This is a genomic window from Candidatus Nanopelagicales bacterium, from assembly GCA_028687755.1.
Classification (GTDB): Bacteria; Actinomycetota; Actinomycetes; order S36-B12; family S36-B12; genus UBA11398.
In genome coordinates this window covers 57,672-114,282 of the sequence record JAQTZL010000005.1, presented here as the reverse complement: position 1 = coordinate 114,282, position 56,611 = coordinate 57,672, and the positions used below count along the sequence as shown (strand labels likewise).

61 protein-coding genes and 5 tRNA genes (2 of these 66 only partly in view) are annotated in these 56,611 nt (G+C 54.8%); 23 read left to right on the top strand and 43 right to left on the bottom strand.

Annotation, left to right across the window (positions count from 1 at the left end):
* A protein-coding gene (locus PHN51_08305; GenBank protein MDD2818778.1) for an Asd/ArgC dimerization domain-containing protein crosses the window boundary here: on the top strand, positions 1–55 show its 3' end. It extends 182 nt beyond the left edge of the window; 55 of the gene's 237 nt are visible here — the last part of the coding sequence; the start codon falls outside the window, past its left edge; the stop codon is at positions 53–55.
* Between the two features lie 95 nt (positions 56–150).
* Here PHN51_08305 and PHN51_08300 read toward each other — a convergent pair whose 3' ends face one another.
* The 14 genes from PHN51_08300 to PHN51_08235 all read right to left on the bottom strand — a co-directional run bounded on the left by PHN51_08300 (position 151) and on the right by PHN51_08235 (position 14,273).
* Positions 151–1,167, bottom strand: a complete 1,017-nt coding sequence (locus PHN51_08300; GenBank protein ID MDD2818777.1) for an ABC transporter ATP-binding protein — start codon at positions 1,165–1,167, stop codon at positions 151–153.
* A 1-nt stretch (position 1,168) separates the two neighbouring features.
* Positions 1,169–2,185: an ABC transporter ATP-binding protein gene (locus PHN51_08295; protein MDD2818776.1), complete on the bottom strand. Its 1,017-nt coding sequence runs from the start codon at positions 2,183–2,185 to the stop codon at positions 1,169–1,171.
* A 51-nt stretch (positions 2,186–2,236) separates the two neighbouring features.
* On the bottom strand, positions 2,237–3,811 hold the full coding sequence (locus tag PHN51_08290; protein MDD2818775.1) for an ABC transporter substrate-binding protein: 1,575 nt from the start codon (positions 3,809–3,811) through the stop codon (positions 2,237–2,239).
* A 63-nt stretch (positions 3,812–3,874) separates the two neighbouring features.
* The gene (locus PHN51_08285; protein MDD2818774.1) at positions 3,875–4,786 is read right to left on the bottom strand and encodes an ABC transporter permease; all 912 of its coding nucleotides are present in this window, start codon (positions 4,784–4,786) and stop codon (positions 3,875–3,877) included.
* Positions 4,783–5,739, bottom strand: coding sequence for an ABC transporter permease (locus PHN51_08280; protein ID MDD2818773.1), 957 nt, complete (start codon positions 5,737–5,739; stop codon positions 4,783–4,785). Before PHN51_08280 ends, PHN51_08285 begins: the two co-directional genes overlap by 4 nt.
* A 579-nt stretch (positions 5,740–6,318) precedes the next feature.
* Positions 6,319–6,468, bottom strand: coding sequence for a YdeI/OmpD-associated family protein (locus PHN51_08275; GenBank protein MDD2818772.1), 150 nt, complete (start codon positions 6,466–6,468; stop codon positions 6,319–6,321).
* Positions 6,465–6,743, bottom strand: a complete 279-nt coding sequence (locus tag PHN51_08270) for a DUF1905 domain-containing protein (protein MDD2818771.1) — start codon at positions 6,741–6,743, stop codon at positions 6,465–6,467. The genes PHN51_08275 and PHN51_08270 overlap by 4 nt, the downstream gene beginning before the upstream one ends.
* 89 nt (positions 6,744–6,832) lie before the next feature.
* On the bottom strand, positions 6,833–7,207 hold the full coding sequence (locus PHN51_08265; protein MDD2818770.1) for a hypothetical protein: 375 nt from the start codon (positions 7,205–7,207) through the stop codon (positions 6,833–6,835).
* Between the two features lie 66 nt (positions 7,208–7,273).
* Positions 7,274–8,908 (bottom strand): chaperonin GroEL, encoded by a 1,635-nt coding sequence (gene groL, locus PHN51_08260; protein ID MDD2818769.1) that lies wholly within the window; start codon positions 8,906–8,908, stop codon positions 7,274–7,276.
* Positions 8,909–9,046: 138 nt separating this feature from the next.
* A complete protein-coding gene (locus PHN51_08255; protein ID MDD2818768.1) occupies positions 9,047–10,294 on the bottom strand; it encodes an extracellular solute-binding protein in 1,248 nt (415 codons plus the stop codon).
* Between the two features lie 5 nt (positions 10,295–10,299).
* Positions 10,300–10,596 carry a DUF3263 domain-containing protein gene (locus PHN51_08250; protein ID MDD2818767.1) on the bottom strand — a complete coding sequence of 99 codons (297 nt, stop codon included), beginning with the start codon at positions 10,594–10,596 and terminating at the stop codon, positions 10,300–10,302.
* A gap of 60 nt (positions 10,597–10,656) precedes the next feature.
* On the bottom strand, positions 10,657–11,418 hold the full coding sequence (locus PHN51_08245; protein ID MDD2818766.1) for a CPBP family glutamic-type intramembrane protease: 762 nt from the start codon (positions 11,416–11,418) through the stop codon (positions 10,657–10,659).
* A gap of 49 nt (positions 11,419–11,467) precedes the next feature.
* Positions 11,468–13,603 carry a DEAD/DEAH box helicase gene (locus PHN51_08240; GenBank protein MDD2818765.1) on the bottom strand — a complete coding sequence of 712 codons (2,136 nt, stop codon included), beginning with the start codon at positions 13,601–13,603 and terminating at the stop codon, positions 11,468–11,470.
* A gap of 217 nt (positions 13,604–13,820) precedes the next feature.
* Positions 13,821–14,273, bottom strand: coding sequence for a hypothetical protein (locus PHN51_08235; protein MDD2818764.1), 453 nt, complete (start codon positions 14,271–14,273; stop codon positions 13,821–13,823).
* Positions 14,274–14,514: 241 nt separating this feature from the next.
* Here PHN51_08235 and PHN51_08230 point away from each other — a divergent pair.
* Positions 14,515–14,587: transfer RNA gene (locus tag PHN51_08230), tRNA-Thr, on the top strand.
* 58 nt (positions 14,588–14,645) lie between these two features.
* Here PHN51_08230 and PHN51_08225 read toward each other — a convergent pair.
* Positions 14,646–15,083 carry a hypothetical protein gene (locus tag PHN51_08225; GenBank protein MDD2818763.1) on the bottom strand — a complete coding sequence of 146 codons (438 nt, stop codon included), beginning with the start codon at positions 15,081–15,083 and terminating at the stop codon, positions 14,646–14,648.
* 90 nt (positions 15,084–15,173) lie between these two features.
* On the opposite strand from PHN51_08225, the gene PHN51_08220 reads away from it, so the two are divergent.
* Entirely contained in the window at positions 15,174–16,442 is a 1,269-nt protein-coding gene (locus PHN51_08220; protein ID MDD2818762.1) for a DUF4032 domain-containing protein, read from the top strand.
* Here PHN51_08220 and rlmB read toward each other — a convergent pair.
* From rlmB to PHN51_08195, 5 genes are read right to left on the bottom strand one after another with little or no spacing between them, the layout of a single operon-like run.
* Positions 16,439–17,389, bottom strand: coding sequence for a 23S rRNA (guanosine(2251)-2'-O)-methyltransferase RlmB (gene rlmB, locus PHN51_08215; protein MDD2818761.1), 951 nt, complete (start codon positions 17,387–17,389; stop codon positions 16,439–16,441). The two genes, PHN51_08220 and rlmB, sit on opposite strands and share 4 nt — an antisense overlap.
* A 38-nt stretch (positions 17,390–17,427) precedes the next feature.
* Positions 17,428–18,822: a cysteine--tRNA ligase gene (gene cysS / locus PHN51_08210; protein ID MDD2818760.1), complete on the bottom strand. Its 1,395-nt coding sequence runs from the start codon at positions 18,820–18,822 to the stop codon at positions 17,428–17,430.
* A gap of 9 nt (positions 18,823–18,831) precedes the next feature.
* The gene (ispF, locus tag PHN51_08205; GenBank protein MDD2818759.1) at positions 18,832–19,338 is read right to left on the bottom strand and encodes a 2-C-methyl-D-erythritol 2,4-cyclodiphosphate synthase; all 507 of its coding nucleotides are present in this window, start codon (positions 19,336–19,338) and stop codon (positions 18,832–18,834) included.
* Positions 19,331–20,041, bottom strand: coding sequence for a 2-C-methyl-D-erythritol 4-phosphate cytidylyltransferase (gene ispD, locus PHN51_08200; GenBank protein ID MDD2818758.1), 711 nt, complete (start codon positions 20,039–20,041; stop codon positions 19,331–19,333). The genes ispF and ispD overlap by 8 nt, the downstream gene beginning before the upstream one ends.
* Positions 20,042–20,043: 2 nt before the next feature.
* Positions 20,044–20,526: a CarD family transcriptional regulator gene (locus PHN51_08195; protein ID MDD2818757.1), complete on the bottom strand. Its 483-nt coding sequence runs from the start codon at positions 20,524–20,526 to the stop codon at positions 20,044–20,046.
* Between the two features lie 74 nt (positions 20,527–20,600).
* On the opposite strand from PHN51_08195, the gene PHN51_08190 reads away from it, so the two are divergent.
* On the top strand, positions 20,601–21,179 hold the full coding sequence (locus PHN51_08190; protein MDD2818756.1) for a hypothetical protein: 579 nt from the start codon (positions 20,601–20,603) through the stop codon (positions 21,177–21,179).
* A gap of 3 nt (positions 21,180–21,182) precedes the next feature.
* Here PHN51_08190 and PHN51_08185 read toward each other — a convergent pair whose 3' ends face one another.
* Together PHN51_08185 and PHN51_08180 are read right to left on the bottom strand one after the other, a co-directional pair.
* The gene (locus tag PHN51_08185) at positions 21,183–21,863 is read right to left on the bottom strand and encodes a response regulator transcription factor (protein MDD2818755.1); all 681 of its coding nucleotides are present in this window, start codon (positions 21,861–21,863) and stop codon (positions 21,183–21,185) included.
* A complete protein-coding gene (locus PHN51_08180; GenBank protein MDD2818754.1) occupies positions 21,860–22,990 on the bottom strand; it encodes an ATP-binding protein in 1,131 nt (376 codons plus the stop codon). The genes PHN51_08185 and PHN51_08180 overlap by 4 nt, the downstream gene beginning before the upstream one ends.
* A gap of 152 nt (positions 22,991–23,142) precedes the next feature.
* Between PHN51_08180 and phoU the strand changes: the two genes are divergently transcribed.
* Genes phoU through PHN51_08160 form a run of 4 tightly spaced genes read left to right on the top strand, consistent with a single transcriptional unit; the run spans position 23,143 to position 26,517 of the window.
* Positions 23,143–23,841, top strand: coding sequence for a phosphate signaling complex protein PhoU (phoU, locus tag PHN51_08175; GenBank protein ID MDD2818753.1), 699 nt, complete (start codon positions 23,143–23,145; stop codon positions 23,839–23,841).
* 60 nt (positions 23,842–23,901) lie between these two features.
* Positions 23,902–25,203, top strand: coding sequence for a D-inositol-3-phosphate glycosyltransferase (gene mshA / locus PHN51_08170; GenBank protein ID MDD2818752.1), 1,302 nt, complete (start codon positions 23,902–23,904; stop codon positions 25,201–25,203).
* A gap of 12 nt (positions 25,204–25,215) precedes the next feature.
* Positions 25,216–25,719: a YbjN domain-containing protein gene (locus tag PHN51_08165; protein MDD2818751.1), complete on the top strand. Its 504-nt coding sequence runs from the start codon at positions 25,216–25,218 to the stop codon at positions 25,717–25,719.
* 27 nt (positions 25,720–25,746) lie between these two features.
* Positions 25,747–26,517 carry a phosphoglyceromutase gene (locus PHN51_08160; protein MDD2818750.1) on the top strand — a complete coding sequence of 257 codons (771 nt, stop codon included), beginning with the start codon at positions 25,747–25,749 and terminating at the stop codon, positions 26,515–26,517.
* Here the strand turns inward: PHN51_08160 and PHN51_08155 are convergent, their stop codons facing one another.
* Positions 26,518–26,805 carry a DUF2516 family protein gene (locus PHN51_08155; GenBank protein MDD2818749.1) on the bottom strand — a complete coding sequence of 96 codons (288 nt, stop codon included), beginning with the start codon at positions 26,803–26,805 and terminating at the stop codon, positions 26,518–26,520.
* Between the two features lie 48 nt (positions 26,806–26,853).
* Between PHN51_08155 and dtd the strand changes: the two genes are divergently transcribed.
* A complete protein-coding gene (gene dtd, locus PHN51_08150) occupies positions 26,854–27,303 on the top strand; it encodes a D-aminoacyl-tRNA deacylase (GenBank protein MDD2818748.1) in 450 nt (149 codons plus the stop codon).
* On the opposite strand, the gene PHN51_08145 is transcribed toward dtd, so the two are convergent.
* The 3 genes from PHN51_08145 to PHN51_08135 are packed head-to-tail and all read right to left on the bottom strand — an operon-like array spanning position 27,266 to position 29,203.
* Positions 27,266–28,222, bottom strand: a complete 957-nt coding sequence (locus PHN51_08145; protein MDD2818747.1) for a hypothetical protein — start codon at positions 28,220–28,222, stop codon at positions 27,266–27,268. The two genes, dtd and PHN51_08145, sit on opposite strands and share 38 nt — an antisense overlap.
* A complete protein-coding gene (locus PHN51_08140; protein ID MDD2818746.1) occupies positions 28,219–28,683 on the bottom strand; it encodes a Fur family transcriptional regulator in 465 nt (154 codons plus the stop codon). Before PHN51_08140 ends, PHN51_08145 begins: the two co-directional genes overlap by 4 nt.
* The gene (locus tag PHN51_08135; GenBank protein ID MDD2818745.1) at positions 28,658–29,203 is read right to left on the bottom strand and encodes an FABP family protein; all 546 of its coding nucleotides are present in this window, start codon (positions 29,201–29,203) and stop codon (positions 28,658–28,660) included. The genes PHN51_08140 and PHN51_08135 overlap by 26 nt, the downstream gene beginning before the upstream one ends.
* A gap of 141 nt (positions 29,204–29,344) precedes the next feature.
* Between PHN51_08135 and PHN51_08130 the strand changes: the two genes are divergently transcribed.
* Complete coding sequence (locus PHN51_08130) at positions 29,345–29,704, top strand: DsrE family protein (GenBank protein ID MDD2818744.1); 360 nt, start codon at positions 29,345–29,347, stop codon at positions 29,702–29,704.
* A 3-nt stretch (positions 29,705–29,707) separates the two neighbouring features.
* Here PHN51_08130 and PHN51_08125 read toward each other — a convergent pair whose 3' ends face one another.
* The 3 genes from PHN51_08125 to PHN51_08115 form a co-directional block, all read right to left on the bottom strand.
* Positions 29,708–30,172: a DUF4395 domain-containing protein gene (locus tag PHN51_08125; GenBank protein ID MDD2818743.1), complete on the bottom strand. Its 465-nt coding sequence runs from the start codon at positions 30,170–30,172 to the stop codon at positions 29,708–29,710.
* A 75-nt stretch (positions 30,173–30,247) separates the two neighbouring features.
* On the bottom strand, positions 30,248–30,721 hold the full coding sequence (locus PHN51_08120; GenBank protein MDD2818742.1) for a thioredoxin family protein: 474 nt from the start codon (positions 30,719–30,721) through the stop codon (positions 30,248–30,250).
* A complete protein-coding gene (locus PHN51_08115; protein ID MDD2818741.1) occupies positions 30,709–31,569 on the bottom strand; it encodes an alpha/beta fold hydrolase in 861 nt (286 codons plus the stop codon). The genes PHN51_08120 and PHN51_08115 overlap by 13 nt, the downstream gene beginning before the upstream one ends.
* Here PHN51_08115 and PHN51_08110 point away from each other — a divergent pair.
* From PHN51_08110 to PHN51_08090, 5 genes are read left to right on the top strand one after another with little or no spacing between them, the layout of a single operon-like run.
* Positions 31,550–32,284 carry a response regulator transcription factor gene (locus PHN51_08110; GenBank protein ID MDD2818740.1) on the top strand — a complete coding sequence of 245 codons (735 nt, stop codon included), beginning with the start codon at positions 31,550–31,552 and terminating at the stop codon, positions 32,282–32,284. The genes PHN51_08115 and PHN51_08110 overlap by 20 nt on opposite strands.
* Positions 32,285–32,295: 11 nt before the next feature.
* The gene (gene mshD, locus PHN51_08105) at positions 32,296–33,225 is read left to right on the top strand and encodes a mycothiol synthase (GenBank protein ID MDD2818739.1); all 930 of its coding nucleotides are present in this window, start codon (positions 32,296–32,298) and stop codon (positions 33,223–33,225) included.
* 40 nt (positions 33,226–33,265) lie between these two features.
* Positions 33,266–35,347, top strand: a complete 2,082-nt coding sequence (locus PHN51_08100) for an RNA degradosome polyphosphate kinase (GenBank protein MDD2818738.1) — start codon at positions 33,266–33,268, stop codon at positions 35,345–35,347.
* The gene (locus tag PHN51_08095) at positions 35,344–36,876 is read left to right on the top strand and encodes a CYTH and CHAD domain-containing protein (GenBank protein MDD2818737.1); all 1,533 of its coding nucleotides are present in this window, start codon (positions 35,344–35,346) and stop codon (positions 36,874–36,876) included. The genes PHN51_08100 and PHN51_08095 overlap by 4 nt, the downstream gene beginning before the upstream one ends.
* Positions 36,877–36,878: 2 nt before the next feature.
* Entirely contained in the window at positions 36,879–37,802 is a 924-nt protein-coding gene (locus tag PHN51_08090; protein ID MDD2818736.1) for an NUDIX hydrolase, read from the top strand.
* A gap of 9 nt (positions 37,803–37,811) precedes the next feature.
* On the opposite strand, the gene PHN51_08085 is transcribed toward PHN51_08090, so the two are convergent.
* On the bottom strand, positions 37,812–39,095 hold the full coding sequence (locus tag PHN51_08085; protein ID MDD2818735.1) for a serine protease: 1,284 nt from the start codon (positions 39,093–39,095) through the stop codon (positions 37,812–37,814).
* Positions 39,092–40,315, bottom strand: a complete 1,224-nt coding sequence (glgC, locus tag PHN51_08080) for a glucose-1-phosphate adenylyltransferase (protein MDD2818734.1) — start codon at positions 40,313–40,315, stop codon at positions 39,092–39,094. Before glgC ends, PHN51_08085 begins: the two co-directional genes overlap by 4 nt.
* Before the next feature lie 53 nt (positions 40,316–40,368).
* Here glgC and glgA point away from each other — a divergent pair, with 53 nt between their 5' ends.
* On the top strand, positions 40,369–41,547 hold the full coding sequence (glgA, locus tag PHN51_08075; protein ID MDD2818733.1) for a glycogen synthase: 1,179 nt from the start codon (positions 40,369–40,371) through the stop codon (positions 41,545–41,547).
* Between the two features lie 12 nt (positions 41,548–41,559).
* Here the strand turns inward: glgA and purU are convergent, their stop codons facing one another.
* Positions 41,560–42,411: a formyltetrahydrofolate deformylase gene (gene purU, locus PHN51_08070; protein MDD2818732.1), complete on the bottom strand. Its 852-nt coding sequence runs from the start codon at positions 42,409–42,411 to the stop codon at positions 41,560–41,562.
* Positions 42,412–42,458: 47 nt separating this feature from the next.
* On the opposite strand from purU, the gene PHN51_08065 reads away from it, so the two are divergent.
* Both PHN51_08065 and PHN51_08060 read left to right on the top strand, forming a co-directional pair.
* Complete coding sequence (locus PHN51_08065; protein MDD2818731.1) at positions 42,459–43,640, top strand: FAD-dependent oxidoreductase; 1,182 nt, start codon at positions 42,459–42,461, stop codon at positions 43,638–43,640.
* A gap of 113 nt (positions 43,641–43,753) precedes the next feature.
* Positions 43,754–44,887: a hypothetical protein gene (locus PHN51_08060; protein ID MDD2818730.1), complete on the top strand. Its 1,134-nt coding sequence runs from the start codon at positions 43,754–43,756 to the stop codon at positions 44,885–44,887.
* Positions 44,888–44,900: 13 nt separating this feature from the next.
* On the opposite strand, the gene PHN51_08055 is transcribed toward PHN51_08060, so the two are convergent.
* The 5 genes from PHN51_08055 to PHN51_08035 all read right to left on the bottom strand — a co-directional run bounded on the left by PHN51_08055 (position 44,901) and on the right by PHN51_08035 (position 48,751).
* Positions 44,901–44,975: transfer RNA gene (locus tag PHN51_08055), tRNA-Lys, on the bottom strand.
* A gap of 69 nt (positions 44,976–45,044) precedes the next feature.
* Complete coding sequence (locus PHN51_08050) at positions 45,045–45,944, bottom strand: M48 family metalloprotease (protein MDD2818729.1); 900 nt, start codon at positions 45,942–45,944, stop codon at positions 45,045–45,047.
* A gap of 2 nt (positions 45,945–45,946) precedes the next feature.
* On the bottom strand, positions 45,947–46,501 hold the full coding sequence (locus tag PHN51_08045; GenBank protein ID MDD2818728.1) for a LemA family protein: 555 nt from the start codon (positions 46,499–46,501) through the stop codon (positions 45,947–45,949).
* Positions 46,502–46,560: 59 nt separating this feature from the next.
* Positions 46,561–47,010: a ribose 5-phosphate isomerase B gene (gene rpiB, locus PHN51_08040; protein ID MDD2818727.1), complete on the bottom strand. Its 450-nt coding sequence runs from the start codon at positions 47,008–47,010 to the stop codon at positions 46,561–46,563.
* 4 nt (positions 47,011–47,014) lie between these two features.
* Positions 47,015–48,751, bottom strand: a complete 1,737-nt coding sequence (locus PHN51_08035) for a heparinase II/III family protein (protein MDD2818726.1) — start codon at positions 48,749–48,751, stop codon at positions 47,015–47,017.
* On the opposite strand from PHN51_08035, the gene PHN51_08030 reads away from it, so the two are divergent.
* On the top strand, positions 48,720–49,088 hold the full coding sequence (locus PHN51_08030) for a hypothetical protein (protein ID MDD2818725.1): 369 nt from the start codon (positions 48,720–48,722) through the stop codon (positions 49,086–49,088). The genes PHN51_08035 and PHN51_08030 overlap by 32 nt on opposite strands.
* Positions 49,089–49,096: 8 nt before the next feature.
* Here the strand turns inward: PHN51_08030 and PHN51_08025 are convergent, their stop codons facing one another.
* Positions 49,097–49,999, bottom strand: coding sequence for an oxygenase MpaB family protein (locus PHN51_08025; protein ID MDD2818724.1), 903 nt, complete (start codon positions 49,997–49,999; stop codon positions 49,097–49,099).
* A gap of 29 nt (positions 50,000–50,028) precedes the next feature.
* A complete protein-coding gene (locus PHN51_08020) occupies positions 50,029–51,165 on the bottom strand; it encodes a trypsin-like peptidase domain-containing protein (GenBank protein MDD2818723.1) in 1,137 nt (378 codons plus the stop codon).
* A gap of 126 nt (positions 51,166–51,291) precedes the next feature.
* On the opposite strand from PHN51_08020, the gene PHN51_08015 reads away from it, so the two are divergent.
* The 4 genes from PHN51_08015 (at position 51,292) to PHN51_08000 (ending at position 52,630) form a co-directional block, all read left to right on the top strand.
* Complete coding sequence (locus PHN51_08015; GenBank protein ID MDD2818722.1) at positions 51,292–52,263, top strand: L-threonylcarbamoyladenylate synthase; 972 nt, start codon at positions 51,292–51,294, stop codon at positions 52,261–52,263.
* An 80-nt stretch (positions 52,264–52,343) separates the two neighbouring features.
* Positions 52,344–52,416 (top strand) — tRNA-Glu (locus tag PHN51_08010).
* Between the two features lie 13 nt (positions 52,417–52,429).
* Positions 52,430–52,506: transfer RNA gene (locus PHN51_08005), tRNA-Asp, on the top strand.
* Positions 52,507–52,553: 47 nt separating this feature from the next.
* Positions 52,554–52,630 (top strand) — tRNA-Phe (locus PHN51_08000).
* Positions 52,631–52,870: 240 nt separating this feature from the next.
* Here PHN51_08000 and PHN51_07995 read toward each other — a convergent pair.
* The 4 genes from PHN51_07995 to PHN51_07980 all read right to left on the bottom strand — a co-directional run.
* Entirely contained in the window at positions 52,871–53,356 is a 486-nt protein-coding gene (locus PHN51_07995) for a hypothetical protein (protein ID MDD2818721.1), read from the bottom strand.
* Between the two features lie 419 nt (positions 53,357–53,775).
* Positions 53,776–55,200 (bottom strand): hypothetical protein, encoded by a 1,425-nt coding sequence (locus PHN51_07990; protein MDD2818720.1) that lies wholly within the window; start codon positions 55,198–55,200, stop codon positions 53,776–53,778.
* Positions 55,201–55,490: 290 nt separating this feature from the next.
* The gene (locus PHN51_07985; protein ID MDD2818719.1) at positions 55,491–55,808 is read right to left on the bottom strand and encodes a helix-turn-helix domain containing protein; all 318 of its coding nucleotides are present in this window, start codon (positions 55,806–55,808) and stop codon (positions 55,491–55,493) included.
* A 595-nt stretch (positions 55,809–56,403) separates the two neighbouring features.
* Positions 56,404–56,611, bottom strand: the 3' end of a protein-coding gene (locus tag PHN51_07980; protein MDD2818718.1) for a hypothetical protein. It continues 2,534 nt past the right edge of the window; the window shows 208 of its 2,742 coding nt (coding positions 2,535–2,742); the start codon falls outside the window, past its right edge; its stop codon occupies positions 56,404–56,406.

Below are 56,611 nucleotides of genomic sequence, written 5' to 3'. Positions count from 1 at the left end.
GGGGGCGGCGTTGAACGCTGTTCAGATTGCTGAACTGGTTGCCGCAGGTCTCTAGCAGTAGCGCCTCTCATCGGTGAAAGTGGTCCGAGATGTCATCGGTGACACATGTGACGTAAGGCACGAAAGCCAGTCTGTGAGTCATGTGTCACCTCAGGGTGCCGCGATCTCGACCGACGAGTTGGGGATAGGCGGAAGCGGGAAGTGGCATGCAACAAATTGTCCGGGCGATACCTCTTGCATGAGCGGTTCCTCTGCGGCGCACTTGTCCTGCACCTTGGGGCAGCGCGTGCGGAACCTACAACCACTGGGGGGCGAAAGAGGAGAAGGAACGTCGCCTTCGAGGGCAGGCCCTCCGAATGCGACGTCAGGATCTGCCTGAGGCACGGAGTCCAGGAGCGCGCGAGTATATGGGTGAGCTGGGTGGTTGTAGACAGCCTCCGGCTCACCGAACTCGCAGACCTTACCCAGGTACATCACCATCACTCGATCACTCACTGTGCGTACTACGCCCAAGTCGTGCGAGATGAAGATGATGGTGAGGTTGTGTTCGGCTTTGAGGTCTTCAAGGAGATTCAGAACCTGTGCTTGAACGGATACATCAAGTGCCGAAACCGGCTCATCGCAAATGAGGAGGTCAGGGCGCAGGGCCAACGCACGTGCGATCGCGACTCTTTGCGCCTGGCCTCCTGAGAGAGCCCGCGGTAAGGCCTTGGCAAACCGTTCACCCGACAGTCCGACCTGGCTCAGCACATCTTTCGATGTCTGCTTCCGCTCCTCCTCCGGCCGCTTGGCTACTGCAAGGCCCTCGACGACTATGTCTTCCACCCTTCTCCGCGGATTCAACGAGGCGATCGGATCTTGGAAGATCATCTGCATCTCGCGTCGAAGCTTGCGCATCTCGCGTTCGCTTGCACGCTCGATTGACTCGCCTTTGAAGGAGATCTGTCCCGATGTCAACCGGTCGAGTCGAAGCACTGATCGGCCTGTTGTGGACTTTCCGCAACCAGACTCGCCAACGATGCCCAAGGTCTCGCCGCGTACCACGTCGAAGCTCACTTTCGATACTGCTTGGACCAAGCCGCCTGAAGTCGGATACTCGACCACCAGATCCTTGACCGAAAGCAGTGCTTGTTCGTCACGCAGGTGTGCTGTACCGCTACCAGCCATGTCAGCGTCCCCCTTGTCCAACGTTCACGGTGTCCCGCGCTGCATGCTCGACAGGGTGCAGGCAGGCGAACTGGTGTTCTGTACTCGCTGTGGTCAACGCTGGTCCTGGATCGATGCACGCAGGTGTGCTGAATTCGCATCGCGGAGCAAAGCGGCATCCCTCCGGGGGGCTCACGGGATCAGGCAGGGAGCCATCGATGACGCGGAGCCTCTGATGCCGTCCCGTGGCAATCGATGGTGTAGCGCCAAGAAGGGCTTCGGTGTACCGGTGTCGGGGGGACTCGAAGACTTCGCGAGTGGGGCCAGTCTCGGACAGCCTCCCTGCATACATCACCGATACACGATCCGTTCTGCCGGCCACGACTGAAAGATCGTGGCTGATGAGCATCATGGCCATGCCGCGTTCGCGCTGCACAGATCTCAGAAGATCAAGGATCTGCCGCTGAATCGTCACGTCCAGTGCGGTGGTGGGCTCGTCGGCAATCAGCAGCACTGGCTCACACGCCAACGCGATGGCAAGCATGACGCGTTGGCGCATGCCTCCAGACATCTCATGGGGGTAGTTGCGAAGACGAGGTTCAGGATCCGGGACCCCCACTTCAACGAGAAGCTGCAGGGCGCGGGTGTGAGCCTCGCTTTTGCTGACGCCGAGATGCTTTCGCATGCCCTCTGAGATCTGGCGCTCCACCCTCACTACTGGGTTCAGCGATCGCCCCGGGTCCTGGAACACCATGGCGATCTGATTGCCCAGCAGTTCCTGCTTCTCCTTCTTGGAAAGCGAGAAGAGGTCTCTTCCCTGAAGGCGAACCTCGCCTGTGCAGGCTGAGCGTGGGGGCATCAGGCCCATGATCGCCCGGGCCATGATGGACTTCCCAGAGCCCGACTCACCAACGACTCCCAACGCCTGCCCTGCCTCAAGGTTCAATGAGACATCATCGACAGCGCGCACGGACCCTCGTGGGGTTCCGATATGCGCTCGTAGATGCTGCACCTCGAGCAAGGGGGTGGTGTTCGTCATGATGAGTCGGGCCTCCTGGGAATCAAATGGAGCTGTCAGCAATCCGCACTTCTATGGCTGCATCCACAGTCCTTCAGTGACAAGTGAGCCACTGCCGTAGTACTCGATGCCGCCTCCGAACTTCTTTCCTGTCCAGAAGAAGCCCTGAGGTGAGACGTACCAGAGGTAAGGATTCAGCGACGTAATCCGATCCTGAGCGATCGCGTAGGCATCCTTGCGCTCACCGATGTCAGTGGCCTGGCGTCCGGTGTCGAGCGCATCATTGAGCACTGGATCATTGATGCCGCTGGTGTTCCCCTTCGAATCCCCGTGGAACCAGGTGTACATCTGGGTCTCCGGATCCAGGAAGTTCGTTCCGGAACTCATCGCCTGGAAGTCACCACTGAGCGACTTGCCCTGTGCAGTGGGGAAGTCGAACTCCTCCACCTTGACGGTGACGTTCTTGTAGGTCGACATCTGTGCCTGGATCGCCTGAGCGACGGTATTGCTCGGTGGCAGCGAGTACGCGGTCAGCGTGATCGCCACGGGCTTTCCCTGCTTTGCTGCAATCTCATCGAAGAGCGCCTGCGCTTCGGTGGCATTGAACTGCGTGATCTGCGTTCCGGTGTAGAACGGGGCATCAGCATTGAACAGCGATGTTGGCAGTTCTGCCCCGCCTTCGTAGACAACCTCGTTGATGAGGCTGATATCGATCGCCTTCACGAAGGCTTCTCGTACCTTGGGATCATCGAATGGCGCCTTGCGGAAGTTCAAGGCGAAGCCATTGCCGCCATTGAGCATCACCTGGTAGGTGCCGTAACCGGCAGCCTCGGCCTTCTGAGTGTTGTCGGCCTTGTTATCCACAACAATATCCACGCCATCTGCCTGGAGGGTGTTCAGGCGTTGTGCGGAATCCAGCACCGTGCGGATCGTGAGGGAGTCGAGGTACGGCTTTGGCGCATTCCAGTACGAGGGGTTCTTGGACAGTTCCATCTTGTCCTGGCGAATCCAGCTCTTCAATGTGAAGGGACCGGCACCAATGGGATTTGCATCGAACGCCTCTGAGCCCTTCTCCAGCGCGGCAGGGGAAGCGATCCAGTTCAGCGACGAGACTGTGATGCCCTGCCCGAAGTTCGGATTGGGCACTCCCATTGTGAATTGCATGGTCAGGTCATCGACAACTTTGGTAGAGGTCACCTGCGCAGCTGTGCCCAACGAAGCGGATCCCAACTCGGGATTCTTCATGCGATCCCAATTGAACTTCACGGCCTCAGCATTGAGTGCGGAGCCGTCGCTGAAGGTGACGCCAGGCCGGAGCTTGAGGTCGAAGGTCTTGCCAGCGTCACTCGACGTCAGGCTCTCTCCGATTGAGGGTATCAATTCGTACGTGGTGAGGTCCTGCGTGAAGAGCGTTCCGTAGAGCGAGGTTCCCACGGGAGCGCTTCCCGAGTAACCCACCGTGATCTTCGCCGGATCCAGACTGGTTGGCTCCGTCATCATCAGGAGTGATGCACTACCGCCCGCTACAGGCTCGCCTGAGGTGGTTCCACCTGTGCTGGATACGTCTGCCTCTCCACCTCCACCGCATGCCGCAAGCACGAGTGCTGCGACACTCACCATGGTGGTGGTGAGGATCGATTTTCTCATTCGTTTCATCGAGTTCCCTTCGGTTGTGTTGTGAATGATGAATGCATTCCCCACTCGTTGGTACTAGTCCTGCATCGTGCGATCAAGGCGAACCCGGAGAAAGTCTCCAGCCTGATTGAGTGAGAACACAGCCAGGAAGATGACTCCTGCTGGAATGAATACCAAGGCTGGATAGTTGGCGATCACGTCTTTGCCGGATGCGATCATCCCGCCCCAGCTTGGAGTTGGCGGAGGGATGCCGAGTCCAAGGAAGCTCAAAGAACCTTCCGCGACGATGAGAGCTGCGATGACAATCGGCAGGTAGGTGGCGATTGGCGGCAGTACATTCGGCAGCAGTTCCCTAGCGATGATCCGGGTGTTTCCAGCTCCCATATTGCGCGCTGCTCGGATGAACTCACGAGCATTCCATGCAATCGTGGTCGCCCGCGACAATCGCACGAACGTGGGCACCACAATGAGGGTCAATCCGATCATCATCGTCTGCAAACTCGGGGTCAAGATGGAAGAGAGCGCAAGCAGGAGGATCAGCGCGGGGAAGGCCAAGAGGGCATCAGTGACAATAGTGATGACCGCATCAATCTTTCGTCCGAAGTACCCGCCGATCATCCCCAGCGTCGTACCGATGGTGAAGCCGGCTATCCCTGAAACGGTTCCGACCAATAGTGAGACTCTTGCTCCATAGACGAGCCTGGCCAGAACGGATCTACCAAGTTGATCAGTGCCCAGCAGCATCTCAATTGAGCCGAACTGTGGGGGCTGGCGTGGCCTTCCTATAGGAACCTCGTAGGAGCCAATCGGCAGCAGGCTGGCAAACAGCGCCGAGAAGACAACCAACGCCAGCCACGCGAACGATAGATACACCATGACGGAGCGCGTCTTCTGCGTCGCCGGAACCAGCGGATCATTTGCGGGGGCGAGGCCTGTTCCGCCGGATAGCGGCTCCGCCATATCGCTTGTATGCACGGTTGTCGTCATGAGGTTGATCCTTTGCGCACTCTTGGATCCAAGAATCCGTAACTGAAATCAATGAACGTATTGATTACGACATAGACGACAGCGGTGAATACGACCACACCCGTTGCCATCGTGATGTCGCGCGCAGATATGGAAGTGACCACCAACTGTCCCAAGCCAGGCAGCGAGAACAGGCTCTCCACGATGACCGCGCCACCAATTGCTCGACCGAGGTTGATGCCGAAGAGGGTGACAAGGGAGAACGATGACGGACGAAGTGCGTGCCGCACCAGCACAAATGATCCAGTCATGCCTTTTGCCCGTGCTGCTGCGATGTAGTCCTCGCGCAATGTGGTGATGAGATCGGTGCGTAAGAGCCGGTGGAAGGAAGCAATCTCGGGAAGGGCAATTGCAAGAGCCGGGAGAAATGCAGAACGCAAGTTCAGCAGGAGTCCGTCTTCCTCGATGCGACTCCACCCGTTGACCGGGAAGAGATTGAATTGCACTGCGAGCAGGTAGATGAGCACGGGCCCAGCAACGAACGCGGGGATCGACAGGAACATCGACGAGAATGCATTGATCACTCGATCCGTGCGAGAACCCGGGCGCGTGGCGGAGATGATCGCTAGGGGCACTGCAATGACGAGTGCCATCGAAACCGCAAGAATTGCCAACTCAAGTGTGACGGGAATTCGCTCGATGATGGCAGACGTTACCGACTGACCTGTGATTGCTGAGTTGCCTAGATCTCCTTGCAGCGCATTGATCATCCAATTCCAGTACTGCACCAGAATTGGCTGGTTCAATCCCAGCTTCTCATTTAGTGCTGCCACCTGCTCAGCCGTGGCATTCTCGCCCAGGATCACGCCGGCAACGGAACCAGGAGCCAGACTCAGCATCGCAGTGACGGCAAATGTCACAATCAATATCACGAGCAAGCTCCGTGCAATTCGGCTTGAAGATGATCGCAACATCTCGCCACCTCTCAGTCGGAAAGCACTGGGCACCTCTCTGGGTAGCGCAGAACTGATAGTATGAGTGCACTGAGAGTGAGCGTCAACCGCTTTTCGCCAATTGAATGTCGGATTTACATTTCATTTTGCGCGGGACTGCCCCGAGTGTGATTGCCTCCTGACCAGTGAGGATTCGCTAGCGTTGTGGGAGCGAAATGCCAAGCGACAGACCGCAAGAGATCTCAGCAGATATGAAGATCCGGATCAGGATGTCTAAGCCCGTGAATGAAGTTGTTTCAGTGAGATGGAATGTGGCACGTGGAACTGGAGCCCTTATGTAGAGGAATGAATTCTCGTGGGATCTTCGTGAAGGTGTGGTGCTGTTTGCACGAGCTATTTGTCGGCGTGAAGCTAGCAGTTCACACACAATCTACGCGTATCGCTCAATCTACGCGTACCGCCGCCCATCCACGCATTCCATCGGCTCATCTGCTTCTCGTCCAGAAGACAACGCGATCGCATTCCCCCATTTGTGGCTGCAAAGCAATGCAGATCGCTGAACTGGTTGCCGCAGATCTCTCACATCATCGTGTGCTCGCCTCAGTGCGTCTTCTTTCCTGCTTCAAGGGACTCGATGCTCTTCAGCACTCGCGCTGATCGGGTCTCGTCCTTCTTGGCATCTTCAATCCACAGCACGTAGCCGCGATGATTGCTGAAGGACAGGCTTGCGAAGGAGTCTCTCGCCGTCATATTCTCCGCAGCTCGGAGGCGAGGTCGGCCGGGACGCTGACTTCACGAGGGGCCGGTTCGACTGCCAATCCATCCGTGATGCTCTCGCCGGCTTTGATGCCTGCAGCTTCACGATTCTCAGTGCTCACAGGAATCAGGTAGCGACCGTTGTACGGCGCACTCGTAGTCCAGTATGAGTGCTTCTTGATCGTCACGACGACCGGAACCCGCTTGCCGGCTGAAGTGGCTGCAGCGTTGCTCGACGAAGGCATCGTGCTCGGTGAAGGCGCGCTCATGTCGCTCGTGGCAGAACTGCGACGGGAGTACTTGGGTCTTGGTCCCCTCGATGCCCTTGTTCGTCAGCCCGGAGTGACTGATGTGTTGGTCAACAGTGCGCACGACGTCTGGATTGACCGGCACTGAGGTGTAGTTCAAGCTCCAGATCCACCGCAACACGCCCTGAGGTGGCCACACCCCCCACGAGCAGTGGATCCACTCCAGCAGGCCCTGAACCCACGTACATCAGTTCCTTGGCACCGTAACTGGAGAGGAATGCACTCAGGCCTAGATCCAAGAGGAAGTTGCCGGTCTTGGTTCTGTCTATCCCCAGACTCATCGTGAGTACACAGCCGGCAGCATCGATAGTGAGATCGGCGGAGTCAACGGGCGCGGTCAGGGTGAGGTTCTTGCCGTTGACCTGTGAGGTGAGCGTCAAGGCAACTGCTGCAGGAGTTTTACTCCAGGCTCCGGCAATGATCATTTGCTGACCCTATGCAACGAGCGGCACCCCAAAGGGATGCCGCTCGTTGAAATGCTGTGCGTTGAACTAGAAGTCCATGCCGCCCATGTCGCCACCAGGCATTGCTGGAGCAGCCTTCTCAGGCTTGTCAGCAACAACAACTTCAGTGGTGAGGAACAGTGCCGCAATTGAGGCTGCGTTTTGGAGTGCTGAACGGGTGACCTTTGCAGGGTCGATGATGCCAGCGGCAATCATGTCGACGTATTCACCAGTTGCAGCGTTGAGGCCCCAACCTGCCTGAAGTTCGCGAACCTTTTCAGCGACGACGCCACCTTCAAGTCCTGCGTTTTCAGCGATCTGCTTCAACGGTGCACTCACCGCAACGCGAACGATGTTTGAACCAGTGAGCTGTTCGCCCGTAAGTCCAAGTGCATCGATCTTTGCTGAGGCTGAAGCCATAGCCTGAATCAAAGCGACGCCGCCACCAGGGACGATGCCTTCTTCGACTGCAGCCTTTGCGTTACGCACTGCGTCTTCGATGCGGTGCTTGCGCTCCTTGAGCTCAACTTCAGTTGCAGCGCCAACCTTGATGACTGCAACGCCGCCGGCCAACTTCGCCAAACGCTCTTGCAACTTCTCACGGTCGTAATCTGAATCTGAGTTTTCGATTTCTGCGCGGATCTGATTCACACGGCCGTTGATCTGATCAACATTGCCTGAACCTTCAACGATCGTGGTTTCGTCCTTGCTGACCTGCACCTTGCGAGCGCGGCCAAGAAGTTCGAGCCCTGCAGTTTCAAGCTTGAGACCAACTTCTTCGCTGATGACCTGGCCACCAGTAAGGATTGCAATGTCTTGCAGCATTGCCTTGCGGCGATCGCCAAAGCCTGGAGCCTTGATAGCAACTGACTTGAAGGTGCCACGGATCTTGTTCACGACGAGAGTTGAAAGCGCTTCGCCATCAACGTCTTCAGCGATGATCACCAATGGCTTACCTGACTGCATGACCTTCTCAAGCAGTGGAAGGAGATCCTTCACTGATGAGATCTTCTGGTTAGTCAGCAGGATGTATGGATCTTCGAGTTCTGCTTCCATGCGCTCTGGATCAGTCATGAAGTACGCAGAGATGTAGCCCTTGTCGAAGCGCATACCCTCGGTGAGCTCAAGCTCAAGACCGAAGGTGTTGCTTTCTTCAACAGTGATGACGCCTTCTTTGCCAACCTTGTCCATGGCTTCAGAGATGAGGCCACCAACTTCTGCGTCGCCACCGGCTGAAATTGCAGCGGTTGATGCGATCTGCTCTTTGGTTTCAACATCCTTTGCCATGGCTAGGAGCTCTGCACAGATAACGTCAACGGTCTTCTCGATGCCGCGCTTCAAGCCCATTGGGTTTGAGCCAGCGGCAACGTTGCGAAGACCTTCGCGCACGAGTGCCTGTGCAAGCACTGTTGCGGTGGTGGTGCCGTCGCCAGCTACGTCGTCAGTCTTCTTGGCGACTTCCTTGACGAGCTCTGCGCCGATTTTTTCGTATGGATCTTCGAGATCGATTTCCTTAGCAATGGAAACACCGTCGTTGGTGATGGTGGGAGCGCCCCACTTTTTCTCCAACACAACGTTGCGACCTTTAGGTCCAAGGGTGACCTTGACTGCGTCTGCGAGCACGTTCATGCCGCGCTCAAGCGAGCGACGAGCCTCTTCATCAAATGCGATGATCTTTGACATTGATCTGTTCCTCCAGGAACGCCGAGCGGAAAATGGCACTCTCAGGTGTCGAGTGCTAACCCATTTTTAGCACTCGGACCCTGAGAGTGCAAATAAGATTTCCCGGTTTCGCCAGGGGCGAAGTGGCCCAGATTGGGCTTAACCCCGGGCAGCGATGGCCTGAACCACGCTGTTTTGAGCGTCGGTGAAGGCAGGTACTGGCCCTTTTGCCCCTGAGCCCTTTGTCGTGACCGCCCAGGCCTTGCCTAGAGGAGCCCAGACCTCACCCATGGCAGGCACGTTTGGAATCGCAATACCGGCAGCGCCGGCAGCGCCAAAGGCCTTGAGGCGGGCATCGGTAACTCCCGAGACCGCTTTACTGCTGGCTGGCATCCGACGGGCAGCGTTGGCAAAGGCCGCCTGGATCCCAGCCTTCGATAATCCTTCAACGACGAAATCCGAAGCGGCCTTTCGAACCTGGTGAGCTTGGGCGTAAATCGTGACCATAAAGCCCTTCATCCCTAGCAATGGTGCTGGGGACTTTCCGCTCACCATGCCCGGCACTGAAGTGATCCGGTAACCGAAAGGTAAAGCGATGATCGCGTTGAGGTCCCACGGCCCGGTAATCCAAAACGGTGCTTTGCCTGCGGCGAAAGCGTCTTTGGCTTCCTGGGTATTCAGCGATGAGTCAATGACTCGTGCCGAGTTCCAGTCTTTAATCAGAGTCGAATATGCAAGAAAGGCCGGGTTTGCGATTCCAACATCACTGGTGCTGGCATTGCCTTTGTCGTCTTTGCCAAAGACATAGCCGCCAAGCCCGCTAAAGAAGGGATACATGTTGTAGGCGTTGCCATTTGCTCCCTGGCCCACGGCAACACCTGCGGTTGCTTTCTTGTTTTTCATCAAGCGGGTTGCAATCGCAACAACTTTTTTGAAGTCTTGTGGTTGCTTTGGCACCAGACTCACGTTGGTCACCATTGCAAGGTTTTCAAATTGCACTGGTACGCCAAAGATCTTGCCGTTATAACGGAAACCCGATAACACATTGGGTGGAAACACAGAGATGCGATCGCTACCAAGTACAAGGCTTCGCACTAACTTGGCGTCAACGAGCTCGCCTGTTGATTCATGCTCTGCTGCAATCACATCCGGTGCATCCGCAGACTTCACTGTTGTGAGTTCATCTTTGATCGCAGCCAAACTGTCTTTGACTACGACTTTGATTTTGGTGCCGCGGAAACCTTGCGGGAACTGCGCATTCAATACATCTGCGCGAATTTGGTCAGCCCACACCACGATTGGTGGATTTGCTGCTTGTGCGGTTGGAGCCAGAACCACAACGCCCGCAACCATGCCGAGCCCGACACAACTGACGAGCGCTTTACGCATTGCCCCCACAGCAGTCATGGGATTTAGCGTGACTCGAGCTCAACGCCCAAACGACGAGCTGAGCGTGCCTTTTGACGTGATGAACGCATGCGACGAAGACGCTTGACCAACATTGGGTCCAACTCCATTGCGGCTGGCTGATCGATCAAGCCATTGAGAATTTGGTAGTAGCGAGTAGCGCTCATATCGAAGAGGTCACGAATGGCCTGCTCTTTGGCGCCTGCGTACTTCCACCACTGACGCTCGAACTCCAGGATTTCCCGGTCGCGATCAGACAGTGCGGTGGCCTGATGACCAAAGCTCTGACGGGCAGCGTCCATGCCGAAATCCTTCCATGCGAACAACAGTGTGCCTATCGTAGATGGCAAACAACACCGTTGTCATTTAGGTCCGGATTTTGCCCCTCTGTCTCGAATTCTGATCAGGACCCAGCTAAAGGCATAACCAAGCCCGTTGGTTCCCCAGTGGAAGCCCATCGGGGCCAAAACGCTGCCAGAGACCAATCTCAGACCAATGAAGAGCACGCCCGAAACCCCTGTCGTGATCACGCTGATCAGCACGGCCAGGATGTTTGCGCGCCGTCCCTCCCCGACCATTGACCCCAAAGCAGGGTTCTGCTCATGGGTGCCAATCGAAGGCAAGATGTGCCAAAGGCCAAAGGCCAGGCAGGAAATCACGATGGCCCAGGTCAATCCAAAGCGCCGGGCCAACATGGCAAACAACACTGATCGAAAAGCGATCTCTTCGAGCAGCACTGTGCCAAGGGGAACTTCAATCAATGACTGAAACAGCACTCCTCGAGCACTGAGATCGGCCATCCGCTCATCATGAAAGGCGGTACGTGTGTGCTTGATCAGTGAACCGACGAAATAGACCAACGCAATTGCGCCGATGCATATCGCGGCCCATACGAGCCCTGGGATGAAGTAGCCCTTCCCAAGACCCATATCGGTCCAGGAACAACCATCGAGCAAACCAATCGCAAGAAAGACGACGGCAAACGCAAAGGCCCACAACAAGTAATGGGTTTGCGGCGCTACCCGATGATTGATGATGTTGAGTGCAATCAGCACGACAACAACAACCGCAAGCGGCCACAGCGCCAAACCTGAAACTTGCTCAGGTACGACCCAGTTAATCATCAAGGCTCCCGCCGTATTGCGAGCTCATCACTCGCGCAAGCGAGCCTAGTTAGCGACCCTTGCGAGCACTTGCTGGCGCGCCCTTGCGCTTTGCTGGGCCACTCTTTGCTGGACGCCCACCGGCTGCTGCTTTACGCGCAACTGACCCATGACGAGGCTTGTCGGCACGCTTTGGTGCGCCTGCACCTGAACGAGCTGGGCGATCGTCATATGAACGCGCAGGGCGATCACTGCTCGAGCGAGCAGGACGATCATCGAACTTGCGCGGAGCACGATCATCGAATGAACGTGGTGCACGGTCATCACGACGCGGAGCACGATCATCGTATGAACGTGCTGGACGATCGTTATATGTACGAGCTGGGCGATCACTGCTCGAGCGAGCCGGGCGATCATCAAATTTACGTGGAGCGCGATCATCGAACTTACGAGGTCCGCGATCATCGAAATTGCGTGGTGCGCGATCGTCACGACGCGGAGCACGATCATCGTAAGAACGCGCCGGACGATCGTTGCTCGAGCGAGCTGGGCGATCATCGAACTTGCGCGGAGCACGATCATCAAAAGAACGTGGTGCGCGGTCATCACGACGCGGAGCACGATCATCAAAAGAACGTGGTGCGCGGTCATCACGACGCGGAGCACGATCATCAAAAGAACGTGGTGCGCGGTCATCACGACGCGGAGCACGATCATCAAAAGAACGTGGTGCACGGTCATCACGACGCGGAGCACGATCATCAAAAGAACGTGGTGCACGGTCATCACGACGCGGAGCACGATCATCAAAAGAACGTGGTGGGCGATCGTTGTACGTGCGCGCTGGGCGATCTTCGTATGAACGTGCAGGGCGGTCATCAAAAGAACGTGGTGCGCGATCATCACGACGTGGTCCGCGATCTGAGCGCCCACCTGATGAGCGGCCACGATCGCCGCCACCACTGCCATAACGTGAACCACCGCGACCACCGCGAGCAGGCTCGCGTGGTGGGAACCAAGGCTCACCTGAAGGTTCGCGCGCACCTGTTACTTCAACCAAGTGCTGATCCATTGGGCGAACGCGCTTTACATCTGGGTCAACGCCCGCGCGTGAAGTAAGTGCCGAAACTGTGCGCTGTTGCTTTGGAGCGGCGAGGATGACAACGGTGCCGGACTCACCTGCGCGAGCCGTGCGACCGGCACGGTGCAAGTAATCCTTTGGATCACTTGGAGCGTCAACGTGTAGAACCAAAGAAATTCCATCGACGTGAATACCGCGAGCTGCAACGTCCGTTGCAACAAGCACTGGAGTCACGCCATTCTTAAATGCATCCAAGGTGCGAGTACGCACTGCTTGAGTCTTGCCACCATGAAGTGCGCCAGCGGCAACACCTTGTGACTGCAAGTGATCAGCGATGCGATCTACACCAGCTTGGGTGCGTGCGAACAAAATCGTGCGACCTTCGCGTGCAGCAATCTGCGTGGTGATGAGTTCTTTGTCCATCGGGTGCACGAGAAGAACGTGATGCTCCATCGTGTCAACGGATGCAGACGATGGTGCGAGGGAATGGGTAACAGGATTGTTCATGTATGCCTTGCGCAAAGCATCAACGTCGCCATCAAGCGTCGCACTGAACAACAAGCGCTGACTTCCTGGCTTGGTGAGGTCCAAGATTTCACGGACGATTGGCATGAAGCCCATGTCTGCCATCTGGTCAGCTTCATCAAGCACCGTGATTTCAACACTGCTTAAGTCAACGGATCCACGGTCCGCAAGGTCCATCAAACGACCTGGCGTTGCAACGAGCATGTGCACACCACGATCAAGTGCATCGATCTGCTTTGCGTATGGCATACCGCCGGCGATGAGACGCAAGCGAAGTTCAGCAGCATCTGCAATTGGGCGAAGTGTGTCATTGACCTGCATTGCCAACTCGCGGGTAGGCACCAAAATCAAGCTGAGTGGCTGACGGCGATGCGCGGTCTTACCAAGCAAGTTGGTCAGCGCCGCGAGGCCGAAGGCAAGGGTCTTTCCTGATCCTGTTTGGGCACGGGCCAGGACATCACGACCAGCAATTGCGTCAGGCAATGTTGCTACCTGAATTGCGAACGGTTCCATGATTCCTTGGCGGGCCAGAGCCGACGCGAAGGCTGGGTCAACACCAAGATCGGTGAACGAAGGATTTGAGGCAGGGGAAGTAGGCATAACAAACACAACTCTCATTCGAGACGAATTTGCGTGTCTCGAATGGCGACAGTTGGCCGCGAAAGATCAAGACTCGCTCGTGAGCTCTAAAGCTCCCAGTCATCGGTTGATGACCCTTTTAAGGTACGCGAAGATCCGCTGAAAGCGAAATCCCCTCACGAAAACGACAATCCCCCTGCCAACCCTAAGGTCGACAGGGGGATTTCAGCGTCGAGAATTACTCAGCTGCTGAGAGTTCGATCTTCACGAAGTTCTTGTCCTTCGTGATGCCAGCTGCGGTGACCTTGACTGGAGCGGTCTTGCCCACAGTCACGGTTGCTGCCTTTGCAGTGTCAACCCTGACAACGCCTGACACGGTGCAGGTAAAGAAGCCTGCGAAGTCGCCACCTGCGTAAGTAAGGCTGACCTTAGTTACCTTGCCGGTGCCAACAACCTTGCCTGACTTGTCCTTGAACACGATTGGGGTCTTCAAAGTTGCGCCTGCTGCTGGGCCATCTTCGGTCACGCAAGCAGTCTTCGCTGCTGGCACACCGTCTGATGCCAAGATTGATGAGTCGACGAGCTTGACCTGAACGTTGACGTTCGAGGTAGCTGCCTGTGCTGGTGCTGCAACGAGAGCTGCTGCTGCAACCATGCCAAGAGCTGCTGCGCCGATAAGAGTCTTCTTCATTATTCCTCCGGTTGTTAGCAACGACGGGGGTCGCTGCCTTGGGTCTTTCGCCTGTGGCGTGAATATATACATCAAGTTGCCGCAATGGGAAGAGTTGAAGAATCTTTTTCCGAAACCAGCCAAATCGTTACTTTCGCGCCTGATCCCATGTAAACGTTGTGATCGCGACAACTCCCCCTATAAACCCCGATTCTGAGGGCGAATCACGTCCCTGCGAGCACTCTTCTAGACTTATCAGCCTGCCCCTATAGCTCAGTTGGTAGAGCACCTCACTTGTAATGAGGATGTCGTTGGTTCGATTCCGACTGGGGGCTCTGCAATGAATGAGGGGCACCGCAAATCCGGTGCCCCTCTTTCATGTAACCGTGCTCCTTAGCCAGCGAGACATCCGCCTTCGAAAAGTGCCTCGGGAATTGTTGCGTCCGCTGGATACGCCGTTGGGGTCTTGCTGTAGTCAACGGTGCCACACACGTCTGCCTGCTCCTTTGGAATCCAGAACTGACCTTCTTGTTCAAAGATGAACGATGTTGGCGCACCATGTTCACCGTCACCGATTGTTGCGCCGACAACTGCCCAACCGTCAGCACACGACAAGGCATCCCATGACATCAATGTCACGTCTTTTGCTAGGCCTTGTTCCAAGGTTGGCTTGATGGCAGCTTCGGTGCACTCAGTCATGCCACCCACCATTGAAGCTGATGCGCTTGGTGTTGCATCACCTGAAGTGCTGTCACTACTTGAACATCCTGCAAGTGCTGCGCCTGCAACGAGTGCGGTTGCGAGCAGCATTGCTCCACGAGTACGAATCACAATTCCTCCAGTATTAAATGCAACGTTTGTGCAATTGACTGTAACCAAGAGTCTTCGCGATATCCCGGACTGACATGTCAGACTTTCGACGTGCTCCTCACCGGTAACTCGACGGAACCTGAACTGGCGTTCTTGCCATGGGAAATTCCCTTGGAGCAATGGTCTGACGAACTTGTCGTGGCACTGCCGCGCGGAATTAGCCGACACATCGTGCGTTTTGTTCGCATCAACAATCGTGTCTATGCGGTGAAGGAAATTGAGCAGTACTACGCATCGCGCGAATACGCACTACTTCATGAATTACTTGATCGCGATGTTCCTACCGTTTCACCCGTCGCAGTGATTTCCGAACGCTTCGACCATCTAGGCGAACCACTACCCTCTGCTTTGATCACCGAGCACCTGAAGTTCTCATTGCCTTATCGAGCACTCTTTTCTTCAAGCCTTCGCCTTGATACTGCTTCTCGCCTGCTCGATGCGCTGGCAGTGTTACTCGTTCAACTGCATCTTGCGGGTTTCTCCTGGAACGACTGCTCCCTTTCCAACACCTTGTTTCGACGCGACGCTGGCGCATTCGCCGCCTATCTCGTTGATGCAGAAACCGGTGAATTACACGAGAAGCTCAGCGATGGTCAGCGCGCCTACGATCTCGAAACAGCAGCAACGAACGTTGCTGGCGAACTCCTTGATCTACAAGCAGGCGGTCGCCTCCATGAAGGCATCGACCCAATTGAGGTAGGCATCAGCCTGCACCAGCGTTACGAAAAACTCTGGAATGAACTCAAGCGCACGCTTGTGATTTCTCGAGCCGATCGTTTTGAACTAGAAGCGCAGATTCGCCGACTGAACGATCTTGGGTTTGACGTCGCCGAACTTCAAGTCACCACTGGTCAAGATAAGGACCAGGTCGTGGTGACTCCAAAGGTGGTGGATCCTGGTCATCACATGCATCGTCTCTTGCGTTTGACCGGTATCGATGCGGAAGAGCAACAAGCCCGTCGCCTACTCAACGACCTTGATTCATATCGCTACAAAATTGAATCAGGCCCAGACGATGAGGAATTTGCGGCACACCGCTGGGTCAATGATCGTTTCGAGAAGGTCATGGAAAAAGTTCCATACGACATGCGTCGAAAACTTGAGCCCGCCCAAATCTTTCACGAAGTCTTAGAGCATCGCTGGTTTATGTCAGAGCGTGCAGGAAGCAGTGTGAAGTTTGAAGATTCAGTCAATGACTACATTGAAAATGTGTTGTCAAAGAAGCCAGACGAGCAATCAGTTCTCGGCGCACGCATCGGCAATGCCAATGACACCACCCAAGAACTATTGCTTCATCTTCCGCACGAGGATGAGTACTAGCGAGCGATACTCACTGCATGTAAAGCGATACCCGCGGCAACGGAAGCATTGAGCGATTCATTGCCGTCAAACATCTCGATACGCACTTGCCAGTCACAGGTTTCGGCGACCAACCGCGAAAGGCCCTTGCCTTCCGAGCCGATCACAATCACGACTGGTTCAGAAAGAACACGCTTTGGTAAATCAGCAAATGTGTGTTCAGCTTCAGCAGCCAGGCCAACAACTGCATAGCCGGAGGTTTGCAGGGACTTCAATGCACGCGTGAGGTTAGTGACCTGAGCTACTGGAACGCGGGCGAGAGCACCTGCAGATGTTTTCCAAGCGCCAGCGTTCACGCCAGCGGAGCGGCGCGCAGGAACCACGATGCCACCGGCACCAAAAGCGGCAGCAGATCTTGCAATCGCACCTAGGTTGCGTGCATCAGTCACGCCATCAAGCGCAACGATCAAGTTGCTGTCACTGATGTCACTGAGCTCTGAGTATTCATATGCGGGAACGGTAAGCACCATGCCTTGATGCACGGAGCCATCGGTCATGCGATCGAGTTCAATTTTCGTTACTTCAAGCACAGGGATATTTGACGCGATCGCGCGGCGCAGTGACTCGCGCCAACGATCATCGGCTTCTACGCGCGTTTGCATGTAGAGGGTCTTTCCTGGAACACCTGCACGCAAGCCTTCAACCACCGCATTACGCCCCATGAGCATGCTTGAGTCTTCGCGGCGAGCTGGACGACGGCCACCAGTTGAGGTCGAACGAGGACTATCCGCAGCGCGCTCTGAAGCCTTCTTTCGCTTGGCCGCTTGGTGATACGGGCGCTCAACAGCCTTTGGTGTTGGTCCCTTGCCCTTGAGCTGCTTGCGGCGCTGGCCTCCAGAGCCAACAGTTGCGCCCTTCTTTGTGCCAGGGTTGCGCATCGCGCCTCGACGCTGTGAATTGCCTGCCATGTGTTGTTACCCCTTGCTAGAAGATCGTGCGCGATGAGTTATTGCTCGAGAGTCCAACGTGCCCCTTGCGGAGTGTCCTCAATGCGAATTCCCATGGAGTCCAATCCATTGCGAATCGCATCAGCTGCTTCAAAGTCTTTACGTGCGCGTGCTTCTTGCCTCTGAACAAGCAGTGCCTGCACCAAACCGTCAATCACTTCAGTGGTCTGGTCACTTCCACCAGCACTTTTTGGCCAATCGCGGGGATGTAAGCCCAACACATCCAACATTCCAAGAACTGAACCAAGTGCCACGGCGACATCCTGATGGTTCTGCTCAGTCAAAGCCGCATTGCCCGCCCGCACAGTGTCGTGTAACACCGCGCATCCTTGAGCGACCGAAAGATCATCATCCATCGCATCATCGAATTGCTGTGGTCGCGTTTCAGTGAGACCTTGAGCTTGCGCACCAAGAAACTCTTGTGCACGTGCGATAAAGCCCTCAATGCGACGAAATGCTTGGCCTGCTTCTTGAACAGATCCATCCGAATACTCAAGCATCGAGCGGTAATGAACGGAAACCAAGTAGTAGCGCAGATCAACTGGCCGGATGCGCTTCACAACTTCAGAGACGAGTAGTGAGTTACCCAACGACTTGCTCATTTTTTCGCCAGCAGTAGTCACCCAGGCGTTATGCATCCAATAGTTCGCGAAACCATCGCCTACAGCTTGCGACTGCGCAATTTCATTTTCATGATGCGGAAAGATTAAATCAAGGCCGCCCCCATGAATATCAAAATTCGGGCCAAGGTATTTACCTGCCATCGCCGAACATTCAATATGCCAACCTGGCCGCCCATCGCCAAAAGGTGTTGGCCATGAAGGCTCACCAGGCTTTACTGACTTCCACATCGCAAAATCGCGCGCATCACGCTTACCCATTGCTTCAGAGTCAGCGGAGGCAACCATGTCGTCTGGTTTTTGGCCACTCAGATTTCCATAGGTTGCAAATGACTTCACATCAAAATACACATCGCCATTGAGTTCGTAGGCATGCCCCGCTTCGATGAGACGCTGCATCAATGTGACCATCTCGGTGATGTGACCGGTCGCGCGTGGCTCATAGGTTGGTGGCAAGCAACCCAAGATGTTGTATGCATCGGTGAAAGCGCGCTCGTTATTGATAGCAACAAGCCAGTAAGGGATTCCCTGCGCTTTGCCGTTGTTGATGATCTTGTCATCAATATCGGTGACGTTGCGAATGAAAGTGACGTCGTAGTCGCGGGCAATCAACCAGCGGCGCAGCACATCAAAGGCGACGCCACTACGAATATGCCCAACATGTGGCGGCGCCTGCACGGTGGCACCGCACAAGTAGATCCCAGCCTTGCCCGGCTCGATGGGGACAAACTCGCGCTGAGTGCGCGTTGCGGTGTCATAAAAGGAAAGTGCCACGAGCGCAGGTTACCGATCTACCGATGGTGCTTGTTGCAGCACAAGAGCAACGGCGATTGCAGCTACGCCTTCACCGCGACCAGTGAGTCCTAAGCCATCAGTCGTAGTTCCGGATACTCGAATAGGTGCGCCAACCGCTTTGCTCAACACAGTTTGAGCTTCTTCGCGGCGGGTTCCGATCCGTGGACTATTTCCAATGACTTGCACTGATCCATTAGCAATGGCAAAGCCGGCTGCTTTGACCAACGCAGCAGTATGCGTGAGCATCGAAATTCCCGATGCGCCGCTCCATCGTGGATCGTCTGTCCCAAACACTGACCCCAGATCTCCAAGTCCAGCTGCAGATAGCAACGCATCGCATAAGGCATGACAAGCAACGTCAGCATCCGAATGGCCTGCAAGCCCATTCACGCCAGGCCAGTGCAATCCGGCCATCCACATTTCACGACCTTCTTGGAAGGCATGGACGTCGGTTCCCATCCCGATCAACGGGGAAGCCAATTCGTGATTAGCCATGAGTGAGCGCCGCCCTTCGCTTAGCAAGCACGCTTTCCGCGAGTAACAAATCTATTGGTCGAGTTACCTTGAAGGCTTCCTCGTGACCAGCGATCACGCGAACCTGTACCCCATGACGTTCGACCAGACCTGAATCATCAGTCGCCGTATCCTCAACAGCCGCTGCGTGCGCTGCTTGTAGAACAGCGCGATCAAAGCCTTGGGGGGTTTGCACAGCACGAAGGGAACTGCGGTCGGGGGTAGCGATCACGAGATCATCCGCATTGACCTGCTTGATGGTGTCAGTGACCAAAAGTGCTGGGATAACAGCGGGATATCCATTGCGTACCTCTGCCACGATTGCGCTCACAATTTCGGTTGGCACAAATGGTCGAGCGGCGTCATGAACGAGCACCACATCGACATCATCAGGAAGCTCGAGCAGTGCGTGAGAGACGGAGGCTTGCCGGGTCTCACCGCCACTCACAACGATAACTTCAGCGCCAATATCTTCGAGAAACAGTGCCCGCACGCTTTCTACGGCTTCTTCTGGAGCAGCAATAACGATGAGATCAACGCTGCGCGAACCAGCTAACGCATGCACTGCATGCACCAGCATCGGTGTTCCACCAATTGGTCGCAGTGCTTTTGGAACCCCAGCACCCAGACGCTCACCGCGCCCGGCGGCTGGTACCAGGGCAGCAGTGCGCCCTAGAACACTCACGTCTAGGAGGCGAGGACCTCATCGAGGATGGCCTCAGCCTTAACCTCGTTGGTCTTCTCAGCTAGAGCCAGCTCACTCACAAGAATTTGACGAGCCTTGGCCAGCATCCGCTTTTCGCCAGCTGAAAGACCACGTTCTTTTTCACGACGCCACAAATCGCGCACTACTTCAGCCACCTTGATGACATCGCCTGAAGCGAGCTTCTCAAGATTTGCCTTGTACCGGCGGGACCAGTTGGTGGGTTCTTCGGTATATGGCTGGCGAAGCACGTTAAATACGCGCTCCAAGCCAGCGGCATTGACCACATCGCGAACGCCGACGAGATCGACATTGTCAGAGGGAACGCGAACAGTCAGATCGCCCTGAGCCACGCGGAGGACGAGGTACTCGCGATCCTCACCTTTGATCTTGCGCATCTCCACGGCTTCGATAACTGCCGCCCCATGATGTGGGTAGACGACAGTGTCGCCAACGTTGAAAGCCATTGAGTAAAACCCCTTTCGAGGGGTTAAGACTACCACGAGAAGACACCCCAAAATCTGGTCGCTACTCTTCCCTTGTGACGAACGTAAACCTGACCCAACGCGCCCTTGCCCGCCGCAGCTCAATTGCCATGGCTGCTATCGCCCTCGTGGCCCTGCCAGCCCTCTCAGGCTGCTGGAACGGCAAAGAGGCCACCACCAACATGCAATCTGGCATGAATACCGGCAACGGGATTGAGGCGCAGGTTGGCGATATGGAAGTGGTGAACGTGACCTTGGTCAAGGGTCAGGGAGTTGGCCCGGCTCAACTCATCGGAACGATCGTCAACAACGGCATCACCGTTGATGTGGTCGACAGTGTCGAGGTTGATGGCAAGGCGATCTCCTTCACCCCAGCACTCAAGCCGATTCTGGGTGGCGGTGCAGTCGCCTTTGGCTACCAAAATGCCGCAACGAAGGCTCCCGTTCGTGGTGCCAAACCGGCGGTTAGCACCTACGTTCCTGTGACCTTTAACTTCCAAAATGCCGGACAACTGAAGATCTCAGTCATGACGGTTCCTGACACTGGCTTCTACGCAGGCATCACCAACACGGTGACCTTGAGTGACGTGCTCCCTGCAGCGACTCCAGCTGCAAGCGCCACTTCAGCTGAGTAGAACTCAAGCCTGGTAGCGGTAACCCAACCCACGCACCGTCAGCAGGTGCACGGGATTTGCGGGGTCTACTTCAACCTTTGCGCGCAACCGCTTGATGTGAACATCAAGAGTCTTGGTGTCACCGACGTAGTCAGCGCCCCAAATACGGTCGATGAGTTGATTACGGGTCATGACGCGACCTGCGTTACGCACCAAGAACTCCAAGAGATCGAATTCTTTAAGCGGCATCGTGATCTGTTCACCACGCACCGAAACTACGTGACGATCCAAGTCAATACGCACGGGTCCTTCTTCAACCGTGGTGGGAAGTAAATCTTCAACTTCTCCATGACGACGAAGCACTGCCTTGACTCGAGCGAGTAACTCACGTGAAGAAAATGGCTTCGTGACGTAATCATCGGCACCGAGCTCTAGCCCTAGCACTTTGTCGATCTCGCCATCTTTTGCTGAAAGCATGATGATGGGAACAGAAGATTTTGCACGAATGTGCTTACACACTTCAGTGCCCGACAGGCCGGGCAACATAAGGTCAAGTAACAGGAGATCTGCACCATTGCGTTCGAACAGTTCAACAGCTTTATGGCCATCGGCCGCTACTTCTACTTCATAGCCTTCACGTTTCAACATGAATGACAGAGCTTCAGAAAAAGACTCTTCGTCTTCAACGATCAAAATTTTGGTCATGACTGCAGCTCCCCGAATGGTGCCGATATCTCAATAATCGTTGCCTCATCACCTTGCTGGTTAGCGTCTTCGCCAACAAATGTTGGTAGGCGCAAGGTGAAAGTTGAACCCACGCCAACTTCGGACCAAACGGTGCATTCTCCACCATGGTTTTGACACACATGTTTCACGATCGCTAATCCCAACCCAGTACCACCGGTTACTCGCGAACGAGCCGGATCAACACGGTAGAAGCGTTCAAAAATGCGATCGAGATCGTTAGCAGGAATTCCTACACCTTGATCTTTCACCATGATTTCTACGATTGAGTCGATTTCACGTGAATGCACGGCAACACTCGTACCATCGGACGAATAGGCAATGGCATTGACCAACAAGTTGCGCACAGCTGTTTGCACTTGGCCTGCATCCGCATATACAAACGTTGGCGCTTCCGCAGCGATGACGAGATCAATTTCGCGAGTTTCCGCAAGCATGCGTACATCTTCAATGGCAAGCGCAATTACTTCGTCAATGTTTACGACTGCTGCATGGCTCAGTGGATCATCACCTTGCAAGCGAGATAGATCGATAACGTCTTGTACAAGATGTCCAAGACGCGTTGCTTCCATCTGCATGCGTTGGGCAAAGTGTCGGACCTGTTCTGGATCCTCGCTCGCCGATTGAATCGCTTCTGCTAGTACAGAAAGCGCACCGACGGGAGTTTTGAGTTCATGACTGATGTTGGCAACAAAATCTCTACGCACGGCATCAACTCGACGCTCTTCAGCAAGGTCGTCAATCAAAACCAAGATTGCGCCCGTACCAAGGTCCGCAACTCGAACGCGTAGTTCTAGGAGTTCGCGACCAAGTGGTGGACGGCGCACACGCATCTCTTGTTCGCGAGCTTCACCGTCGTCAGCCACTGCATGAACCAACTTGGCCAAATCGCGAATCGCGATGGTGTTGCGATTCACCAAGCCCAGAGCCAAGGCTTTCGCGCTAGCCCGAAGAACGGTGCCATCTTGATCAACCACGATGGAGACCGAGGGCAGAACAGCCAAAATCCGGGAAACCTCGTCTGGGATCTCTTGGTAGTCCACTACAAGCCCATCTGCCGTTTGCGCTCGAAGGAAGGTGCTGGCCACTATTGAAGGATAGGCAGCCAAGTGGGTCAGATGAAAATTATTCGCACGAAACCACGAACCATTTGCTTAGGGTTCATCCTTCCCTCTAAGCGTTCACCAACTCGTTGCCTTTCGTTCAACCTTTGGCCATGTTGCAACTCAAGGATGGACTCATGGCAACGTATGCTCCACGCCGTAGGAGGAAAAGCGTTCCAGTGGCATATGCCGAAGATCTAGAAGCCGTTAACGCGGGATTGGTTGAAGTTGCCGATCTCGTGGGCTCCGCGATGTTCATGGCCACCCAGTCCTTACTCGATGCCGATAATGATTTGGCCCAGGCCGTCATCGCCCAAGATGAGCGCATCGACATCCTGACCTCGCAAATCGAAGAGCGCTGCTTTGATCTCATCTCCCTACAGCAGCCCACCGATCGCGATCTTCGGATCCTGATCGGCTCTTTGCGCATCGCTGCTTCCCTTGAACGCATGGGCGATTTAGCCTCGCACGTGGCCAAGCAAGCACGGATGCGCTTCCCAAATGCAGTGGTTCCCGAAGATCTCCGCGAAACCTTTGAACAAATGGGCGCGCTTGCCCAAGCCATTGTCACCAAGACTGCTCAGGTGATCGCCACCAAAGATTTGACCCTTGCCACAGACATTGCAGCTCACGATGAGGTTGTTGATCGCCTCCACCGTGAGCTCTTCCGGGCCGTACTCAATTCCAGCTGGGAGCATGGCGTCGAGACAGCAATCGACATCACCTTGCTCTCGCGCTACTACGAGCGATATGCCGACCATGCGGTCTCCGTCACCCGGCGCCTGATCACGATCGTTACCGGTGAGCCATACGTAGGAGTTTCGCTCAAGCCGTAATCGTTTGTCAGGCTCGCGCCGATATGTAAGGCTGCCCTCACTAGATCCTTGAGGGAGGTGATGATGAACATTCGCGAGATGCGTTCGCTGCGACCAAAACCAAAGCGCGTTGCTCTGTTCTCCATCCACACCTCCCCCCTTGACCAACCCGGAACCGGCGATGCCGGTGGCATGAACGTGTACGTCCTGGAAAGCGCGAAGCAGCTGGCTCAAGCTGGCGTTGCTGTTGAAATTTTTACGCGCGCCACTCGGTCTGATGTTGATCCCATTGTTGAAGTTGAACCTGGCATTTTAGTTCGCCATGTCACTGCTGGTCCTTTTGAAGGTTTGCGCAAAGAGGATCTTCCAGGGCAACTCTGCGCGGTTACTGCCGGTGTCTTGCGCGCTGAAGCTTCGCGCCCTGAAGGTTGGTTCGATCTCATCCATTCGCACTACTGGCTTTCAGGGCAAGTGGGCTGGCTAGCTTCTGAACGTTGGGGCGTTCCACTCGTGCACACCATGCACACGATGGCGAAAGTGAAGAATGCCGACCTCGCGATTGGTGACAAACCAGAACCCATGGGTCGCGTCATTGGTGAAGAGCAAGTTGTAGAAGCAGCCACACGGCTTGTTGCCAATACTGACGACGAGGCAAACGAACTCATCAATCTTTATGGTGCAGACCCATCAAGCGTTGATGTCGTACACCCAGGTGTTGACCTCTCGCTCTTTGCTCCAGGTGATCAACAGGCTGCTCGCAAGCGTTTAAATGTTCCTGCACATGCACATGTGTTGTTATTTGTTGGTCGCATTCAGCCGTTGAAGGCGCCCGATGTGTTGCTCCACGCAGCAGCAGAGATGGTTTCTGCTAATCCTGAACTACGTTCTCGGCTGCTCGTCGTTATTGCAGGCGGTCCTTCAGGCAATGGGCTTGATCGGCCAACAGCCTTGGTGGATCTTGCAAATGAACTGGGCATTGCTGATCTGGTTCGTTTTGAACCGCCAACGAATCGCCACACTCTCGCGGACTGGTTTCGCGCCGCAGATCTCACAGTTGTGCCGTCTTACTCAGAATCATTTGGCCTTGTAGCCATCGAATCTCAGGCTTGTGGCACGCCCGTGGTTGCAGCAAGTGTGGGTGGATTGCGCACAGCCGTGAACGATCACGTCAGTGGGCGCTTGATTACTGGCCATAACCCAGCGGACTATGCGTCGGTGATGAATACTTTGCTGAGTGCCCCGAGGGAGCTTGAAATTTTTCGCCAAGGCAGTCGTGCGCATGCTGAGCAATTCGGCTGGCAATCAACGGCGTCAGGTCTCCTTGATTCCTATTCACAAGCACTTATTGATTACCGAACACGCGCGACCAGCATCGCGTTGTAACGTGTGTGCATCATGATTGATAAAGCCGCAGTTGCGTCAACCATTCGCCAGTACTTACAGGCAAGTGAAATTGAATTTGAAGAAATTGCAGGACCAACCTTTGTTGCAACCCTGCCAGGCGTGAAGAAACTCAAAACAAACGTCGCGCTTGCCGTGGGCACACATGCCGTATCTGTCAGTGCATTTGTCGCGCGTTGCCCCGAAGAGAACAACGCAGCGGTGCATGAATGGCTCCTAGAGAAGAACCGCCGCATGTATGGGGTCGCCTTTTCCATCGACCAGTACGGCGATATTTATTTGACTGGCCGCGTCTCACTCAAAGCCATTGATGATGACGAACTCGATCGTCTCCTGGGCTCTGTTCTGGAATATTCAGATGAATCGTTCAACCCCATTTTGGAAATGGGCTTCCTGAGCGCAATGCAGCGCGAGTGGGATTGGCGCATTTCTCGAGGGGAACCAACCTTTAACCTCGAAGCCTGGCGCCACCTCCTCGAACATCCCGGTGAGCAATAACCCCAGTCGAGGCGGCAAAATAGGTCTATGACCACAAGCCAGGCGCCTTACACCTTGATCCTGCTTCGCCACGGCGAAAGCGAATGGAATGCCAAGAACCTCTTTACCGGTTGGGTCGACGTTGACCTCAATGAGAAGGGCCTTGCCGAGGCTAAGCGTGGCGGTGAATTGCTGAAGGAAGCCGGCATCCTGCCTGACGTGGTTCACACCTCACTGTTGAAGCGCGCGATTAAGACCAGCCAGATCGCCCTTGAAGCTGCTGACCTGCACTGGATTCCCGTTGTGCGCAACTGGCGGTTAAATGAACGTCACTACGGGGCGCTTCAAGGCAAAGACAAGGCACAAACCCTTGCAGAGTTTGGTGAAGATCAATTCATGTTGTGGCGCCGTTCATATGACACTCCACCACCGGCCATTGATCCAAATAATGAGTGGGCGCAGACACACGAAGTTCGCTACAGCGCATTGCCGCCTGAAGCGGTGCCCGCTACCGAATGTTTGAAGGACGTCGTTACGCGCCTGATTCCATATTGGGAAGACGTGATTGTCGCCGAGCACCTTCGTGCCGGAAAAACGGTGCTCGTTGCTGCACATGGAAATTCATTGCGCGCATTAGTGAAGCACCTTGATGGAATTTCAGATGCTGATATTGCAGGTTTGAATATCCCGACAGGCATTCCGCTGGTGTATCGCTTGGATGAAAATCTCAAGCCACTTATTCCTGGTGGCGAGTACTTAGATCCTGCAGCCGCAGCAACGGCTGCTGCTGCAGTCGCGGCGCAAGGTAAAAAGAAGTAGCTACCAGCGGTTGTTGAGAATCTCGATGATGCGCGGACGCACATCGAAGAGATAGACCAACGCGATCACAGCACCTGCAATACCAAATATCGATAGCGGATCACCGATAGCAAGATTGGCTAACGCTGCAATGCCCGTAAGTACGAGCCACAACACCTTGGTCTGACGACTCACAGCTGGAAAGGCTTGTGCTGGTCGGCGCACACAGTCAATGAAGGCGAATCCACTCAGGCCAACAATCAAAATCGTGAGCAAGAGATACGCGATGTTTTGGGTTTGATACAGCACATGGCAACGGTAACGGATCTGATCTGGGATTTATGAAAGGGTGATCGCATGCGTGCCCTTGTCCAACGAGCACTTGATGCCAGCGTCAGCGTTGATGGCCAGATTCTTGGTCAATTCCAAGGTGCGGGCTTAGTTGTACTCGTTGGAGTCACCCACACTGATAATGCAGCAACAGCCAAGAAACTGGCCGAAAAAGTTCACCATCTACGCATCTTTCCTAGTGACACCGGTGAAGTTTCAGCCAGTGATCTGAGTTTGCCCATACTCGTGATCTCGCAATTCACCCTGTATTCGGACACCAAGAAAGGTCGACGCCCTACTTGGGATGCAGCTGCTCCCGCATCAGTTGCCGAACCTTTGGTGGATGCGTTTGTTCAAGCCTTGCAAGATGCGGGAACACATGTTGAAACTGGCAAATTCGGTGCAGATATGAAAGTGACCTTCACCAATGACGGCCCGATCACCATCCTGCTGGAGCTGGATCCTCCAACGCAGTGATCTGGTGACCATTATGTTCAATGACTAACTGCTCACCTACGGCAACATTGCGCTTCAACATCACTACCGCAATGTTTCCGTCTTCATAATGACGAGCGGCTGTTCCAACCCAACCAACAACCTTGCCCTTGCAGGTGATTTCTTCACCATGAACGGGCAGTTCATCATCAGATCCGTCAAGGTGAATCAGTGCCAATCGACGTGGTGGTTGCCCAAGGTTATGCACCTTGGCAACGGTTTCTTGGCCTCGATAGCAACCCTTATTGAGATGAACAGCGCAATTTAGCCAGTTCACTTCATTGGGAATTGTGCGGTGATCGGTTTCGCAATTCATGCGCGGCATACCCGCTGCAACCCGTAAAGCTTCCAAGGCCCAAGAACCTGCTTGAGGTGCAGCTCCCAGACGACTGGCTAATTGATTACGAGGAATCACCACTTCACGCCCAGCAAACCCTCGAGCTGCAAAGGGTTCTGGAACCAACCACGTTGGATGATGCTCATCTGCGGAGTGCACTGGCTCCCAAACAACACCAAAATTTTCCGTCACATCAGCAACGTCAACGCGCAACATAAAGCGCATGCGATCCAGATAAGCGATCAGTGATTCGGTCTGACCAGGTTGCGTGATGATCCAGCAGGTTTCACCATCGTCGGCAATGTGCAATTCGTATTCGACATGACCATTTGGGCTCAAGATCAGTGCCAATGCGCTTTGCCCAACAGCAAGATCTTTCACAAGTTGTGTCGTCAGATCGTTTAACCAGGTCAATCGATCTGGGCCACTGACAGTGATTACACCGCGATTGTTGAGGTCAACAACCCCAATGCCACCAACGAGATTTCGTTGCTCGCCTAGTGGATCTCCGCAATGCCACGCCATCCCTTGATCAAAGACCTCTACCGGTGGTTGCACACTCATGATTGAACCTCAAGGCTGTTGTCACTCAACATGTTGAAACATGATTCACATTCACCGTGCATCGCCATGTGGGAAATGTCAGTGACGAACGCATGATTGGCTCGAAGCGCTGCAATGAAGGAATCAGCGACTGACCCTGGTGCGCTGGAAACTTTTCCGCAGGTGTCACAGACCAAGTGAATATGAATGTCTTCATCAACTGCGTGATACGTCGGTGCGCCATGGCCAATATGCGCGTGGGTAACCAAGCCAACATCTTCAAGTACTTCTAGCGTGCGGTACACCGTCGAAAGATTGACACCTGATGCCGTTCGTTGGACTTCGAAAAGGATTTCTTCCGGTGTCCCGTGCCGCAAATGTTCAACAGCTTCGAGAACCAACTGGCGTTGCGGGGTAATGCGAAACCCGTGTTCGCGTAACCGCTGATCCCAATCGCTATTCACTCGACTGCTCGGGCTCACGCACGTCTGCACGTTGTAGCGATGCAGCAAGGTGATTGCTGATCGGCTGGCCCATTGCTGCCATATCGAAGGTCCAAAGCAGCTTGCCTTCAACTAATCCATAGAGGCGATGGCCCTCGGTGTATTCCTTTGCACTTTCCGTACGCGCAACAAGATCAGTGCGCATTTCTGCGCGTGCACCAGTAATCACTGCCTGTTCAATGCCAGTGACTTCAACCTTGCCGTACCAAATTTCGGCATAGCCCGTGGGGTGCGAGAGTTGCATCTCTAGGTGGTTATCAGGGCGTGGGCGGATAAAACCCGACTCCGATGCAAGCGGACGAAGGCGATTGCCCTCTTCATCGAGCAACCAACTGCGAGAGGAATAGTTCAGGAATGGGCGTCCGTCGGTGCTGAAGACAATCTCCTGGCCAAACCGGAAGTCTTCAATGGTGGGGTAATGCCCCGTGCCGACGCCAACCCAGTGGCCAATCAGCCAAGAGATGGGCGCAAGTTCAGCTTTGACTGCGTCCGCATCCATTGAGATCAGCCTTGGCTCTTAAACAGCCGAAAGACGACAACAAAGGCAACCCAACCCGCAAGAGCAAGAGCGCCGACCAACAGACTCGTGTAGACGATTTCTAACATGTACGGCAGCCTATCGTCCATGGGAGTAAATGGCATGAGGCAGTTGGTCGTAAAGGTCACAGCGGGAGCAGATGATCCTGAGCGCTGCGCTCAGGGGTTCACCGTGGCTGCAACAGCCGTTGCTTCAGGCGCTCAGGTCTCGCTTTGGCTCACGGGAGAGGCTGCCTGGTTCGCCTTACCTGGCCGAGCCGGGGAATTCACCTTGGCGCATGCAGCAGCACTCAATGACCTTCTAGACGCGGTGCTGGCAGAGGGAAGTGTCACGTTATGTTCGCAGTGCGCTCAACGCCGCGACATTTCACCTAGCGATGTCATCGATGAAATTCGCATCGCGGGGGCTGCGAGCTTTGTGGAAGAAATTCTTGGCGCCGAAGTGCAAGCGTTGGTCTACTAGGTTTTAGACACCGGCTGGGCGAGAGAAGACCCGCTTGCCCAATAAAAACATTTCGCAACCCAAGCAAAAACCAAAGGCTGCATTCAAAAATGCAGCCGCAAGTGCGAATGCCACAGCGATGTATGTGACAGCGTCAACGCCCGTAACCACACCAATAAGTGCAACTGCGGTGAATATGAATCCAACCAACGCTGCAAAGCGAGGTGGTGCAATCGCTTCAAAATCCGTTGCAGGTGCAAGTCGTGGCTGCACAACTGTGCGGAAAATAATTCCGTATGGCTGAGCCTTTAATCCGATAAAGGCCCCCAACCCAAACACCACCGTTTGAATCACGAGGAGTGTCGTTGCCACTGCTGTGCCGACTGTTAATAGTGATGCGGCCAGTACCAGCACAGTGATAGCTGCGGCGAAACGTGGGCCGCGCACATCAACTTCTACCTCTGGATCACACAACGCTGGGGATGACATTTCCCTAGAGTTACACAGGTACCTACGTGCAACAAGGCCGGAAAATGTTCATGCAAAGCCTTTGCAATTAAAGACCTACAGCACGTCTCCGAGAGCGGCGATCACATCTGCCTTACGTGGCATACCCACAGCTCGCTTGGTAATCACTCCGCTTGAGTTCAACACAAGGACTGTTGGGGTCCGGCGGATATCAAGTTGCCGGACCAAATCAAGGTGAGCTTCCGCATCAATTTCAAGGTGAACGGTGCCTGGAACCATGGATGCAACTTCGTCCAAAATGCGGCGAGTAGCGCGGCACGGTTGGCAAAAAGCTGTAGAAAACTGCACCAGCGTGGCATGGGTACCAAGGGAAGACCCCAGCGCTTCAGCGCTGAGCCTCTCTCCTCCATGCTCGGCAACGGAAGCTGTCTCAACACCAACTTCGGGAGCATCATCAGCGACAGGAACAGGCGCAGCCACTGATTTCATCGTGCCGTCGGTCTTTTTGCGCCATAGGCCAAAGATGCTGGCAAGCGCGAGTACCGCGACAAGCAGAATTAATCCGAGCATCTAGCCAAGCTCCATTTCGCAATTTCATCGATCGTATCCATCGCAACTGCGGCTTCCGCATGCCCGACCCCAGTTAAGAGCCAAAGGTCAACATCTGGATGCCCGCTTGTCACCGCGGCACGATGAATTGCCTGGGGATGCTCCACAGGGAAATACCGATCCTTGGTGCCATGCACGACCAACAACGGCGTGCTGTCCAGCAGTCCTGCTGCCACGTGCGGCTCAATAGGGCGCAGCTGCGGCCACTCCACCGGTCGAATAAGCGTGCCCTTTGCTCGAAGGAGGAGACGACCAGGCTTTGTCTCAACACACCAATGCAATAGGCGCATCACCTTGGTGCCTCGGTAGTACCAAAATGCCGGGCCACTGACCGTCACGATTGCATCAACGGGGTTGCCCACTCCAGGATCGGCCTCTGACGTCAATTCTGGATGCAAGGCCAAGGCGGCCTGTCGAATGCACACCGCCGCACCCAAAGAGAAGCCAACCGAAACTACGCTCCGAAACCCAAGTTCCCGAGCCCAAGCCACAGCACGATCAACATCGAGGACTTCCCACATGCCCACAGTTGATTGACCACCAGAACCACCGTGACCTCGCAGGTCCACGGTGATGACCGCGCCATACTCACTCAGGTGATCAACGATTGACCTGACGTGTTCATGCTCGCCGTGTCCGGTGATGCCATGGGCCACAACGAAGGCCAGCGAGCCGGGCCCCGACGTCAATCGAACCTTGACCTGGACGCCGTCCGCTGTCACCAGAGTGGCCGCACTGGACTGATCCATGGGAGCATTGTCCCCTAGAGCAATAACGGAGGTGATCAAGATGCGAATCGTCTTGCTCACTCGCGCGCTTGAATCCTCGACAGAGGTTCTCCCGGCACTGGCGTTGCTTACCCACCAAGTGCGCACTCTTCCTGCCGAACCCACAGCTCTTCTCAATGCACCTGAATGTGATGTCTTGCTGGTCGATGGCCGCCGGGATCTACCAGCCGTGCGTGGATTAACTCGCCTACTTCAGCACACAGGCATCGACGCACCACTCGTACTTGTGACGACCGAAGGCGGTCTCTCCGCAGTGCAATGGGACTGGGGCATCGATGAAGTGCTCCTAGATACCGCTTCGCCTGCAGAGGTCGAAGCACGTCTTCGGTTGGCTGCATCGCGCTTGACTCCAGGTGTTGATCTTGAATCGGGCAACAACGAAGAAATTCGCAGCGGTGAACTCATGATCGATGAAGGCACCTACACAGCCAAACTTCGCGGGCGTGCACTTGATCTCACGTTCAAGGAATTCGAACTCTTGAAATTCCTAGCCCAACACCCTGGGCGCGTATTCACGCGTGCGCTACTCCTTCAAGAAGTGTGGGGTTACGACTACTTCGGCGGCACCCGCACTGTCGACGTTCACGTCCGTCGTTTGCGCGCAAAGCTCGGTACTGAACACGAGGCCATGATTGGCACAGTGCGAAACGTCGGTTACCGCTTTGTTCCACAAAACATCGACCAAGCAACGATGGCGGTACTCGCCGTTGATGAAGTCGGCATTGGGCTGAATTAGCAGTGGGCCAAATGGAGATCGTTACGCGTCTTGACCAGTCGCAAATCGACGAAGCCGTTGCGCTTATTGATGAAATCACCCTGCACGATGGACTTTCCCCAATATCGGAGCACGTATTCCTGCACCTTCGCCACGGCGGCGATGATCAAGGCTTGCATTTCCTGAAGTTTGAAGAGTCCGCACTCATCGCATACGCACACCTTGACATCACTGACAAGGTCGAAGGGCCAAGTGCAGAAATCGCCGTCGCGCCCGACTTTCGTCGACAAGGTCTTGGAACGGAATTAATTCGAGCACTTGTCGATGCTGCACCGGCTGGCAACTTGCGCCTTTGGGCACACGGCGAACAAGCGATCGCAGGTCAATGGGCTAAAGCCATGGGATTTCGCCACGCACGAACACTGTGGCAAATGCGTCGATCACTTCTTGCACCACTTCCACCAGCGCGCTTCAGCGACGATGTCGTCCTGCGTTCCTTTATTCCCGGTCATGATGACCAAGAGTGGGTTGCTCTCAACGCAAAGGCCTTTGCTGGCCACGATGAACAAGGTGACTGGACTCTTGACGATCTTCATCGTCGAATGGCTGAGCCTTGGTTTTCCATCCCGGGTTTCCTCGTAGCGGCCGATCGAGACAGTGGGAAAATGCTGGGCTTTCACTGGACGAAAATCCACGGGGTCGTTCAGGCGACACCCGAAAATCCTCATGTTCACGATGCCATCGGCGAGGTTTATGTGGTGGGCGTAGACCCAACCCTCCAGGGCAAGGGCTTGGGCAAGGCCCTGACCTTGGCTGGATTGCATCACCTGCGGGCCCAAGGGCTGGTGCAGAGCATGTTGTACGTGGACGCCTCAAATACCTCCGCGATCACCCTCTACGAAACCCTTGGGTTCTCCCGCTGGGATGTCGATGTCATGTATCGCCATGGATCGCTCACCTAACGGCCAAGAACTGTTCATCTTCTTGTGACACCATGCACGGGTGTCGAATTCATTTACTGACCTTCCCGTCGATCGATTTCTGGATCGTGAGCTCTCCTGGCTGGCCTTTAACCAACGGGTCTTGGAACTAGCCGAGGATGCCAATCTCCCGGTGCTGGAGCGGGCCAAATTCCTCGCGATTTTTGCAAGTAACCTCGATGAATTCTTCATGGTGCGAGTCGCGGGCCTTAAACGACGCATCGCTACCGGGATCGCGGTGCGATCAGCCAGTGGCAAAAGCCCCAAGGATGTACTGGAATCAATCTGGGAACGTGCGCACGCCCTCCAACGCGAGCATGCACAGGTATTTCAGGGTGAAGTTCTCCCAGAGATGCGTTCAGCAGGCATCGAATTGCTTCGTTATGAGCAACTCACAGCAGATGAACGCGATTTCCTCGACAAGTTCTTCCATGCACAAGTCTTCCCTGTGCTAACTCCGCTTGCAGTTGACCCTTCACACCCGTTCCCGTACATCAGTGGATTGTCGCTCAACCTTGCAGTAGTGGTGCGCAATCCAGTGACAGGAAACGAACTCTTCGCACGCGTAAAGGTTCCCCCGCTCCTACCGCGCTTCGTAGCACTGGGTTCACAACGCTTCGTGCCATTGGAAGATTTGATGGCATCGCATCTCAATGAACTATTCCCAGGAATGCAGATTCTGCAACACCACAGTTTCCGCGTAACTCGAAACGAAGATGTTGAAGTAGAAGAAGACGATGCGGAAAACCTCTTGCTTGCACTGGAGCGAGAACTCATGCGCCGCCGCTTTGGGCCACCTGTACGACTCGAAGTTGAAGCGTCGATTGACTCATATGTGCTTGAACTATTAATGAGTGAACTCGATGTCACTGACAGTGAAGTCTTCCGCGTTCCGGGACCACTTGATCTCACCGGGCTTTGGTCCTTTGTCGGTCTTGATCGGCCTGATTTAAAGCAAGCAAACTTTGTTGGCCGAACTTCGCGCCAGCTCGCTGAAGTTGAAAGTTCCACTCAGCCTGACATCTTCGCCGTCGTTCGCGAACATGACGTACTCCTGCACCATCCATACGATTCGTTTAGCACTAGCGTGCAAGCCTTCCTAGAGCAAGCCGCAAACGATCCCCACGTGTTGGCGATTAAACAAACGCTCTACCGCACTTCGGGTGACTCACCAATTGTTGATGCACTCATCACGGCTGCCGAAAATGGCAAGCAGGTACTGGCAATTGTTGAGATTAAGGCTCGCTTCGATGAGCAAAACAATATCGACTGGAGCCGCAAACTTGAAGAAGCCGGTGTGCACGTTGTCTACGGCCTCGTTGGTCTTAAGACACACGTCAAGGCTTCAATGGTTGTGCGCAATGATGGCGACCAACTTCGACGTTACTGCCACTTGGGTACCGGTAACTACCATCCAAAAACCGCTCGCCTGTATGAAGATATCGGTCTGATTACCTGTTCAGCTGATGTTGGCGAAGATATTTCAAATCTCTTCAATGTGCTGTCCGGCTATTCCATGAATACTGAATATGCACGTCTTTTAGTTGCACCACACTCCGTTCGTACCGGACTCATTGAACGTATCGATCGTGAAATCGCAAACAGCGAAGCCGGTTTACCCAGCGGGATTCGCATCAAGTGCAATGCTCTGGTTGACGAAATTGTGATCGATGCTCTCTACCGCGCATCTCAGGCGGGCGTTTCAGTGGAAGTGTTTGTGCGTGGCATTTGCGCATTGCGTCCAGGCGTTCAAGGCTTAAGCGAGAACGTTAAAGTCATTAGCATTTTGGGTAGATTCCTTGAGCACTCCCGTGCGTTCTGCTTCGAGAACAACGGTGCACGCGAAGTCTGGATTGGCTCAGCAGACATGATGCATCGCAATCTTGATCGACGAGTTGAGACATTGGTGCGATTGGCTGAGCCTGTGCATATTGCCTGGGTGAATGACTTATTCGATATGGCAATGAGTCCTGACTTCTCAGCCTGGAGTCTGGACTCCGACGGCGTTTGGAATAGGCGCCTGCATCGCGAAGACGGCGCATTGCTTGCCGACTATCAAGAAACGTTGATTGCACGGACCAAACACGGTGGTGCTTCATTGTGAGTACCCCAACCACGCATCGTGAAATTGAGCGCAAGTTTCGCGTTCACGCTCTATTTGCGTGGCCGGAGCTCTCGGATCTCAATGCAACTGTTCAGGAACACCCGACAGTTTCAATGCGCGCGGTGTATCACGACACTGCTGAACTCACCCTCTTTCGATGGAAGGTCACTCTCCGTCGCCGTGAAGGAGGTCTTGATGCAGGTTGGCATCTCAAACTTCCAGTGGAAAGCATGTCCGAAGGTGTGCGCGATGAACTTCATGTTGCGTTAAACGCTGGAGCAGTTGGTCAAGTTCCTGCTGAACTCGCCGACATCATCACCCCACTTGTGCGCGACTTACCACTAGCTCCAGTGGTGGAACTGCGAACTGAACGTAGCCCCCGAGTCTTGACTTCACCAGAAGGCAAACCACTGGTTGAAGTGGTCGACGATGTCGTCACTGTTATTGATCTCAACGGTACGGCGGTCGGGATTTTCCGAGAGCTTGAAATTGAACTCCTTGATAACGATGATCCTGCGGCCCATGAGCTTCTTGAAGAAGTCAGTTCGCTACTTATGCATGTTGGTGCAATTCCGGGAACAATGAGCAAGGCCGCAAGCGCTCTAGGCCCACGAGCCACTGCACCTGCAGATGTTCCAGAACTCCCAATGCCGGGGCCAAGCGGGATGGCTGTCGATGCGATTCGTTCCACAATCGCAACCCATGTACGTGCCCTCATTTTTGCTGACATCGCCGTGCGCAGGAACCTGCCAGACGCTGTACACCAAGTTCGGGTAGCGGCACGTCGACTGCGTAGCAACTTACGCACATTTGAGTCATTGTTAAATCATGAGTGGGCATTGGCTCTCGAAGAAGAACTCGCTTGGCTCGCTGATGAAATGGGCATGATCCGCGACAGTGAGGTTCTCGAAGAGCGCCTTCTTAATCATGCCAATGACTTACTGCCAGGTGATGCGGAATTAGCTTCAAGCGCTATTCGTGTATATCTCGATCGGCGTATTGAGACCGCACGTGCAGGAGCCATGGCTGCGTTACGAAGTGATCGACATACGTACCTTATTGAAGATCTCGTGACTGCTACGCGCTCGCCCCAAATGCTCGATATTGCATATCAGCCATGCGAAATCGTGTTTCCCCCTCTGATTGAGCGCTCATGGAAGGCCCTTGCGAAATCCTGTGGCCAGTTAAAAATCCATGGACCCGCGCCTGAGTGGCATCGTGCACGCATCAAAGCTAAACGTGCCAGGTACGCAGTCGATGTCGTCGTGCCAATTTTCGGAAATCAAGCCAAGAAGTTCGCAAAGTCGTTATCTGAAGTCACAGAACTCCTAGGCGAGCACCAAGATGCATTTGTTGCTCAAGAGTTCTTGCGTGAATTAGCCAATACCAATGAAGTTGACGCCACCACTGGATTCGCACTCGGTCTCCTACACGGAGTGGAACTCAATTACGAAATGCAGGATCGTTACACCTTCGCGGATACTTGGGATAAAGCACGTAAAACTGCGCAGAGTTCGGGACTGGTGTAACCGTGGCCCCTGATCAAGGTTCAACTCCGGTTCGCGCAGCTGGCGTGATTTTGCTTCGAGGCACCCAAGGGCGTTATGAAACCCTCGTCGTTCATCGGCCTCATCGCAGCGACTGGTCACTCCCAAAGGGAAAGATTGATCCGGGTGAACACGTCATTAATGCCGCAATTCGCGAGTGTGATGAAGAAACGGGTATCCAAGCAATTCTCGGATCGCGTTTACCCACCCAGGAATACATCGCCTTAGGCCGAGCAAAGACTGTTGAATATTGGGTTGCCCAGGCTCGAAACGAAGAAGAGTTTGTTCCTAATGACGAGGTCGATGAGCTTCGTTGGATACCTGCTCAGCAAGCAAAAAGCCTGCTGACCTACGAGCACGACATCGCGCTCGTGGAACAGGCCGCAACGTTGCCCCAGACTGTTCCACTCATTATTTTGCGCCATACCCAAGCCGTGAAGCGCTCGGACTTCAAGGGCAAGCATGATTATGAACGTCCGATTAGTGGCAAGGGACGCAGCCAATCAAAAGGACTCATGCCGCTGCTTGATGCCTACGGCATCACCGCTGTGCATTCATCTGATTCAGAACGCTGTATGCAAAGCGTGAAGCGCTATGCAAAATCTATAAATGTGCCCGTTATCCCTGAGCCGGCTTTAAGTGAAGAACGTTTTCTCGACAATCCAAAAAAAGTTGAAAACCGAATGCTGGATCTCTTGAGTCAGCACCAAGCGATGGTTGTGTGCTCACATAGGCCCGTCATGCCTACGATTTTATCTGCCCTGGCCCAAGCCACTGGCGGCGATGCGTCAAGACCACAGTGGGACCCCAAGCTTCAACCAGGATCATTCATTGTGTTGCATCGCGCATTCGCCCCTGACGGCACTCCGAGAATCGTCAGCATGGAACGACATCAACTCGAAGATTGACATTCGTTGTTAAAGCACCTGCACCGACAGTGAGTGGCGGGCTTTGCCCTTTTTCAAGCTGATGATGCACGTGCCTGTTTGCTTCAGCACCACGCTTGAACCCCTAACTGCACAGATCCGTGCAGCAATCGGTGCAACCTTGATGGTTGGTTTTCCAGAAAGCCCAGCAAGGCGTGCGATTGCGGCAAAGGTGAGAGCAGTTCCGGATTTGCGTGCAGTGATTCCAGAAACGAAGGGGGCCGTGAGCTGCGCAGCATTGCCTTCGCCAAAAGCATTCGAACCCGAAATGGCAAATGTTGTTGCCTGGCCACCCGGCAATCCATCGAACTCACATACGGTTTCCATAGTCGTGCACGACTGACCACTAGGAAACGCTGTGACTTTCCAGATCGTTGTGTTTGCGCCTGCATCGCTCGGGGCTGACCAAGAAACCGTCACCCGCCCACCGTTATTGCGCGCTGTCAGATTTGTTGCAACACCCGGTTTTGCAGCGGGGATACTTCCCTGAGATGTCAGCCATGGCAAAAACGTTGTGATCCGGCTATACAACCCTGGATATCCGGCCTTCGCACATTCATTTCCACTACTTACCAAACCAGTAAGGACGGGAACCGTGCCTTGGATGACCAACGGACCACCACTGTCGCCTTGGCAGGCATCAATATTGCCCGCCGGTGTGCCAGCACAAATGTCTTGATTGGGATCAAGATCTGGCCCATATTGACCGCAGGGTTGATTTGGGCTCGCTAACACCTCAAGGTCCGCACGCATCAACTGATCTGACGTTGCGCCACCCGTGGGTGCGATGACACCCCATCCACTCACAGTTGCGGGTGTGCCGCTTGCAGGCCAAGTCAGAGCATCCATGCCGTAAGGCAATGCAATAGTGCGCACCTTGCCAAGCAGATCAATGGGTTTTGCCAACGTAATGACGCCAATGTCATTGGCGAAGGTGCGTGAATCAAAGGAGGGGTGCGCTGTTACCGCTGCAACTGGCGACTCTTGAGCTGGTGACCTTTCACTGGTCTTCGTAATCCCAGACCACACACGAATATCACTTGCTGACATCCCCGCCAAACAATGAGCGGCAGTCACTACCACCGTTGGCGACACCAACGACCCAGAGCATTGAGAGACACCACGCATCACAATCAATACCTGCCATGGAGATTGATCAATTGATGATGCGCTACCACCGATGACACGTGGAAATTTAATCGTCGCTGCTGTAGCCGAAATCGGAATACACAGCAATGCAATAGCTGTCAGTGCAGCGAAAAAGCGAACTCTCATCGCTCAGCCTGAGTGCCCTTACCAAGTACGACCACGCCACCATCACTTACGGTGTACAAACCACGATCGCGTTCAAGATCAACACCGATTTGAGCACCATCAGGGATGACCGTGTTTTTATCAAGAATTGCGCGTCGAACAACTGCATTCTTACCAATACGTACACCGGGCATAATCACACTGCCTTCGACGTAGGCCCCTGAACCAATAGCTACGTTGGAAGAAATCACGGAAGTACGTACATGGGCACCGGAAATGATGGTGCCAGCGCCGACCATAGATTCATGCGCATTGCCACCCTCAACAAATTTCGCTGGTGGTAATGACGGCAGGTTCGACAGAATCGGCCAACGGCGGTTGTAGAGGTTGAAAATTGGGTGCACGGAAACTAGATCCATGTGGGCATCGTGATAACTATCCAGTGAACCTACGTCACGCCAATAACCACCATCGCGTTCTGTGGCTCCGGGAACAACGTTGGTTGCAAAGTCATATACGCGCGCTTGACCACGGTTGGTGAGCATCGGAATGATGTTTGTGCCCATGTCATGCAGTGATGCTGGGTCTGCAGCATCTTCACGCAATGCTTCAAGCAAGATATCTGTTGAAAACACGTAGTTACCCATTGAGACATAGCAAGAAGTGTCATCACCAGGGATGGTTGGTGGATCGATTGGCTTTTCTAAGAACCTCGTAATGGTTTCACCGTCGGGTGCCGTTTGTATAACTCCAAAATCATGCGCTTCATGCTTTGCCATACGAATACCTGCAACGGTGACGCCGGCACCGGACGCAATATGTGCCTCCACCATTTGCATTGGATCCATGCGATACACGTGGTCGGCACCAAAGACAACGACGTAATCAGGTTCTTCGTCGTACACCAGGTTCAAACTCTGGAAAATTGCATCGGCACTTCCGGTGTACCAACGTGGCCCAAGTCGCTGTTGCGCTGGTACGGGAGTGACGTAGTCACCTAGCAAAGTCGGCATACGCCAGGTCTGGGTGACGTGACGGTCCAATGAATGCGATTTGTACTGAGTCAGCACGCATACGCGTCGCAACCCTGCATTGATCAAATTCGACAATACGAAATCGATGAGGCGATAGGAGCCACCAAAAGGTACTGCTGGTTTGGCTCGGTCAGCTGTCAAAGGCATGAGGCGTTTGCCCTCGCCACCGGCGAGGACCATGCACAGCACATGTGGCCCGCTACTCACCTTGTAACCATAGTCCCCGAGCGCCCATCTTTATAGACCTAAAACTCATCCCTATGCTGAACGCTGTGCGAATAGGAATCCTGACCCGCGAGTGGCCACCCGAAATTTATGGTGGTGCTGGGGTCCATGTCGATCAACTCGTCCATGAGTTGCGTCGTCTCACTCCTGTCTATGTTCATTGCTTTGGCGGCCACAGGACTGATGCCACAGCGCACCCGGTACCAACCAGTCTGCACGGTGCCAATCCTGCACTTCAGACTCTCGGTGTTGACCTCGAAATGGCTATGGCGGTTTCTGACGTTGATCTCGTGCATTCACACACCTGGTACGCAAACTTCGCTGGCCACACAGCTTCACTGCTGTACGGCATCCCCCATGTGATCACCGCACATTCGCTCGAACCATTGCGGCCTTGGAAAGAAGAGCAACTTGGTGGCGGTTATCGGCTCTCGTCATGGGTTGAACGTTCCGCGTACGCAGAAGCAAGCGCAGTGATCGCTGTTAGCAACGGCATGCGCAATGACGTACTCAGCGCCTATCCCTTTGTTGATCCAGCTCGTGTGCATGTAGTGCACAACGGAATCGACACGTCGATTTATAAGCCAGATTTAGGTACAGCAACACTTGAGGAATTCGGTATCGATCCGAATAAGCCATACGTTTTGTTCGTCGGTCGTATCACGCGCCAAAAAGGTCTCGTGCACTTGCTCCGCGCAGCAAAGCAATTTGCTGGCGATATTCCGCTGGTCATGTGTGCATCAGCTGCAGACACACCCGAGATTGAAGTTGAAACAGCCAACGCAGTGAAAGAACTTCGCGAGGCACGCGGAAAGGACAGCGTGATCTGGATTGAAAAACAAGTTGATCGAGCAAAACTCATTCAACTTTTTTCACATGCGCGAGCATTTCTATGCCCCTCTATCTACGAACCGCTTGGCATTGTCAACCTTGAAGCCATGGCTTGCGAAACCGCCGTTATTGCGAGCGATGTTGGTGGGATTCCAGAAGTTGTTGCTGACGGCACGACCGGGCTTCTCGTTCACTATGACGCTGTCAATACTGACGCATTTGAACGTGAATTTGCTGCTGCGGTGAATCAACTCATCGAAGATGGCAACCGCGCTTCCGCGATGGGCAAAGCCGGGCGAGCCCGTGCAGTAGAACATTTTGGCTGGGATGCAATTGCTGAACAAACGATGGCTGTGTATCGCGCAGCGATGAACACCAACTAGGAAATTAACTTTCTACTGGAAAACCACGGTGCGCTTACCGGTCAGCATGATGCGGTCTTCAGCAAAGAGTCGAACAGCGCGAGCGAGTACTAACCGTTCAACATCTCTACCAATCTCGGCTAGGTCATTCGCTGTGTGTGCATGAGTAACTCGCTCTACCTCTTGCTCGATGATCGGACCTTCATCCAGTTGAGCAGTGACAAAGTGAGCAGTCGCACCAATAAGTTTCACACCGCGTTCATGAGCTTGGTGATACGGGCGAGCACCCTTAAAGCCTGGTAAGAATGAATGATGGATGTTGATGATGCGTCCGGAAAGCTCCGAACATAATTCATCAGAAAGGACTTGCATGTAACGAGCAAGAATCACGACATCGATATTGTGCTCAACCGTCAGGTTTAATAAAGCTGATTCTTGTTCTGGTTTTGTTTCAGAGGTGACAGGCAAATACACGAACGGAATCCCATGACGGTTTGCGATGTGTTCGCAATCGCGGTGATTAGAGACAATTACTGGAATCTCGATTGGTAACTCGCCGATTTCATGGCGGTAAAGCAAATCAACAAGACAATGATCGAACTTCGACACCATAATCAAAGCCCTGCGACGATCGCTTTCATGGCGCAGGGACATTTCTGCATTAAATGGTGCAGCTGCCGCTTCAACCGCAGCGCGCACAATTTCAATGGCTTTGGGTGATTCAAACTTGGTGCGCAGACTGAAAATCCCGGAGTCTTCATCGGTGAACTGAGCCTGCTCCAAAATATTGCCCTGAATCCCTAACAACGAGCCTGTGATCGCATGCACAATGCCCGGCCCATCGGCGCAACGCAGGGTCAGGATGTACGGCTCAACAGTGCTCACATGGCGCAATCTACGAGATACCTGGGTGGGAAGGTAGCGTGCCCCAGATGAATCCAGTGGTGGTTGTGGGAAGCGGTATTGCCGGCATCCGCGCCGCAGAGGCAATTCGAGCTCATAAATATCTCGGCGAAATCCTGATTATCGACCCGGAACTACCGAGTTACCGGCCAGCTGTTTCCAAGGAAGCCCTCAAATCCAGGGTGCTGGACGGCTTTGGCATGCCAATGAAGCGCAGCGCTGATGAGTTCACCTGGCTCATTGGTCATGGAGTGGTGAACTGCTCTCTTGATGGACAGCACCTTTGGGTGTCCGACCCCGATGGCCAGACATCGACTATCCACTTTGACGGTTTGATCATCGCTAGCGGTCTTCGGTCTCGACATCTGACAGTGCCCGGTCCCACCGCTGGGCGATTCACCCTTCGAACGATTGCCGACGCGCAACTTCTCGAACCGATGCTGGTTACGGGAGCGCGTATTGCAATTGTCGGGTCAGGGTTTATTGGGTGCGAAGTTGCGGCAATCGCATCCGAGCGTGGCTGCGAAGTCACGGTGGTATCTCCAGAAGCGGTGCCGTTAAGTTCGGCCCTTGGTGATGAAGTCGGCCAAAGAATTGCGAATCAACATGAACGCCACGGAGTGAATTTCCGCACCAAGCGAATTGTTGCTGCGTTTGGAGGTGACGAACGAGCCACAAGTCTTCTTCTTGATGATGGAACCGAAGTTCAAGCAGATGTCGTTGTCGAGGCTGTGGGATCTATTCCTAATATCGATTGGTTAAACGGAAACACCCTTGACTTATCAAATGGAGTCTTGACGGATCAGTACCTTCAGGCTGTTGGAACAACTGCACCGGTACGCGCTTGTGGTGACATTGCTCGTCATCCAAATGCACTGTTTGGGATGACGCCTCGCCGAATTGAACACTGGACTACCGCCGCAGACCTGGGTGCTCACGCAGGGCGCGGCCTTGCCAAGCAACTCAATGCTGTGAATGAACCAGAGGTCCCATTTGCCGCTGTGCCTGCATTTTGGTCAGATCAGTACGACCTCCAAATTCAAAGCTTTGGAATACCTTCCATCGCGACCGAAGTAAACATTATTGAATCTGCTGACGATGGCAGTTGCATTGCCGAATACTTCGATTCCTCAGGGCTCGTTGGCGTTGTCGGGATAAACCGCACAAGCCAGATAGCTGGCTACCGCAGATCCCTTGCCGGGCGCATATAAATATGCAAAGACCCGTGCAGCTGGGGGGCAATTGCACGGGTCTTGCGAGATTGATTGTGCCCGATTGCACTGCGCTTTGTCACGCATTCACCTCTTATACCTAGAATCTGTTCGTGCCCGATTTTGTGAAGAATCCTCACCTGAAAGATGGGGGAATTTTGCTCCATATCGGAGTCCACAAAACGGGGACGACAACGATCCAAGATGCCTTCGCACAGAACCGAGCACGGCTTACAGAATTCGGGATCTCATATCCGGGAACCGGCCAGGCGCATCGTGCCATTGCTTCATCAGCAATGAATCGTCGTGTGGGTTGGCGCCCAGGTGGTTCCCCACCACCAGATCCCAAACTTTGGGAAACGTTTGTCAGTGAGGCCGAGAATTTTGACGGAATTACCGTGTGTTCAAGCGAGTTTTTTGCCGAGGCTTCCAGCGAAGTGGCCGAACGGATCGTTGATCGCATAGGCAAAGAGAACATCCATGTGGTGATCACCCTGCGAAACCTTGCAAAAATACTTCCATCGGCTTGGCAACAAATCTTGAAGTCCGGTTATGAGTTTGGTTATCTTCACTGGCTCAATAACGTGCTGGGCTCAGAACAACTCGAACCCAAATCAGAAGTATTTTGGCTTCGACATCGCCATGATGCAGTCGTGAGCCGCTGGGCAAACATTGTTGGCAGTGAACGAGTGACTGTTGTTGTGGTCGACGATTCTGATCGTGACAGCATCTATCGAGATTTTGAATCCTTAACTGGTTTGCCTCAAGGGTTCTTGCTTCAAAACAAACCTACGTCAATGAATCGGTCACTGACTCTCGCGGAAGCTGAGTTACTCCGACGCATCAACCAATCCATCGGTGGCGGCAAAGGATGGAAACCTTATTCCCATGAAGTCCACGACGGACTTATTAAAGGAATGGTTGAAGGTCGCACTCCAGGTGCCGATGAAGTGAAACTGCAAACTCCACAGTGGGCCCTCGACCGCGCCGCAGAGTTTGGAGCGACCTATGTCGCGGCTATTAGGACATCGGGTGTCAATGTGATGGGTGACCTCAGTCTGTTGAGCGCACGCTTCACTGGTCCGGAACATATTTCCGACACTGATGTTGCAGATCTGCCAATCGATGCCGCAGTTGCTGCGATCCTTGGTGCGCTCGGGGACGGTGCAGTTAAGGAAGCGCCGAGCATCAATCAACGGCTGCTTAAGAAGGTCAGTGCCGCCAAGAAAAGGATCATCCAGAAGTAAGAACTGGAGCCTGTGGTGGGACGCCGGGGGCTCGAACCCCGAACCTACGGATTAAAAGTCCGCAGCTCTACCATTGAGCTAGCATCCCGCGGATTGCGAGTTCCCCCACAAACCTGAGGGATAAGGCTATCGCCAAGCGCTTTGGAGCTCACCGGCACTACTGCCCTAACGGCGGAAGACCTTCCATTTGACGCAGCAGATTTATGCGCTCACTCAGTGGCGGATGGGTATCAAACATGGATTTCGACTTGCCATCCAATGGGGATTCAATCCACACATGAGCCACAGCAGTCGATTTTTGCTGCACGACCGTGTTGTCCGCAGCCAGGGTCTCTAACGCTCGGCGAAGCCCAGAAGGGTTGCGTGTGAACTCAATTGCTGTGGCATCGGCGAGGGACTCGCGTTTGCGCGAAATGGACGCACGAATAAGAAGTGCTGCAATGGGTGCGAGAATCAAAATCACCAATGAGATCACTATCGCAAATGGATTGCTGTTTTGATCTCTGCGGCTGAAGAACGCCATGCGGGCGCCCATGTCGGCGATCACCGCGAGCAGTCCCGCTGTGGTGGCGGCAACAGCCATGACCAACGTGTCGCGGTTACCCACGTGCGCCATTTCGTGTGCCGCGACTCCTTGAAGTTGCTCGCGATCCATCACGCGAAGAATTCCTGTCGTAAATGCGATCACCGCATGCTCTGGATCACGGCCTGTCGCAAACGCATTTGGAGCGGGGTCATCAACGATCGCGACCTTTGGCATTGGTAAACCCGCTGCCATGGTGATTTCTTCAACGATGTTGTAAAGCTGTGGTGCATCGTCGTGACTGACTACTTTTGCGTGCGTCATCGCGAGGACCAAAGTGTCTGATTTCCAATATGAAGTCCACACTCCAATCAATGAAATCCCGACAGCCATCGGAACGAGCCAATACGCATCGAAATTTAAGATCGTGCCTGCTGCCCAAACAACGGCAATCACAGCAAAGAACATCAATGCGAGCAGCAACCAGGTTTTGCGTTTGTTCGCTGACTGCTCGGCTCTAAACGAGACCGCCATAATTACTCGAAGGAAACAGTAGGAGCGTTGCGATCCGCTTCATTTGGCACTTCATAGAATTCGCGAGCATGCACACCGGTCATACCAACGAAGAACTTGGTGGGAATAGTGACAATTGCGGTGTTCAAGGTTCGAACCGAATCGTTGTAGAACTGGCGTGAAAATGCCACTTTGTTTTCCGTTGAAGAAAGTTCTTCTTGAAGTGACAGGAAGTTCGCAGATGCTTTCAAATCTGGATACGCCTCAGCGACTGCAAGCAAGCCACGAAGAGCCTGTGTTAACTGACCATCCGCTGCAGCGACTTCTGCTACGCCATTTGCGTGTTCGGCCACTGCTCGAGCTGCAGTTACCTTTTCTAATGTGCCACTTTCATGGGCAGCGTATCCCTTAACAGTGCTCACTAAATTAGGGATCAAATCGCTGCGGCGCTTGAGTTGCACCTCAATCTGCGCGAAAGCTTCATCAACCGCAACATTGGCTTTTACCAGACGGTTGTAGGTCGCGACTAAATAGATCGCAAGTATGACAAGGACAGCAATAACAATGAAGATCCACATGCTTTGATTCTACGCTCGATTCCCGAACTTATCGAGAGCCAGAATCTGCTGACTGAGAACTAGATTGCTTGACCCGCATCGAGTTCAGCCAGCTGCTCCACGCGCGCCTCGTGACGGCCACCCTCAAAGGCTGTTTCGAGAAAGACTTTGAGTGCTCCTACCGCCACATCTGGGTCTGTCACGCGCTCGCCAAAGCAGGCAACGTTGGCATTGTTGTGTTGCCGGGTCATCGCGGCATCTTGAGTGTCCCGAATAATCCCTGCACGAACCCCTGGGACCTTGTTCGCAGCCATGCAAATGCCCTGACCACTTCCGCACACTGCAACACCAAACGCAGCCTTGCCAGATGCCACTGTTCGACCAACTTCTGCACCAAAATGCGGGTAATCGACGCGATCTGAGGAGTACGCCCCAAGGTCAATCACATCGTGACCTTGTTCAACAAGCCAGCCGCGCAAGTGTTCTTTGAGAACGAAACCTGCATGGTCAGAACCAATCGCGATGATCATGGGATCAGAGTAATGCAGCACCCAACTGAGGCATTGGTGCTGGCGTTGTGATCGTTTGTCCATTGCGGGTAACCGTGACACCAGTAGAGCTGATGGTCACAGGAACGCTTTCACCTGCATTACGTGCAACGAGAACTGTCACTAACGCTTGGCGCACTCCAGCCTTTGGAATCGGCACCTGACGATTTACGACCTGACCTGGAAGTTTGGTTCCCCAGGTGCCAGTGAACCAGCCTTGCTTGCCCCCAGGCTGCGCATGATCAACCACCCACGCATCAGTTCCCGACTTCACGACATCAAGTTTCTTATCGCCTTTTGTCAGTACCAATCTGTTGCCTTCGTAACCGGTATCAACGCCGTTAGGAATTTGCCATCGTTGCCAAGTAAAGCGACCCTTGGCTTTTTTGCCGCCGCGAGCAGCATTGATGTAATCGGTGACGATCATCGCATCGACACTGCGCACATATTGCGTGCATCGAACCAGGGTCACTGTCTTCCAAGTGTTGTCCTGGACGCAGGTGGTGTCATTACCGCCAGTGGCCCAGTCACTTTGCGCAACTATGCGTTTGGTTCCCGACCACTTACTACGAGCCACCTTGCCGACAGTTAATGCCGAATGCGCAGCCCTAGTTTTCAAATATGCACGCAATGAATCACTGTTTTCGTAACGGAAAGGGCCCGGATCGCCTATCCACTCAACGCCCTTTGAATAGAACGTCAAACCAGTTCCGTCATCATGCGTGTGAGCAGTTGCCGGACGCGTAGAACTTGAACGTACTGAATAGAAACTATCCGGCATCCCAGGTTGTGGCTGCCAACCAGCGCGTCCAAACACATAGCCGCCGTCGTACACCGAATAAATCGGTGCAGGTGGAGTTCCACTTTTCCCACCGGTACGCACCCATTCAGCTTGGCCGTCAGCAGCGCCGAACGACCCCTTGAGAGATTCATTGATGCTGTCACCGAGCGACTCAACGAGAAAGTCCGGGCGAATCGATTGCGCAACAAAGTCATACAACTTATTACGCAAAGTTGGAATTGGGTCGGCCGGAATTCCGCACGTGTTGGCGGCCGCTTGCACATCTCCAAGTAAATTCTCAATGTACACCGCGTAGCCAGGTGAACCCTCTACATCGCTACCGTCAGGCTGAACGACTCCATTGGCAATCGCAACAAGATTCCGCCAGGCCTTGTCGCGCAATGCTGTGTCACCCGTCCAACAAAACGCAGCTAGCGCGCCTGTCTGTCGAATCAAGTCGGTGTTGTTTGAACCAATGGCGATTGCGCGTGCTCCTGCATTTGACTTCACCATTGTTTGCGCATCGCGAATAGCAGCTGCGGTGATCACTGGATCGTTCAAGGTTTGCGCAGCACACACCAACGTTTCCGTGCGTAGTCCTCCATAAATGGAAGAGTCAACCCACGCACCGCGCCTACCTTGATGGTCGGCAATCCAGTACAAAAGAATTTGACGGAAACGATCCACCATTGCTTGGTTTTGGACTTGCACCCCTCGAAACAGAAGCGGTAATGCCCAATTGAGAGAGTTCACATGCCGATCACCTGAAGTGTCAGACGTTGCCTGTGGCTTCCAATCTGGATGTTCTGTCAACTGATACGTGCCACCTTTACCAAAATTAATGGTTCCGCTGGTCAATAATTTTTGAGCCGCTACTCGTTCACTTGCAGCCGATGTTTGCGGAAAAATCGTGCGGCACCAACTACCAAGCGCAGTTGGCATCACCACGGGTGGTGCAGCGGGAACTGCTGTAGGCATAGGTGACGCGGGCGTTGTTACCGACGGCGTCGCGCTCGGTGTAACGCTGGGACTCATGGTTGGTGTTGCCGTGGGTGAGGCTGACGCCGTACGGCTGGGTGTAGGCGTTGGCGTTGGCGTTGGCGACGCTGAAACTGCCGGCGAGGTCGACGGCGCTGGCGTTTCAGCAGCATGTGCTGGCAATGCACTCAACAAGACCGAACCCGACGCCATAACAGTCAATGCGAACGTCAGGGTCTTGGTCTTGCGGCGCTGGGGAAGCATTCGACCATCATCACCCATAAATACGCGAAATCAGTAATTCGAATGTTACGAGTTGCTATCAATCCGGGACATCGCCGCTTGTTGGGAAGGGGATGTTGGGCCAAGAGCGAATGCGAGCGTTCCCAACATGGCCGTCACTGCAGGGCGAGCGACTACTTGCGGGACCCGAGGTAATCCCAGCATTGCGAGGTGTCGTGGTGACATGGTTGATAAAGCCCCGAGGAGCAACGCTGCATACGGGCCTTGTGCGGCAAACGGAAGTGGCGGTTTACGAATAAACGCTGCGGTTTCTTTGGCTTCACGGCTACTTCGCAATTGAGATACATATCCAGCAATCGCCGTTCGCAATTCGGTGACTGAGCGCGGAGGGTTTTCTACGCCGACGAGCTCTCCAGCTTTCGCCCATTCGCGCACATAAGCGTCCGGGCCACCAGGGATTGGATCGCCCCACACTAGGTGTGTTGCAAGAAATGAATCAGTAAATGCAATGTGCACCCACCGCAAGAGATCCGGATCTGTTGCGTCATAGGGAAACTCAACGCCATCGACCGTGTACACGCCATTGACTCGACGATGCATACCGCGAACGCGTGCGCATTCACGATCAGCTTGTGCTTTGTCACCAAAGGTCACGACTGTGAGCCATTGCGTGGTGCCTGCTAATCGGCCAAGCGCATCTTCTTCGTAACGTGAATGCTGCATCACTCCAGCGAGTGCCGCTGGATGTAGTGCCTGCATTAAGAGCGCACGAATCCCACCGACCAATGTTGGTAACCCACCATGCACTGCCCACGCGGCTGAATCTGGGCCGAAGTAGCCGATGCCTTCGCCCTCGCGCATTTGCGCAACCCATTCTGGAACCCCAGTGGGATCACCAGAAACGATGCGACGAAACCCTGCGGCAGCGCGATCGCGCAGTGGATCGAGCACGTTTGCCAAGGGGTTCATGCCCATAGCCTGCCGCAGGGTGGTTTCGTCTATGCCTTCGAGGCCGTCAGGTTCAGTGGAAGGGTCAATGTTTCCCCGCCGCGATCTACCGTGAGCTGTACTCGATCGCCAGGTGCAAAGGAACGAACAGTCACGATCAACTGAGTGCCATCAGCAATCACTTGCCGATTGACCTTGGTGATGATGTCACCGGTCTTGATGCCAGCCTTTTGCGCCGCTCCACCTGAGGTAACCGACGAAACCTTTCCACCTGGACCTTCAAAGTCCATGGCGAGCTGGACGCCGATCACTGGAGTCTTCGCTGAACCCGTATTGATGATCTCGTTCGCAATGCGCTTTGCGGTATCGATAGGAATTGAGAAGCCAAGGCCAATAGATCCCGCTTGGGCTTCACCTGATGCCATCGAGGCGATTGCCGAGTTCACACCGACAACAGCGCCGTTGCCATTGACAAGTGGTCCGCCGGAGTTGCCTGGGTTAATTGCCGCATCCGTTTGGATCGCGTTGATGAACGACTCATCTCCTGCGGTAACGGGCCGATTCAGTGAACTGACAATTCCCGAGGTCACAGTTCCTTGTAAGCCAAGTGGCGAACCAAGCGCAATGACTTCGTCTCCTACTCGAAGTGTTGATGACTTGCCAAGCGGAACAGTTTTAACTCCCGGCTTATCTACCTTGACGACTGCAAGGTCGTAGCCCGCATTGGCACCCACCAAGGTGCCCTTCGCCTTGGTGCCATCGGAGAACAACACATCAATCCCGCCATCTTTCGCAGAACCTGCAACGTGATTGTTGGTGATGATGTACCCGTCTTTGCTAATAATGAAACCCGAACCCGTGCCTTCACCGTCAGTGCCACTCACATTCAGTTGAACCACGGCAGGCTGCACAGCAGCAGCAACATCTGCAATGGAACTCCCTGCGGGTAGTGACGGTGAGCTCGAATCAGCAGTTGCCGATGCCACCACGGAGGTCGGCAATGTTTGCTTTGCCGCAACAAATCCCACGGCACCACCTGCCGCGCCTGCAACTAATGCAGTAGCTAATAGCCCGCCAACAATTGCGGGACCACGGCCACGCTTCTTTGGCGCAGGTCGTTCCCAGACCGGAGCAATGCTGGTCGCGATCGGTTCAGCGGGCGTGAAAGGTGGAAGTGGGGTGGACACGGGGTCTCCTTCGTGGGGCGAACTCATATAGACATGAGACACCCCAACCAGTGATTTCGTTCCCGTTCGGGCACGAAAACCTAGAGTCCTGACAAACCTCTTACAAAGAGCAGATTGAATAGGCACATGCGAGCAGTTGCCAGTCCCCGAGAGGCAGCACTTGCCTTGGCCGCTGGGCATCTAGCCGCTGTGCCAACGGAGACCGTCTATGGGCTTGGAGCTCGTACCGATGATCCACATGCCATCGCTCAGATTTATGCCGCAAAAGGGCGTCCAGCCGACCATCCGCTGATCGCTCATCTTGCAACGATCGAGGCAATGAATGACTGGGGAAGAAATATTCCTGAATATGCATATCAACTAGCGAAGAGTTTTTGGCCAGGTCCGCTCACCCTTGTTATTCCGCGCTCACCGCGAGCTGGTGACTTCATCACGGGCAGTCAGAACTCCGTTGCGGTTCGAGTCTCTGCACATCCATTAATGCAAGAGGTACAAAGAATTCTTGTTGAACTTACAGGTGATCCTTCCATTGCAATTGCGGCACCCAGCGCAAATCGTTTTGGAAAAGTAAGTCCTACAACTGCGCAGCACGTGCTCGAGGAACTCAATAAATTCACGAGTGCGGAGGATGTTGTTCTCGATGGTGGTGAATGTGCTGTCGGTGTTGAATCCACAATCATTGATTGCACTGGTAACAATCCGCGATTGCTTCGACCAGGTGCGATCAGTGTTGAGCAGGTGGAAGAGATAACAGGACTTCCTTGCACAACTGATTCACAGATTCGCGCAAGTGGAACTTTGGAGTCTCATTACAGTCCCACCGCAACAGTCGAACTGGTTGATGCAGCAGCACTACTCGAGCCTGTGTTCGCCACCGCAAGCATCGGACTCATCGCGTTGGCCGAACATCCAACACCTGCAGGCATGGTGCGCCTGTGTGCGCCGGTCACCCGCGAGGAGTACGCCCAACAGCTCTATTCAGCCCTTCGCGAGGCCGACGCTTTGAAGCTTTCCAAGGTGCTGGCGGTTGCCCCACCCATAGGCGGAATTGGGGCCGCGATCAAAGACCGGCTGACCCGGGCCGCCCACCCGAATTGACCTCAATTACCCCTCCGGCCACCCATCCCCTATAGTTCTCAGGTCACCAACGGCATCCACAAAGGTCGACGGAGATATAGGTCCCCATCGTCTAGTGGCCTAGGACACCGCCCTTTCACGGCGGCGGCACGGGTTCGAATCCCGTTGGGGATACGGCTTCATTTAAGGCCCTGTAGCGCAGTTGGTTAGCGCGCCGCCCTGTCACGGCGGAGGTCGCCGGTTCAAGTCCGGTCAGGGTCGCCAACGATTCGGGGGAAACCCCGATTCATCGCGGCTGGAACGTCAGCCACGGCCAGGTAGCTCAGTTGGTACGAGCGTCCGACTGAAACTCGGAAGGTCGCCGGTTCGACCCCGGCCCTGGCCACCATCAAGATCCCTTGCAGCGCAACGACTTTCGGTGCTCGGCAATTCCTACTGAACTAGCAGGGAAAGCGCTTTTGCCCTTTCTTTTGCCCTTTCACAAGCGCACAATCTGTGGATAACCTGTCCGATTGGTCTGTTTGAGGGAATGTGTTCGGGGATCGTCACGCTGGCGAGGCGAGGATCCGAAGGGTGTCCTGTCCTGCCGTCCGGTATGGCTCGTCAAGCCCGAGCCTGCGCACCAAGGTCACTGCAGCAACTCCAACCGGTCTCGCAGCAGCGCCAACCCAGCTGCGCGCTCGCGCGAGTCAAGGGATTCCGCAAGGTCTAGGGCAACGATGACGGCGCTGGCTACCCGTCTGCCCCCCTGTTCGTTGTCCGCGACTCTCAACGTCACGTTGCCCCGAGCATCCTCGACGAGATGAAAACGGGCAATGCACTGCTGAGCGGTTGCAGGGTCGACGTATCCGTCAACCTCATCGTGCCGAGCTGCTGCAAGTCCAAACTGCCCGGCGATGGCTCCGTCCGCGTCGATCGCCGAGGACCCTGTCAGCGTCACCTCCTGCCTGATCCGGTCGATGAACGAGGCGGATGCGCGATAGCGCCGGACGCTGGCACGCCCCCGAGTCGCCCGCACCACATCCTCGGCTGACATGTGGCGCAGTCGCGATATCAGGCGTGATCGTTCGATAGACCCGAGCCGTCCGGTCTCCCCGGCGGTCAGCAGGTCCATGGCTGCGCTACTCGTTGCGGCAGACCATGGCCGACCACGCCGGACTCCTCGGGTGCGTAGCCGGTGCACCGACACCGCATCGATGAGCGCCGCCCGGCCGACTGTCCCCACCCGCGTGAGGTCACCAGCCGCCAATAGTCTCTCGACCTGCCGCATGCCGACGCCCAGTCGCCGAGCCGCCTCGGAACTGGTCATCGTCTCGGTCGCTGACGCCATGACATAAATAGTCGCATGAGCGACGCATTATGTAAACCCCGCGACGAGACTCATCTAGAGTGCTCGCGAAATGGGGTGCGCCTCATTTGAGAAATGCTCGCGTAGCAGTACGCGGGGGATATCCCCGCCTACAGGGTGGACCAGGGCCTCTCGGCCAGCCCAGCCCTAGAAAATTACCACTTCAGCCGACCCATGCGTATCCCTCATGCCCGGCCCCGGCGCGCACCGAGGTCGATGACGTTGTCCGCATCCAACCCGAGACGTGCCACGACCGTTGGGAAAGCTCCAACCCAGGCCTCCCAGAGGGCATCAAGCCGCTCGGGCAGGCTCGCACTCTGGTCGATCTGGACAGCCCGCCGAGCCCGATCATGGGATCGTTCTTGCATCGCCCGCGCATAGTGCCGCTCAGTGGTGCGCTTGTCCGAATGTCGCAGTAGGAGCGCCGCCTCGGTCAGGCTGCTGCCACTATCGAGCAGTACCGAGGCAGCAAAGGCGCGCAGGTCCTTCACCTTCATCGGGTAACGCCGTGGATCGAGCGCCGGTAAAGACTCATCCCCGACCAGGCCTGCAGCAAGGCGCGCAGGCACCCACACATCGCGGCGGAAGTTGGTGTTGTCGAGCACGCCAATGCTGTGCGTATTGCCAGGCGAGAGCATCGGACGTCGAAAAAGTAGGCGGCCGGCTGGCATTGGCATCGGTGTCTCGCGCAAGCGTTGGTCAGCTAACGCAACGAGGCGCAACCACAGTGGCCGCGGTACCGGGACAGTGGCAGTCATGCCAGCTTTCGGCGGCTCCTGCTGCCAGTAGTTGTTTTCGAGCAGGTGCAGCCCAACACCAGAGTGCGCATCAACTTCCTTCTGCGTCCTGCGGACCAAAACCCGATCGATTGTGATCTGCGGACGATCCCGCCACACCGCCTGCTCGTGAAGACTCACGGCTTCACCCCAGCGCAGCCCGCACCAACCCATCAGGGCGAGCAGCAGTCGGTCGTGCTCGAATTCCGGTGTTTCGACGATCGTCGCAAATTCAGCCCAAGACGGAAGCAATACCGGATCAACGGTCTGCATCGTCGCCCGGCGGGCCTTGCTCGTCTCCACTCGAACGTGAGTCGCGGGATTGACTCCCAAACGGCCCTCGCGCACCTCCCATGCCAGAGCCGCGCCAAGCACCCGTCGTGCGTTTGCAATGGTGCCGGCTTTCACTCCGTCGGCGGCGGGGTCATCCATCCACGCCCTGATGTCGCGGCCGGTCAATTTGTGAATCGGGACTCGGCCAATGTCAGCATGCTTCCGGGAAACGTGATTCTCCAGAACACTTCGGTAGTCACGCACCGTTCGGATCGCTATAGGAGCCAGAGCAGAGTTCTGGCGTGCTGCGATGTAGTCGCTGAGCACCTCGCGAACTTTGCGCACCGTCCCGCTTGGTCTGCCCAATGGGCGAAGGCCCGCGTTCCGATCCATGTCAACGATGGCCACACGCAGTGCCGTCCAGGCGATCGACTCGCTCGCGAAAGTCTCCGGCAACGGTCTGCGATACGCGTCCAGTCGCGAAGGAAGGCGCGCCTGCCAGGGACCCGAACCGGCCGGAATCTCCCGAACCGATCCCTCCACTCCTTTGCGCCTAGCCATTGATAATCCTCTCCTGATCCCTTCCTTGAATTCTGGCTTGTACCTCTGACATCACCTCGTCCTCGAATCCACCGAGTAACCACGCTGATCGCAATGGTCCACAAAGGCATCGAGGTCAGCCTGGGTGTAACGGACGAGTCGCCCTATCCGACGGCAGGGAAGCTCACCTGACAAAGTGAGCTGACGCACCAGCGTTTCCGAAACTGCCAGGGCGAGGGCAACTTCCTCGGCGATGAACAACGCTCTCATTAGCCCGGGTGGCGTGACACTCGACGTCAATGCCACGGCACTCATGCGCCACCTGCCGACGTATCCGCGGAAGGGGTGGCTTCGACTCCCTTGCCGTGGCGCGCAATCCAGCGGCTCACCGTCGATTCGCTGACCTGCAAGATCGCAGCTGCCGTCGGAATCGTCATGCCGGTAATCGACATCAGCTCGTTCCACCCCTTGGCTTCGACCATCTCTGCCCGGGAGATCTCGAGCGCATGGCGCTCCTGTGCTACTCGTAGACGTGCATCGGACTTCTCGCGCATCTTGACGTGGCAGTACTGAAGATTGCGCAACCGATACATCGCACGCTTGGTCTCAATCATGAATTCGTTCTTCATCGTGGTCCTCCGTTCGCTAGCGCCAACGTGGTCGCCATACCCCCTCAACGGTGTGGGGTGCTTGGTACATCGCATTTACACCTCCCGCCCGGCGAAAGATGCAAAGAACGCTGAAATCACCGGAATCACAACAAGAGCAAAAGACAAGCCAAGGAGAATCCACAAATACAGCCACCACAAAGAGTCCATGACAAGCCTCCAAAACCAACCACCAACGACCTACAAGAACAGACCAGACACCTCCCGGGCTGGCATCCCGATGCGTTGGTGCCGGAAGGAGCATTGTGATGCCAGCCCGGGAGGTGTTGGGGTCAATGCAGTTGGTTGTTCTGCCTGCGGATCTTGAGGGCCTTGTTAACGACCTCGTAACAGTCATTCTTCGGATCGTTTTGGGGTGAATTTAGGAGGCTTCTTGATCTGAAATCAGGCTGAAATCGCGTCAGACCGGAGCCCCGGATACCAAGAAGTGGCGCCGCGCCGCCCGAGCAACCGACCTCAGTTCTCGGCTATCTGGGCGATCGTGTCGACCTCCACCAACAGCCACACCGCACCATCAGCCACGGCCTCTAACACCGGCCGGAACAACGACTGGAAATCAGGAATGGCCACCGGAGTCTCGCCTTCCGAAAGGGTCATAGATGGAGTCCGCAGCAGCCTTCTCATTGAGGTCGAACAGGGCACTCAACAAGGCAGGTCGGTCCTTGATTAGTGAAGCAGGAAGGCCGTAGCAGGCCAGGACTGCGCGGTCGAGGTCGTCGTGTGCCTTCTTTAGGTTCACGAACGCTCCCTCATCCATCGCGTTG

Coding starts and splice junctions, on each gene's coding strand:
- PHN51_08120 (MDD2818742.1), bottom strand. CDS start 30,721: ATGCTCGGATTAATTCTGCTTGTCGCGGTACTCGCGCTTGCCAGCATC.
- PHN51_08165 (MDD2818751.1), top strand. CDS start 25,216: ATGATTGATAAAGCCGCAGTTGCGTCAACCATTCGCCAGTACTTACAG.
- PHN51_08290 (MDD2818775.1), bottom strand. CDS start 3,811: ATGAGAAAATCGATCCTCACCACCACCATGGTGAGTGTCGCAGCACTC.
- PHN51_07990 (MDD2818720.1), bottom strand. CDS start 55,200: ATGGCTAGGCGCAAAGGAGTGGAGGGATCGGTTCGGGAGATTCCGGCC.
- mshA (MDD2818752.1), top strand. CDS start 23,902: ATGATGAACATTCGCGAGATGCGTTCGCTGCGACCAAAACCAAAGCGC.
- PHN51_08065 (MDD2818731.1), top strand. CDS start 42,459: ATGAATCCAGTGGTGGTTGTGGGAAGCGGTATTGCCGGCATCCGCGCC.
- PHN51_08195 (MDD2818757.1), bottom strand. CDS start 20,526: ATGGCTTTCAACGTTGGCGACACTGTCGTCTACCCACATCATGGGGCG.
- PHN51_08110 (MDD2818740.1), top strand. CDS start 31,550: ATGCGAATCGTCTTGCTCACTCGCGCGCTTGAATCCTCGACAGAGGTT.
- glgA (MDD2818733.1), top strand. CDS start 40,369: ATGCTGAACGCTGTGCGAATAGGAATCCTGACCCGCGAGTGGCCACCC.
- ispF (MDD2818759.1), bottom strand. CDS start 19,338: ATGGCTAATCACGAATTGGCTTCCCCGTTGATCGGGATGGGAACCGAC.
- PHN51_08255 (MDD2818768.1), bottom strand. CDS start 10,294: ATGACTGCTGTGGGGGCAATGCGTAAAGCGCTCGTCAGTTGTGTCGGG.
- rlmB (MDD2818761.1), bottom strand. CDS start 17,389: ATGGCAGGCAATTCACAGCGTCGAGGCGCGATGCGCAACCCTGGCACA.
- PHN51_07985 (MDD2818719.1), bottom strand. CDS start 55,808: ATGAAGAACGAATTCATGATTGAGACCAAGCGTGCGATGTATCGGTTG.
- PHN51_08245 (MDD2818766.1), bottom strand. CDS start 11,418: ATGATTAACTGGGTCGTACCTGAGCAAGTTTCAGGTTTGGCGCTGTGG.
- PHN51_07995 (MDD2818721.1), bottom strand. CDS start 53,356: ATGGACCTGCTGACCGCCGGGGAGACCGGACGGCTCGGGTCTATCGAA.
- PHN51_08300 (MDD2818777.1), bottom strand. CDS start 1,167: ATGGCTGGTAGCGGTACAGCACACCTGCGTGACGAACAAGCACTGCTT.
- PHN51_08130 (MDD2818744.1), top strand. CDS start 29,345: ATGAGGCAGTTGGTCGTAAAGGTCACAGCGGGAGCAGATGATCCTGAG.
- PHN51_08035 (MDD2818726.1), bottom strand. CDS start 48,751: ATGCCAACTGCGCTTGGTAGTTGGTGCCGCACGATTTTTCCGCAAACA.
- PHN51_08050 (MDD2818729.1), bottom strand. CDS start 45,944: ATGGCGGTCTCGTTTAGAGCCGAGCAGTCAGCGAACAAACGCAAAACC.
- PHN51_08135 (MDD2818745.1), bottom strand. CDS start 29,203: ATGGATGCGGACGCAGTCAAAGCTGAACTTGCGCCCATCTCTTGGCTG.
- PHN51_08250 (MDD2818767.1), bottom strand. CDS start 10,596: ATGGACGCTGCCCGTCAGAGCTTTGGTCATCAGGCCACCGCACTGTCT.
- PHN51_08265 (MDD2818770.1), bottom strand. CDS start 7,207: ATGATCATTGCCGGAGCCTGGAGTAAAACTCCTGCAGCAGTTGCCTTG.
- groL (MDD2818769.1), bottom strand. CDS start 8,908: ATGTCAAAGATCATCGCATTTGATGAAGAGGCTCGTCGCTCGCTTGAG.
- PHN51_08160 (MDD2818750.1), top strand. CDS start 25,747: ATGACCACAAGCCAGGCGCCTTACACCTTGATCCTGCTTCGCCACGGC.
- PHN51_08145 (MDD2818747.1), bottom strand. CDS start 28,222: ATGAGTGTGCAACCACCGGTAGAGGTCTTTGATCAAGGGATGGCGTGG.
- PHN51_08295 (MDD2818776.1), bottom strand. CDS start 2,185: ATGACGAACACCACCCCCTTGCTCGAGGTGCAGCATCTACGAGCGCAT.
- PHN51_08275 (MDD2818772.1), bottom strand. CDS start 6,468: ATGACGGCGAGAGACTCCTTCGCAAGCCTGTCCTTCAGCAATCATCGC.
- phoU (MDD2818753.1), top strand. CDS start 23,143: ATGGCAACGTATGCTCCACGCCGTAGGAGGAAAAGCGTTCCAGTGGCA.
- PHN51_08045 (MDD2818728.1), bottom strand. CDS start 46,501: ATGTGGATCTTCATTGTTATTGCTGTCCTTGTCATACTTGCGATCTAT.
- rpiB (MDD2818727.1), bottom strand. CDS start 47,010: ATGATCATCGCGATTGGTTCTGACCATGCAGGTTTCGTTCTCAAAGAA.
- PHN51_08280 (MDD2818773.1), bottom strand. CDS start 5,739: ATGTTGCGATCATCTTCAAGCCGAATTGCACGGAGCTTGCTCGTGATA.
- PHN51_08240 (MDD2818765.1), bottom strand. CDS start 13,603: ATGCCTACTTCCCCTGCCTCAAATCCTTCGTTCACCGATCTTGGTGTT.
- PHN51_08270 (MDD2818771.1), bottom strand. CDS start 6,743: ATGAGCGCGCCTTCACCGAGCACGATGCCTTCGTCGAGCAACGCTGCA.
- mshD (MDD2818739.1), top strand. CDS start 32,296: ATGGAGATCGTTACGCGTCTTGACCAGTCGCAAATCGACGAAGCCGTT.
- PHN51_08185 (MDD2818755.1), bottom strand. CDS start 21,863: ATGACCAAAATTTTGATCGTTGAAGACGAAGAGTCTTTTTCTGAAGCT.
- PHN51_08285 (MDD2818774.1), bottom strand. CDS start 4,786: ATGACGACAACCGTGCATACAAGCGATATGGCGGAGCCGCTATCCGGC.
- PHN51_08015 (MDD2818722.1), top strand. CDS start 51,292: ATGCGAGCAGTTGCCAGTCCCCGAGAGGCAGCACTTGCCTTGGCCGCT.
- PHN51_08125 (MDD2818743.1), bottom strand. CDS start 30,172: ATGTCATCCCCAGCGTTGTGTGATCCAGAGGTAGAAGTTGATGTGCGC.
- PHN51_08025 (MDD2818724.1), bottom strand. CDS start 49,999: ATGAACCCCTTGGCAAACGTGCTCGATCCACTGCGCGATCGCGCTGCC.
- PHN51_08085 (MDD2818735.1), bottom strand. CDS start 39,095: ATGAGAGTTCGCTTTTTCGCTGCACTGACAGCTATTGCATTGCTGTGT.
- PHN51_08235 (MDD2818764.1), bottom strand. CDS start 14,273: ATGAAGAAGACTCTTATCGGCGCAGCAGCTCTTGGCATGGTTGCAGCA.
- dtd (MDD2818748.1), top strand. CDS start 26,854: ATGCGTGCCCTTGTCCAACGAGCACTTGATGCCAGCGTCAGCGTTGAT.